Genomic DNA, 56,027 nt, shown 5'->3' with positions numbered 1-56,027 from the left:
GCCGACGTTCGTTGACAGACTTTGTGAAAACGTTTTCATTGCGGCCAACGAAAACACGGAGGGCACGCCATGCTCGCACCGACGCCGATCCTGACACCCCGATTGCTGATCCGTCTCGGCGCAACGCCCGCGACCAAGGAGGATGCGATCCGCGAAGCGTCGCAGCTCCTTGCCGCCTCCGGCTGCATCGATGCGGCCTACGGCGCGAGCATGCTGCGCCGGGAGACGGTGGCGAACACCTATCTCGGCCACGGCGTGGTCATTCCCCACGGCATGGTCGACGACCGCCACCTGGTGCGCGAGAGCGGGCTGGCGATCCTGCAGGTGCCGGGCGGCGTCGAATGGCACGACGGCCAGATCGCCCATCTCGTGGTCGCCATCGCGGCGCAGTCGGACACCCACATCACCATCCTGCGCCGGCTCACGCGGCTGATCCAGGACGAGGCGCGCCTCGCCACCCTGCGGCACACGAGCGCCAAGGAAGACATCGCGGCGGCCCTCTCCGAGGACGCGCCCGCCTCGGGCTCGGCAGGCCCCGCCGCCGACCTGCGCCAGCGCTTCGACTGGACGGTGGATTACCCCACCGGCCTGCATGCCCGGCCGGCCTCGTACTGGGTCGAGGTGGCCCGGCTCTGCCCGGCCCGCATCCAGGTCCGGCACGGATCGGAAGTCGCCGACGCCAAGAACCTCATCGCCCTGCTCCAGCTCGGCCTGCGCTGCGGCGACGAGGTGACGATCTCGGCGGAGGGCGACGACGAGGCCGGCGCGCTGGCCAGGGTCTGCGCCGCGGTGACCTCGCTGAGCGCCGGCGAGAAGGCCTCCGCCAGGGCCGCCGAGGACGCCGCCGCCAAGGCGGCCGGGCCGGTCGCCGGCTGGAACCCGTCCGATTCGCCGCGCAGCATCGCGGGGATCGGTGCGAGCCCCGGCATCAGCATCGGCCCGATCCACGTGCTCGCCACCGCCGAGATCGCGGTGCCGGACCAGCCGGAGCCGCTCACCACGGGAGGAGACCGCCTGCATGCGGCGCTGGCCACCACCGGCGGCCAATTGAGGGCGCTCGCCGACGATACCGAGCGCCGCCTCGGCAAGGCCGATGCCGGCATCTTCCGGGCGCAGGGCGACCTCATCGCCGATACCGATCTGATCACGCTCGCCTGCCAGCTCATGGTCGAGGGCCACGGCGTCGCTTTCGCCTGGAACGCGGCGGTGGAGCGCATGGCCGGACGGCTCTCGGCGCTCGGCAACCCGGTTCTGGCCGCCCGCGCCGCCGACCTGCGCGATGTCGGACGGCGGGTGCTGGCGCAGATCGACCCCTCCCTCAAGAGCGGCCACGACCTGCCCGACGTGCCCTGCATCCTCATCGCCGCCGATCTCGCGCCCTCCGACACGGCCGGGCTCGATCCGTCCCGCGTCATCGGCCTCGCCACGGCGCAGGGCGGCCCGACCTCGCATACGGCGATCCTCGCCCGCACCCTCGGCATTCCGGCGATGGTGGCGGGCGGGCCGGCGCTGATGGCCCTGCAGAACCACGGATCGGCCATCCTCGACGGCAGTACCGGCCGGCTCTACCTCGATCCGAGCGAGGCCGACCTCGCCTCGGCCCGCGACTGGCGCGACCGGCAGCGCGCCATCGCCGAGGAGGAAGCGCGCGAGCGTGCGCTCCCCGCCCGCACCGGCGACGGGCATTCCGTCGCCATCGGCGGCAACGTCAACAATCCCGATCAGGTGCCGCTGGCCCTCGACCAGGGCGCGGAAGGCGTCGGCCTCATGCGCACCGAGTTCCTGTTCCTCGAGCGCGGCGACACCCCCTCCGAGGACGACCAATACGCCACCTACCGCGCCATGCTGCGCGCCCTTGAGGGCCGTCCGCTGATCGTGCGGGCGCTGGATATCGGCGGCGACAAGCAGGTGGCGCATCTCCACCTCCCCAAGGAGGAGAATCCCTTCCTCGGCGTGCGCGGCGCCCGCCTTCTGCTGCGTCGGCCGGACCTGATGGAGCCGCAGCTGCGCGCCCTCTACCGCGCCGCCAGGGACGGGATCGCGCCCGATGCGCCCAGGGGCAAGGACGCCCCGCTCTCGATCATGTTCCCGATGATCACCTCGATCCCCGAGATCACGACCCTGCGCGCGCATTGCGATCGGATCCGCGCCGAGCTCGATGCGCCGGACTTGCCCATCGGCATCATGATCGAGGTGCCGGCCGCCGCGATCCAGGCCGATGCCCTGGCGAAATACTGCGACTTCTTCTCCATCGGCACCAACGACCTGACCCAGTACGCCCTGGCGATCGACCGCCAGAACACCGAACTCGCGCCCGAGGCCGACAGCCTGCACCCGGCCGTGCTGCGTCTGATCCGCATGACCTGCGAGGGCGCGGCGCGGCACCAGCGCTGGGTCGGCGTCTGCGGCGGCATCGCCGGTGATCCGTTCGGGGCGAGCCTCCTCGCCGGCCTCGGCGTCCACGAACTCTCGATGACGCCCCGCGACGTCCCCGCCGTGAAGGCGCGGCTCCGGGCGTCGGAGATGAGCGAGTTGCGCGCGCTGGCCGCCAGGGCCTGCGACCAGGAAGACGCCGCCGCCGTGCGCGCCCTCGAAGGAGCCGCGGCATGAGCGCTATCGTCACCGTCACCCTCAACCCGGCCATCGACCAGACCGTGACCCTCGACGCGCTGACGCCCGGCCAGGTCCATCGGGCGCGCGGCGTGCGCTCGGATGCGGGCGGCAAGGGCGTCAACGTCGCCTCCTGCCTCGCCGATTGGGGCTTGAAGGTCTCGGCCACCGGCATTCTCGGCTCGGACAACGCCACCCCGTTCGAGGCCCTGTTCGCCCGAAAGGGGGTCGACGACCGCTTTGCCTGGATTCCGGGCGAGACCCGCACCAACCTGAAGCTCCTCGCTGCCGCCACCGGCGACACCACGGACATCAACCTTCCCGGTCTCGCCGCGACTCCGGGCGCCCTCGACACCGTCCGGGCCGTCCTGCGCCAGGTCGCGACGGAGGGCAGCCTCGTCGTCCTCGCCGGCAGCCTGCCGGGGGGGCTCGGCGTCGAGACCTACGCGACGCTGACGCAACTTCTGAAGGCGCGCGCCGTCCGCGTGGTCCTCGACGTCTCCGGGCCGGCCCTGACAGCGGCCCTCGCGTCCAGGAGCCTGCCCGAGGCGATCAAGCCCAACCGCCAGGAACTCGCGGAATGGGCCGGCCGGCCCCTCGACACCCTCGCGGAGGTCGTCGCCACGGCGCGCGGCCTGACCGCACGGGGCATCCCCCTCGTCGTCGTCTCGCTGGGAGGGGAGGGCGCGCTCTTCGTCACGCGGGACGAGGCGCTCCACGCCCATCCGCCGCCGACCCAGGTGTCGAGCACCGTGGGGGCGGGGGATGCCCTGGTGGCGGGCCTCGTCGCCGGGCTCCATGCGGGTCTGCCCCTGGCCGAGACCGCCCGGCTCGCCCTCGCCTTCGCCGCCGGCAAGCTCACGCAGCCCGGCGCCAATCTCCCGAGCCGGGGGACCATCCTCGCCATCGTCGAGACCGTGCGGGTGGAGACCATAGACGTCCCACCCCGAACCTCGTCCTGAGGTGCTGCGAAGCAGCCTCGAAGGAGGGCTCCAGAGATCGCAGAGCGAGCTGGCCTCCTCCTTCGAGGCCTCCGCTTCGCTCCGTCGCCTCGGGACGAGGCGGCTGGAACGACCGAAACACAAAGACAGACAGGCGGACGAAACCATGGCTCAGTTGTTGGCCGTCGTCGGAGGCGGGGATCTCGGCACCCATGCGGTGCTGGCGGGCGAGGCCCTGCGCAAGGCCGCCACCCGCCTCGGACAGGCCCTCGACCTCGAACTCCGGGGCAAGGGCGTCGGCGGCAATCCGCTGGCCGAATCCGCCATCGCCCGGGGCGATTCCGTCCTGCTGATCGGGGAGGGCGATCTCGGGGAGGATCGCTTCGGCACCATGCGCCGCGCCAGGATCGCCATCGACGACGTGCTCACCGACGCCCATTCGGTGCTCGACCGTTTCCTGGCGGGAAGCGACACCGCGCCGGAGGAGGGCGGCAGGAAGCGGATCGTCGCGATCACCTCCTGTCCCACCGGCATCGCCCATACCTTCATGGCCGCCGAGGGCATCCAGGCCGCGGCGCAGGCGCTGGGCCACGAGGTGAGGGTGGAGACGCAAGGGTCGGTCGGCGCCCGCGACGCGCTCACCGCCGCCGAGATCGCCGCCGCCGACATCGTCCTCATCGCCGCCGATACCGGCGTCGACCGCGCGCGTTTTGCCGGCAAGCGGCTCTACGCCACCAGCACCAAGGCGGCGATCCGCGACGGCAAGGGGCTCATCGCCACCGCACTGGCCGAGGCGCAGGTGCAGGCGACGGATGCCGCGAAGGACGACGGCCCGGCCCGGCCAGCCGCCGCCGAGAACAGGCCCGGCGCCTACAAGCACCTGATGACCGGCGTCTCCTTCATGCTGCCCTTCGTGGTGGCGGGCGGCCTCCTCATCGCGCTCGCCTTCGCCTTCGGCGGCATCGACGCGATGAAGCCGGAGAATGCCGGCACCTTCGGCTACGCGCTGGGCGAGATCGGCGCCAAGGCCGCCTTCGCCCTGATCGTCCCGGCTCTGGCCGGTTACATCGCCTATTCCATCGCCGACCGGCCCGGCATCGCGCCGGGCATGATCGGCGGGATGCTGGCGGCCAATCTCCAGGCGGGCTTCCTCGGCGGCATCGCGGCGGGTTTCATCGCCGGATACGCGACGCGCTTCCTCAACCGGCACATCACGCTTCACAGGAATCTGGAGGGCCTGAAGCCGGTCCTGATCCTGCCGCTGCTGGCCACCACCATCACCGGCCTGATGATGATCTACGTGGTGGGCGTGCCCGTCGCCGCGATCCTCGCCGGTCTCACCGACTGGCTGAAGGGCATGCAGGGCGCCAGCGCCCTCGTCCTCGGTCTCGTCCTCGGCGGGATGATGGCGGTGGATATGGGCGGCCCGATCAACAAGGCCGCCTATGCTTCGGCCGCCGCTCTGCTCTCTTCCGGCGTCGATGCGCCGATGGCGGCGGTGATGCTCGGCGGCATGACCCCGCCGCTCGGGATCGCCCTCGCCACCCGCCTGTTCCCGAACCGCTTCTCGAAGCCGGAGCGCGAAGCGGGCGGCGCGGCGGCGGTGCTCGGCGCCGCCTTCATCACGGAGGGCGCGATCCCCTTCGCGGCGGCCGACCCGCTCCGGGTGATCCCCTCCATGGTGGCGGGCTCGGCGGTGGCCGGGGCCATCGCGCTCAGCGCTGGCGTGACCCTGAAGGTCCCCCATGGCGGCCTGTTCGTCCTGCCGATCCCCAATGCCGTCACCAACCCGCCCTGGGCGGTGATCGCCCTCGTCGCCGGGACGATCGTCACCGGCCTGATGGTCGGCCTGCTGAAGAAGCGGACGGCCTGAAGGGACGCGCACCATCATGGCCGGCACCGAGACCGGACCGGCGACAGAATCGGACTCATCGAGGGGGCACAGGATGAAAGCAGGATCGACGATACTCGCCGCGCTCGCGCTCTGCGCGGCGACGGCGTCCGGGGCCCTCGCGCAGACGGCGCCGCGCGGCGCGAGGGCCGGCCAGCAGGACGGACAGGGCTTTGCCGGCGCGGATACCGCCGCGGGCGCCGCCGACAGTCTCGGCCAGACCGCGACGCCGCCGACGGTGTCGGCCGGAACCTTCGATCTCGGCAACGGCCTCAGCTTCCTGATGAACTATACCGGACAGGCCGCCGCGAACCCGATCGGCGGCATCCGCCAGGGCTCGGCCTATGCCGGCCAGCTCTTCTTCGGCATCGACGGCGACCTCGAGCGCCTCGCCGGGATCGAGGGCGGCTCGTTCCACATCGCGGTCACCAACCGCCACGGCCGCAATCTCGCCGACGATGCCATCGGCAACAACACCTCGGTGCAGGAGATCTTCGGCGGCGGGCAGACGACGCGGCTGACGCTGCTCAGCTATCAGCAGAAGCTGTTCGACAACCGGGTCGACATGGAGTTCGGACGCCTCGTCGCCAACATCGCCTTCCTCAACTCGCCGATCTACTGCAATTTCCAGACGAATTCCGCCTGCGGAAACCCGACCTTCGTCTTCAAGACCTCGAACTTCACCTTCTGGCCGGTGGCGAGCTGGGGCGCCCATGCCAAGGCCTGGCTCACCGACAAGGTCTTCCTGCATGGCGGCGTCTACGAGGTGAACCCGCTGCACCAGCAGCCCGGCGATAACGGCCTCGACTTCTCCACGAAGGGCGCCACGGGCGCGATCATGCCGTTCGAACTCGGCTATTCCACCACCTTCGCCAACGACCTCCTGCCGCGCAATTACGGCATCGGCGGCTGGTACGACGCCTCCGACTATGCCGATCCGACCCGCGACGTCACCGGCCGGCCCGCGGTGCTCACCGGACTGCCCCTCGGCACGCGGTTCGGACGCTCGGGCGTCTACGCCCGGTTCGACCAGATGATCTGGCGGCCCGACCCCACCGCGCCCCAGGGACTGACCCTGTTCGGTGTCGCCATGGCCGGCACGTCGGGGCGCCTCAACGAGGATTACTTCCTCGAGATCGGCGCGCTCCAGACCGGCACCTTCGCCGGACGCCCTTTCGATACGGTGGGCTTCGTCGTCAATACCCAGAAGTTCAGCGACCTCGCCCTGCAGAACATTCAGCTCGCGCAAGCCTCGCTTGGGATCGACCGCAAGCTTCCGACCCAGCAGGTGATGATGGAACTCAATTACGGCATCCAGGTCACGCCGGCGATCCGCCTGACACCGAACCTGCAATACATCGTCAACCCGGACCAGACCCGGTTTCCATACTATCGCAAGAACATCCCCGATGCATTCGTCGTCGGCGCGAAGCTTTCGGTGGACCTGTTCACCCTTGCCGGTCTGGCGAAAGGACCGGGCTCGAACTGATCCGCCTTCGCGAAGCCAATCGGCTTCCCGGCCGGGGCCGGAATTGCCTCGGATGGACGCGGATTGCGATGTCTCGTCGAAGCCGTACCGGCGACGACGATCCGTTTACGGTGCTCTAACCCTATTCCGGCATGAATTTGTTCGCGTGACTCCGATCGCTTGGGTCGATTCACCAGTCGATCCACCGTCAGGCGGGTCGATGCGACGTGCCGGAGCAACCTGACGTGGCGCCTTCTCCCATCGAGGTCGGACTGAGCCGACCGTGGCATACGCTCCGGCTGCCGCACGCGCTCGAGGCCAGATTCCATGCGGAAGAGGTGCCGCCGCGCGGCCTCTACATGCAGTCCTGGCTGCTGATCTTCATCGTCTTCAACATCATCTCCCTGAAGATCGATCTCGACCTGTTCGGTCGCGAGGCCATGGCCGTGCCCGCCGGCCTGACCGTCGGCGTGTTCATTCCCCTCGCGCTGGTCTGGATCGTGGCACTGCACGGGCATCCCTCCGCGCGTCGGCAGGCCATCGCGGCGGCGGTCACGTCGCTGGCGGACATGGCGATCGTCCTGAACAGTTCGCGGATCGCGCCGCATGAGCATGCCGACACCTACCTGATCCTCGCCGCCATCGTCCCGCTCGTGGTCGGGATGATCGCGCCGCTCTCGTTCCGGGACAGCCTGTGGTTCTGCGGGATCGCCTTCCTGGCCTATGTCGGCTTCATCGTCGCATCCGGGCTCGGGGCCGAGGGACATACCGGCGTGCCGCTGCTGGTGGCAGCCCTCATCCTGGTGCCGATCAAGCTCACCTATTCGCGCGAATGGGACAGGAAGAAGAGTTTCCTCCTCGGCCTGCGCGAGAAGGAGCAGGCCGAGGAACTGGCGCGCGCCTGCGCCCGCCTCACCATCCTGTCCGAGACCGACCCGCTCACCGGCGTCGCGAACCGCCGCCTCTTCACCGAGCGCCTGGACGAGCGCTGGGAAGTCGCCGCGGTGCGGCAGGAATGGTTCGGCGTACTCCTCGTCGATATCGATCATTTCAAGCGTCTCAACGACACCGCCGGCCATGCCGAGGGCGATGGTTGCCTCGTGAGCGTCGCCGATGCGCTGAAGCGCGATCTCGCGCGGTGGGGAGGCCTGGTCTGCCGCTATGGCGGCGAGGAATTCGCGGCCTTCGTGCCGCTGACCACGCCGGAGACGATCCGCGATGTGGGCGAGAGCCTGCGGCTGGCGGTGGCGGATCTCGCCATCGGACATCCCGGCCTGCCCCAGGGCGGTGTCGTCACCGTCAGCGTCGGGGTGACCGCGGCACATGGCGCGAATCGGCATGCCGGCCTGCGCGCCCTGCACCTGCTGCGAACCGCCGACGAGGCGCTCTATGCCGCGAAGTCAGCGGGCCGCAATCGCGTCGAAGCCCGAAACGCCCTCACGGCGGCGAACCTCGCCGTGATGACCGACCACGCGGCGTGATCCGCCTCGTCGAAGCATAGGCCTCGACAGCGTGCCGGGACGGGTTGGCCGATCGGTCGCCTCGTTGCGACTGGCCGTCGAAATAAGGAATTTTCGGAAGGAAGTGGTGCCGCAAGAGGGATTCGAACCCCCGACCCCCTCATTACGAATGAGGTGCTCTACCAGCTGAGCTATTGCGGCGAGATCCATGGTGTGACGGCGGGTGGCGCGTCGGATCGTTGCGGGTTCATATCCGCAGGCTCGGCCGAAGGCAAGGCAGCAGGTCTTCTCTTCGAGAACGGGCATCGTCCGTGTGATGCAGCCGTGCCACGCATCCGGTCCGCGCGGCTCCGGGCGGTCCATCTGCCTTGACGCGAACCGGCGCGGCTTCGAAGGCTGGCCGCGCGTATCAGGAACCATCATGTCGCTCATCGCCCGCCTGCGTGCCTATGCCGCCGATGCCTTCGGCCTGTCCGCCGGCCAGGAGGAATCCGAGGCCGTGGACGAGCGGCTGGCGGCGATCGCCCTCCTCGTCCACGTGGCTCGGGTGGACGGTGTGCTCGATGCGGCGGAATCCGAGCGCCTGTGCCGCCTCGTCGAGGGACGCTATGCCGGCACCCGCGAGGAGGCCGAGGCCCTGATCGCCCGCGCGGCCACCGTCGATGCGCAGACCCGCGACATGGCTCTCCTCGTCGAGATGATGGGCCATGAATTCGGCGAGACCGAGCGGGCACGCCTGCTCTCGATGGCCTGGTCGGTGGCCGGCGCCGATGGCACGGTTCATGAATTCGAGGAGGCGCTGGTCTGGCGGCTCGGTCGCCTGCTCCGCTTCGACGATACGGCGATCCGGCTCGCGAGAGCGGGCGCCGATGCCGGGGCGGTCTCTTAGGGCGGGATGCGGCCGGCGACCCTCGGTTCGGGTCGTGATGCGGGATCGGGTGAATCGGGGACCGGCGCGCGATGATCGTCAGCTTCACGCTGATCCTCCTGGCACAGCTCGTCGGCGAGGCGATGGCGAAGGCGTCGGGCCTTCCGGTTCCCGGCCCGGTCGTCGGGATGGCGCTGCTGCTGCTGTTCCTGGTGCTGCGGGACCGGGCGCCCCGTCGCGCGGAGCGCATCCTCCCGCCGCCCCTCGTCGACGGCAATCTGGAGCGCTCCGGCAAGGGGCTTCTCGCCAATCTCTCGCTGATGTTCATCCCGGCCGGTGCGGGGATCGTCGGACGGCTCGACGTGCTCGAGGCGCATGGCGTGGCGCTCGCCTGCGTCGTCGTGGTCTCGACCCTCGCGACCCTGACCGCGACCGCGCTCACCTTCGTGGCCGTGAAGCGCTGGGTCGCCCCGGGGGATCGGCCATGACCGGAGACTTCGCCCTCTGGGTCTATCTCTCGCGCACGCCGCTGCTGTGGCTGACCGTGACCCTGATGGTCTATGCCGTGGCCGACCGTATCGCCACGGCGACGAACCGGCATCCCCTGGCCAACCCCGTCGTCGTCGCCATCATCCTGATGGCCTGCGTGCTGAAGCTCACGGGGACGCCCTACCCGACCTATTTCGAGGGCGCGCAATTCGTCCACTTTTTGCTCGGGCCGGCCACCGTCGCCCTGGCGATTCCCCTCTACGAGTATCGCGCCACGGTGATCCGCTCGCTGGCGCCGATGCTGGCGGCCCTCGTCGTCGGCTCGGTGGTGGCGCTGATCTCGGCGATCACCCTGGGGAGTGCCTTCGGCATCCCGCACGACGTCATCGTCGCGCTGGTACCGAAATCGGTGACCACCGGCGTCGCCATGGGCATCGCCCAGAATCTCGGCGGCGATCCGACCCTGGCCGCCGTGCTGGTGATGCTCACCGGCATGACCGGCGGCATCCTGGTCACCCCGCTCATGAACCTGCTCCGCATCCGCGACATGCGGGCGCGGGGCTTCGCGGCGGGCCTCGCGGCCCACGGGGTCGGCACCGCGCGGGCGTTCCAGGTCAACGAGGTCGCCGGTGCCTTCGCCGGCATCGCGCTCGGCCTCAACGCCTTCATCACCGCGATCCTGGCGCCGCTCGCGGTGACGTTCCTGCGCTGACGAACGCCGCTTCGCTCATTCCGCCGCCGCCGGCCTTTATTCCGCCGCCGCCGGCTTGGGCAGGTCGGTCGGTGTGAAGCGCCCGTCATTGCCCGGCTTCATGTCGATGCGCTTGTCGTGGAGGGCGTGCAGGGTCGAGCGGTGGCCGATGGAGACGATGGTGGTGCCGGGCAGCCGCTCGCGCAGCATGCGGTAGATCCCGGCCTCGCTCGGTTCGTCGAGGGCGGCGGTCGATTCGTCGAGGAACAGCCAGGCGGGCTTGGCCAGGACGGCACGGGCGAGGGCGAGGCGCTGCTGCTCGCCGCCCGACAGGCGCTGGTCCCAGGCATCGACCTCGTCGAGGCGGTCGGCCAGTTGCGGAAGCTGCGCCGCGATCAGGGCCTCGCGGATCGCCTCGTCGGTGAACTGGTCGGTGGTGTTCGGATAGACCACCGCACCGCGCAGGGTGCCGAGGGGGATGTAGGGCCGCTGCGGCAGCACCAGCGCCGACTGGCCTTCCGGCACGTCGACCCGGCCCTTGCCGAAGGGCCAGATGCCGGCGATCGCCCGGAACAGGGTCGACTTGCCCGAGCCGGACGGCCCGGTGAGCAGGGTCGCGGCGCCCTTGGTCAGGGCCAGCCTGTCGGCGGCGACGATCTCGCGGCCGTCGGGCAGAGCGAGGGTCAGCCCGGACGCGGTCACGTCGGACTGGCTCTGGCTGCCCTGGACGAGGCCGTATCCCGCTTCCGACAGGGCCTCGGCCTTCGTCATCGCCCGCTTGAAGGAGGTCAGACGGTTGGTGTTGGCGCGGTACGACGCGATGGTGGTGTAGGAATCGATGAAGAACGACAGCGAGCCCTGGACGCTGCTGAAGGCATTCGCCGTCTGCTGGAACTGGCCCAGCGTGATCTTCTTCAGGAAGTAGGACGGCGCGGCCAGGATATAGGGAAACACCACGCTGATCTGGTTGTACGACAGGGTGAAGCTGCCGATCTTGATCCGCCGGTAGATGATCGCGAGGTAGTTGCCGATGATCTCGCGGAAGAGTTCACGCAGGCGCAGGGTCTCGGAGCGCTCGCCGCGCAACAGCGCGATCTGCTCGGAATAGACCCTGGTCCGCGCGAGCGAGAAGCGGAAATCGGCCTCCACCTTCTCCTGCCGGAAATCGAGCCCGATGAGCGGGCGGCCGATGAGGTGGGTCAGCCAGGTGCCGACCACCGCGTAGCCGACGACCAGCCAGACCAGGAAGCCGGGCACCACCGTATCGGTGAAGGGCAGGACGAAATCCCGCGACAGCCCCCAGAGAATGACCATGAACGAGACGAGGGTGGCCGCCTGCGAGAGCAGGCGGATCGACAGGCTCGTGGTCTGCTGGATGAAGAGGTTGACGTCGCTCTGGATGCGCTGGTCGGGGTTGTCCGCCGGCTCGTCGGTGAAGGGGATGCGGTAATGGGTGCCGGCATCGAGCCAGCGGCTGTAGAGGCTGCGCGTCAGCCAGGTCCGCCAGCGGATGTGGAGCGAGGCGTCGACGAAGGTGTCGAACATGCCGATGACGACCCAGACCGTGGCCAGGGGAACGAAGATCCAGACCAGCTGATACCAGAAGGCGTCGGCGTTATATTCCTGCAGGGCGTTGAAGAGGTCGCGGTACCAGAAGTTCAGGCGCAGCTGCAGCGCCACCTGGGCGAAGGTGATGAAGATCGACAACGCCACCAGACGCCGTGCGACCCGTCCCTCCGTCGTGCCGAAGAAGCGGAACGGCCCGATCTCGCGGTTCGGCTCCTCGCGCGCGGCGAAGAACGGGTCGGCGATGCGGGTGATCGCGCGGATCGGTTCGAGATGCGAGATTCCGAAGACGATGCCGGCGAAGACCACCGCGCCCGTGGCCGCGAAGGCCGGAGGCAGCAGCGCTGCGAGCGTCTCCGGCAGGAACCCCATCGCAGCCAGTTGCTTGGCGCCGGCCAGGAAGAGGTAGCCGATGCCGTAGACCGAAATGAAGACCTTCAGGTAATCGGAGATCTTGCCCGAGGCGAGCAGGATCGCCGCCATGGCAAAGCCGCTGAGGCTCACGTAGAGCGGTGTCGAGACGCCCGGCAGGATCAGGAGAGCGAGAGCGAAGAGCGCCGTGATGGCGGCCTGCAGGCCGAGGCCTGTCCTGAGTACGGCCACGCGTCTCTCCTCACGTCTGTCGTTGGTTCGTCGCCCGCCGGTGCGAGACCGGACGGTGCGGGCGGCAGTGAAGCCCGCTCATGGCGAGATCGTGGCGGGGCCGGCCGGGTTCAGGACCGTGGAGCCTGATCAGGGCCAGTCCCAGTCGCCGTAATCGGGCTCGCGGCAGCGGTAGCCGACCGGACATTCGATATTGTCGCGGGTCGGCACGAAGCGGAGCTCGGCGATCTCCGTCATGCCGCAGAGGCTGCGGTCGCGGACGAAGCGTTCCGTCTTGCCCGGCTGCCAGGACATCATGGCGGAGCCGTCCCTCTTCACGACGGCCATGGCGTCGGCGCAGGTCATCCGCTGGGTGGAGACGGGTGCTTGAGCACTGGCCGGGACTGCGAAGGCGACGCAGACGGCGATGGCAAGGCGTCTCGTCACGATAGCTCGGCGCACTGACCCGTTTCTCACAAGCTTGAGCATGGCAGTTTTGGTGAAGGACGGGAAGGGCTTGCCGTTCGCTTGCCGTATTCCGGGAGTCTATCCCCTGCTATCGGCCGCGCCGAGACAAAGTAACGACCGGTCTCTTGTATCGAAGACGATGTTGCGAAAGCGCAACGGTGTCGAAACGTCGAACGGGGCGAGGCTGTTACGGGGTGGCGAGGCGTTGACGCCGCCGCTGCGGCTGCGAGGTTCGCTCGGCCATGGTGCTGAGCTCGACGGGAGAGGACGATGGCCGCGGGCATCGAGGGGATGGGAGCCGAGACGATCCACGACGACGCACGGTCGCAGGCGGTCGCCGAACCGCGTCGCGGATCGCGGCGCGCGCTCGTCCTGCCCCTGGCGCTCGCCATGGGCTGGGGCGTGCTTCTCGGCTACAGCACCGTCCTCCTCACCGACGACACGCCGGTTCGCCCGGAAGCCGGGAGCGCGCAGGCGGCCATGAGCGAGCCCGGCCCGTTCGAGAATACGGACGGCGCGTCGCGTCCCAAGCGCAACGGCGCTCCCTGGTCGGATGTGACGACCGCGGCCGGCCTCGAAGGCGGGTCGGTGAGGGATGCGACGGACGGATCGTCCGCTTCTCCGGGCATCCGGACCGTCGCCCTGAAGCAGGAACCCGAGGCGTCACCTCGGATCGACGCCGCCAGCGCCGCGTCGCCGGCCGTCGAACCGGCCGCCTATGTCGGCGTCTGGGGACCCAACGAGATCGCCTGCCGTCGCGGCGCGCGGCGGAAGGGATACATCCCGGCCAGGATCACCGAAAGCGGGGCGCGGGCCGGAAACACGATCTGCACCTTCCGCGACGGACGCCGCATCGGCGCGAGTTCGAGCTGGAGCGTCGCGGCCTCGTGCAGCGATGGCGGACGGCGCTGGTCGTCGCAGGTCAAGCTGCTCGTCGAAGGCTCCCGGCTGACCTGGTCGAGCGCCAGGGGCGACGCCTCCTACATCCGCTGCGGTCGCCGCGCGGGGTGAATCCACACGCGTATGGCAGGACCGTGTGCGCGCTTTGCGGGCCGAGAGATCCGGCGGCCATACGACGAGACGATTTTGTCGTCGTCGCACAGAACCTTCGACTTCGGAGAGTCGCGCAAGTCCGAATCAGTGGCAGAACGATCTCGATCAATTGTCGAGATCGGCCGATTCGTCGATGGGGAGAGGACAAGCCTCCATCGACTCATGCGATCGGCGTTGGATTGTGATTTGATGTTGACATCCATGTCATTGTTTCTAATGAATATTGTCGATTCTTGTTGTGGGGCTTCTCTTCAAGTAAATCCAAGACATCATAATCAGCGTTATTCCATACCCGCCCTATCGGTATGAATTCGTACTGATCTTGCTTTGCACTTGTCACCGAAGACAACAAATTTTGCGTAACAGCGCCTGAGTTGCTGTCGAATGCGCTCTCATTTGCGCTGGTTGCGCAAAAATTTCAGCCCGACATTTGAAATAAAATTCGTTTCCGGGCATGTCCTTACAAAATTCTTTGTAGGATTTTCGTCTTTGTATCCCTAGGTTGCATTGATTTATGAGATGCACCGCTGATGAAAAGGAATAATTTCTTAATCAAAGGTTATGAAATGTACCAATCCGTACTATAGATTCCGAGCCGGGTCACGACATGACAGCGTGCATGGCCCAAATTCGAAGACCGCTTAAAGATTCCGTTATGAAATCGCTCCGATCCTAGGCACCGAAAACGCTCGGGTTATTCGGTATGGTCGAGATTGTGGCGATGACGATGAAGCGACGTCGGTCCATTACTCCAGGATCGTTTTTCGGTTGCACGCAAGGTACTTCGGCCGTCGAGTTCGCTCTCGTCGTCCCGGTCCTGCTTGCCCTGTTCGGAGGGATCGTCACCTTCGGGATCTATCTCGGCGCGTCCCATAATCTGCGGCAGCTTGCCTCTGAGGCGGCTCGCGCCTCGATCGCAGGCGTCAGCGATCAGGAGCGCGCCGATCTCGCGCGGCAGCGCGTCACCACCGCGCTGGCGAGCGGCGCCATGTTCAAGCCCGGGACCGTGGATGTTCAGGTCGGCTCGGATGCGACCGACGCGTCCCTCTACACGGTGACGCTGGTCTTCGATGCGAAGGCGCTGGGTTTCTCGGGCTTCTCCGGGCTGATCCCGATCCCGCCGGATCTGATCAAGAGTTCGGTGAGTGTGCGACGGGGAGGCCTGTGATGAACGTCTCCGTCTTCTCTCGGGATCGGAACGGCTCGGTCGCGGTCTTCACCGCCTTCGGCATGACGGCCCTGATGGCGGTGGCTGCCGTGGGCGTCGATCTCGGAGCGATGGTCCTGGCACGCCGTCGCGCGCAGGGCGCCGTCGATCTCGCGGCGATGATCGCCGCCACCAATCCCGCCAGCGCCGACGCCCTGGCGCGCCGGTCGTTGAGCGATAACGGCTACGCCGACGCCGTGATCACCGTGGAGACCGGGACCTATGCCGGCGATCCCAAGCTCGCCGTGGCCTCGCGCTTCGTCGCCGGCGCGGCACCGGCCAGCGCCATCCGGGTTGCGCTTCAGACCGCGACGCCGACCTATTTCGCGCCCGCCCTCGGTTTCAGCCGCGAGGTCGCCATCGGGGTGAAGGGCACCGCCGCCACGGCGCAATTCGCCGCCTTCACCATCGGCTCGGGCCTGGCCTCCCTCGATTCCGGCATCGCCAACGCGATCCTCGGCGCGATGCTGGGGCGGACGGTGTCGCTGTCGGTGATGGATTACAACGCGCTGCTCGGCACCCGGGTCGATGCGTTCCGCTTCCTCGACGCGCTCGCGCCGACGCTCAACCTCCAGGCCGGCAACTATTCCGACATCATCAAGGGGAGCGTCTCGGTCGGCCAGTTCGTCGCGGCGCTGCAGGTGGTCGCCGGCTCGACCGCCAACGGCTCGGCGGCCGCCTCCGCCCTGGCGCAGATCTCCGCGACGCTGCAGGGCGCCGGCCCGACCATCCAGATCGGCGACCTCGTCGATCTCGGCGATCTGGCCGGCCTGTCGCCGGGCGCGGGAACAAAGGGTCCCCAGATCGGGCTGATGGACACGCTGTCCGAGGCGGTCTCCCTCGCCAACGGGGACCGGCAGGTGGCGATCAATCTGGGGCCGTCGATCCCGGGGCTCCTCAAGACCCAGGTCACGGTCGGGATCGGCGAGCGGAAACAGAGTTCGGGATACGTCCAGCCGGGCGGCCCCCGTGCGACGGTGAATACCGCCCAGACCCGTATCCTGATCGAGGCCAGCCTCAGCCTGCCTCTCGGCCTTGGAACGCTGACCCTGCCGGTCTACGTCCAGGCGGCGCAGGCCAAGGCCACCTTGCGGAATGTGACCTGCCCCTGGTCCAACGTGAGCGGCCGGCAGGTCACCCTCGACGCGCAGCCGGGACTGGCCGATCTCGCCATCGCCAACATCCCGAGAAATCTCGTGGACCCCGCAGCGGCGACGCCGGACCTGACGGCGCCGGCAACCCTGCTCCAGGTCACGCCCCTGCTGAACGTCACCGGCCGGTCCCGCCTGACGCTGGGAAGTCCCTATGCGCAATCGGTGAGCTTCAGCGAAGACGAGATCGCGCGACATACCGTCAAGACGGTCACCTCCTACGGACTGACGCAATCCGCAGTGACGAGCCTGATCCAGAACCTGAGTCTCACGGTCAACGGGATCGGCGTCATCGCGCCGGGCCTGATCACCAGCACCATCGCCACGGCCCTGTCCGGCATCGCCCCCGCCCTCGACGGCGTTCTGGCGAACACGCTGCGCACCCTCGGCCTGAGGCTCGGCACCGCCGATCTCACCGTCGACGGCGCGCGCTGCGACCAGGCCGTCCTGGTGCAGTAATTGTCAAAGAGCCTGTTTGAGTTGTCTTTCCAAGGCTTTACCTCATCTTGAGGTGCTCTGATGGGATGATCTGCTTTGGCATGAAAAGCCGCAGATAAATCCGATCAGACAGGCTCTAAAGAGAAAAGGGCCGCCTCGCGGCGACCCTCTCCTTACTCTTGCACCCAAGTCTAAGCCCAGCCTGCCGGGCTTAGACATACCGCGTGAAGCGTGGGCGTACTGAACTTCTTAGAAGTCCATGCCGCCCATGCCGCCGCCGCCCGGCATCTGGGGAGCGCCGCTGTCCTTCTTGGGAGCGTCGGCGATCATGGCCTCGGTGGTGACGAGGAGGCCGGCCACGGAGGCGGCGTCCTGCAGCGCGGTACGCACGACCTTGGCCGGGTCGACGATGCCGGCCTGGATCATGTCGACGTATTCTTCGGTCTGGGCGTTGAAGCCGAAGGTGATCGAAGAGGTGTTGTCGGTGATCTTGCCGACCACGATCGAGCCTTCGACGCCGGAATTGGCGGCGATCTGACGGATCGGGGCCTCGAGCGCCTTCAGCACGATCTTGATGCCGGCCTGGACGTCCGGGTTGTCGCTCTTGAGATCGCGAACGGCCTCACGGGCGCGGAGGAGGGCGGTGCCGCCGCCGGGGACGATGCCCTCTTCCACCGCAGCGCGGGTGGCGTTGAGCGCGTCGTCGACGCGGTCCTTCTTCTCCTTGACCTCGACCTCGGTCGCGCCGCCGACGCGGATGACCGCGACGCCGCCGGCGAGCTTGGCCAGGCGCTCCTGGAGCTTCTCACGGTCGTAATCCGAGGTGGTCTCTTCGATCTGAGCCTTGATCTGGCCGACGCGGGCTTCGATCTCGGTCTTCTCGCCGGCACCGTCGATGATCGTGGTGGTCTCCTTCTCGATGCGGATGCGCTTGGCGCGGCCGAGCATCGGGAGGGTGACGTTCTCGAGCTTGATGCCGAGATCCTCGGCGATCATCTGACCCTGGGTCAGGATCGCGATGTCCTCGAGCATGGCCTTGCGGCGATCGCCGAAGCCCGGAGCCTTGACGGCAGCGACCTTGAGGCCACCGCGCAGCTTGTTCACGACGAGCGTGGCGAGAGCCTCACCCTCGATGTCCTCGGCGATGATGACGAGCGGCTTGCCGGTCTGCACCACGGCCTCGAGCACCGGCAGCATCGCCTGCAGCGACGACAGCTTCTTCTCGTGGATGAGGATGTAGGGGTCCTCGAGCTCGGCGACCATCTTCTCCGCGTTGGTGATGAAGTACGGGGAGAGGTAGCCGCGGTCGAACTGCATGCCCTCGACGACGTCGAGCTCGGTCTCGGCGGTCTTGGCCTCTTCGACGGTGATGACACCCTCGTTGCCGACCTTCTGCATGGCATGGGCGATCATCTCGCCGATTTCCTTGTCGCCGTTCGACGAGATCGTGCCGACCTGGGCGACTTCCTCGGACGAGGCGACCTTCTTGGCGCGGGCGACGATGTCCTTGACGGCGGCGGCGGTGGCGATGTCGATGCCGCGCTTCAGGTCCATCGGGTTCATGCCGGCGGCGACGTACTTGGCGCCTTCGCGGACGATGGCCTGGGCCAGCACGGTGGCGGTGGTGGTGCCGTCACCGGCGATGTCGTTGGTCTTCGAGGCCACTTCGCGCACCATCTGGGCGCCCATGTTCTCGAACTTGTCGGCGAGCTCGATCTCCTTGGCGACGGTGACGCCGTCCTTGGTGATGCGCGGCGCGCCGAAGGACTTCTCGATGACGACGTTGCGGCCCTTGGGGCCGAGCGTCACCTTCACTGCATCGGCGAGAATGTCGACGCCGCGAAGCATCTTCTCGCGGGCATCGGAGCCGAAGCGGACTTCTTTCGCTGCCATGTTCAAATCCTCATGAGGTTCGGAGCCCTGAGGCGCTCGATCGAAGAGCGCGCTCGAAGGGCTCGGATGGGAAGAAGGAAGAGGGCGGGTCGCCTTAGGCGACGACGCCCATGATGTCGGATTCCTTCATGATCAGCAGGTCCTGACCATCGATCTTGACCTCGGTGCCGGACCACTTGCCGAACAGGATCCGGTCGCCGACCTTCACGTCGAGCGCGTTCACGCGGCCGGCTTCGTCACGGGCGCCGGGGCCGACGGCGATGATCTCGCCCTCTTGCGGCTTCTCCTTGGCGGTATCCGGGATGATGATACCGCCCTTGGTCTTCTCTTCGCCTTCGATACGGCGGACGACGACACGGTCGTGCAGCGGACGGAACTTCATGAGCTGCCCTCTTGCTTCGAATTCATGGATGGCGTTGATGCGGCCGGAGGGCGCGCCCAACCCAGGCTGTTAGCACTCCCGAGCGAAGAGTGCCAAAGCCAGGCGGGAGGTAGGCTCAAGCCTTGCGCGAGTCAAGACGGCGACGTCGCGTCGTGCCGCCTTCACAGAGCATGTTCTGCTCCGCGTTCGCCGACAGACGGATGATAATCGCCCCATGATCAGTCTTCAGGGACCGCAAGGCGCGGTCGAGCATTCCGGCGCAGCCGATGGCGGCACCGTGCCGAACCATGCGATCTGGATCGATCTCAACGACCCGAGCGCCGAGGAGGCGGAACACATCGAGGCGGCCACGGGTCTGCGTGTGCCCTCGCGCAAGGCCCTGAGCGAGGTCGAGAATTCGAGCCGCCTGCGCCGCCTCAAGAACGGCCTCTCGCTATCCACGCCGATGATCACCTTCGACAAGGTGGATTCGCAGCTGACCCCGCTCGGCTTCGTCCTGACGAAGGACCGCCTCATCACCGTGCGGTTCAACGAGCTGCGCGCCTTCGCCGAGGTCAAGAAGCGCATCGGCGAGGGCGACGGCGATTGCGCGTCCGGCACCGAGATCTTCCTGCTGCTGATGGAGGAACTGGTCGACAGCCTCGCCGACGCCCTGGAGGAGATGGGGTCCGACCTCGACGCGCTCTCCACCCGGATCTTCGATTTCGACGTGAGGGCAGGCGGCGTCGCCAGCGATGCCGGCAGGACTCCGGGCACCGGAACCCCGCGGCGGCGCGACCTCGCCCTCCGGCGCATCCTGCGAAGCGTCGGGCGACGGGGCAAGGCGCTCGGCAAGATCCGCTCGAGCCTGCTCGGACTGGAGCGCATTCTCCCCTTCGTCGCCGGCGAGTGCGAACACCTCCTCGGCGAGGGCGAGATGCCGCGTTTCGAGACCCTGCGGCGGGACATCGCCTCCCTCGACGAGTTCGAGATCCGGCTGTCGGAAAACGTGCAGTTCCTCCTCGACGCGACCCTCGGCCTCATCAACATCGAGCAGAACAACACCTTCCGGGTGCTCACCGTCGTCTCGGTGGTGGGCGTGCCGCCGACCCTGATCGCCTCGATGTACGGCATGAACTTCAAGCACATGCCGGAACTCGACTGGTTCTACGGCTATCCCTATGGTCTGTCGTTGATCGTCGTCAGCGCGATCATCCCCGTCATCTTCTTCAAGCTGCGCGGGTGGTTCTGAGCCGCGCGCGACCTCGTCTCCTCTCGGCTTAGGGGAATCTTTGCGGGCGGGGCGCAAGGATCGGAAACAGGGCCGGACGTCCGGCGACCAGAATCGACCCCCAGAATCGACCTCATGGCCGTGATCACCGCCTTCATCCTGAATGCCGGGCTCAATTTCGGCCTCGGCCTGCTCCTGGCGAAGCTGATGGGGCCGGCGGATTTCGGCCTGTTCGGCCTCGCCACCACCGGCGCCGTGGTCCTCAACACCCTGGTCTTCGAATGGCTGCGCCTGTCGGCGACGCGGTTCTATTCCAGCCGCGTCCGGCGCGAGGAACCATGGATCCGTCATGGGCTCGACCGCGCCTACGCGATCCTCGCCCTCGTCCTGCTCGTGGCCTCCGCCCTCTGCGCCATTCTCGGCGCGACCGTGGAGATGGATGCCGAAGGCCGCCTCGCCATCGCGGCCGGCGCCGGCATGGCCGCCTTCGGCATCGGCCTGTTCGATTACCACGCGGCGCTCGCCCGCGCGCGCTTCGATGGCGGCCTCTATCTCAAGCTCACCATCGTCAAGAACGGCCTGTCCTTCCTGCTCATGGCCGGGGCGGCCTGGCTCTTTCCCCAGCCGGTCTGGGTCCTCGTCGCCTGCGGGCTCAGCCAGTTCCTTCCGGTGGTGGTCCTGCGCAAACCCCTGCTCGATCCGCCGGTGCCGATCGTCAGGGTCCGGATGGGCGAGACCTGGCGCCTCTTCCGCGCCTACGGGCTTCCGCTGATCGCCGCGAACGCGATCTACCAGATCACGCCGTTCCTCAACCGGAGCGCCATCGCCATGCAGTTCGGACTGGCGGAGGCCGGCTATTTCGCCCTCTCGGCCGACGTGGCCTCGCGCAGTCTCAGCATGATCGGGACGGCCATGGATCTCATTCTCTTCCAGCTCGCCGTGCGGGTGGACGAGCACGAGGGTCATGTGGCGGCCGAGGCCCAGATCGGGCGCAATGCGGGGATCGTGGTGGCGCTGATGGTGCCCTGCGCCGGCGGCCTCTGGGCCGTGCTTCCGGCGATCCAGGGTCTCGTCGTGCCGGAGGCGTATCGCGGCCCCTTCGTTCTCTACGCGATGCTGCTGATCCCCGGCCTGCTCTGCGGCACGCTGATCAATTTCGGCCTCAACCCGATCTTCCAGATCCGCCGCAAGACGGTCCCGGTGATCGCCGCCGCCGTCATCGGTCTCGCGGTGAACGCCGCCTGCCTGTTCGTCCTGCCGGCGCGTTTCGGCGCACCGGGCATCGCCATGGCCCAGAGCGCCGGCCTCGTCGCCTCGACCCTGTGGCTGGCGGTCCGGGCGCTGACCGGCCCGCGCCGGCTGCGCATCGCGTGGCGGGACGTCTTCACCGCCTGCGCCTCGACCCTGGCGATGATGGGCTGCCTCGCGCCGTTCCGGCACATGGACCCGGCCGCCGCCCTGGCCCTCTGCGTGCCGCTGGGCATCCTGGTCTACGCCGCCCTCGTCTGGATCTTCGACATCGCCGGCCTGCGGGGAATGCTGGCGACCCATCTCAAGCAGCGCGCCATGACGCCGACGGCCTGAGGAACCGGCCCCGCTTGAAAGCGGTGCCTCCCTTCCCGCATATGGTCCGGCAAAGGATGCCGTCGAGCATCATGTCGGGTAGGAAACGATGCGGTCATACGAGCCTCAGGACGAGGGCGAGGCGCAAGCCATCGTCGCCGACGCTGCCGCCCGGTCCGAGCCGATGCGGCTCGTCGGCGGGGGCACCAAGGCCGCTGTCGGCCGGCCGGCCCAGGACGAGGCGACTCTCTCCTCCCTGAGATTGTCCGGGATCACCCTCTACGAGCCGGCCGAGATGGTGGTGGCCGCGCGAGCCGGCACGCCCCTCGCCGAGGTCCAGACGCTGCTCGCCGAGCGCGGCCAGATGCTGCCCTTCGAACCGATGGACCATCGCATCCTGATGGGCTCGGCCGGCGAGCCGAGTTTCGGTGCCGTGGCGGCGACCAACAATGCCGGCCCGCGCCGGATCAATGCGGGGGCCGCCCGCGACAGCCTCATCGGCGTGCGCTTCGTCAACGGGCGCGGCGAGGCGATCAAGTCCGGCGGCCGCGTTATGAAGAACGTGACCGGCCTCGACCTCGTCAAGCTCATGGCCGGCTCGTGGGGCACGCTGGGCCTCCTCACCGAAGTGACCTTCAAGGTGCTGCCGGTCCAGGAGCGCGTGGCGACCCTGGCCTTCCCGGGCCTCGACGACGCGACGGCGGTGGCCGCCCTCAGCGCGGCGCTCGGATCGCCGTTCGAGCTCACCGGCGCCGCCCACCTGCCCTCCGGGCTCGACGGGCCGAGCCCGCGCACCCTGATGCGCGTCGAAGGGTTCTCCGAATCCATCGACTATCGCCTCGGCGAATTGCGCAAGCTCCTGAAGCGGTTCGGCGAACCGGAGATCATCGAGGACGGGATCGGGGCGGTCCTCTGGGCCGCGATCCGCGACGTGATCCCGCTGACGGAGCCGCGCATCTCCGCCGTGTGGCGGATCTCGACGACGCCGGGTCACGGCCCGGCCGTCACCGCCGCCATCGCCGCGCAGCGCGAGGCGCGCTGGTTCTACGATTGGGGCGGCGGCCTCGTCTGGCTCGCCACCTCGGCCGAGGGCGATGCCGGCGCCGAGATCATCCGCGCAGCGCTCCGCTCCACCGGCGGCCACGCCACCCTGGTGCGGGCGCCCGACGCGGTGCGGGCCTCGGTCGCCGTCTTCGAGCCCCTGGCCGCACCGCTGATGCGGATCACGGCCGGGATCAAGGCGGCCCACGACCCCAAGGGCGTGTTCAATCCGGGCCGGATGTATGCGGGGATTTGAGCTTCGCGCCGACGCCGTTCCGACCGCCCGGCCGGCGCTCCATTCCGTCTTCTACGCCGCTGCGGCACTGCTGGTGCTCGGAACGGCGGTCACGCTCCTCGCCATGGGCCGTGAGCCGTTCTGCACCTGCGGGACGATCCGCCTCTGGTACGGCAACGTCCACGGGCCGGAGAATTCGCAGCAGATCGCCGACTGGTACACGCCGTCCCACGTCATCCACGGCTTCCTGTTCTACGGCGCGGCCCATCTTGTCGGCCGGATCGTCGGCCGGCCCCTGCCGCTCGGCCTGGGATTCCTCATCGCCGTCGGCGTCGAATGCGCCTGGGAAATCGCCGAGAACACGCCCGCCGTGATCGCGCATTACCGGCAGGCGACCATGGCCGCCGGCTATGTCGGCGACAGCGTGCTCAACTCGCTCTGCGACATCGCGGCGATGGCCCTCGGCTTCTGGCTCGCCCGCCGGCTTCCGGCCGCGGCGGTGGTGATCGCGGGGCTCGCCATGGAGATCGGCGTCGGCTACGCTATCCGCGACAATCTCACCCTCAACGTCCTCATGCTCCTGCACGATTTCCCCGCTATCAGGGCGTGGCAGGCCGGGGCTTAGAGGCGTTCCAAGGCTCGGCTTCCGTCGACATTGTCTCTAAGCTGCGGGAAACAGCGCCGGGCGGCGGAAGATCGCTCCGCGTTTGGACGATGTCGGGACCCCGAGGAAACGCCGTGCAGACCAATTTCAGCCTGACGCAGCTCGCCGATCCGGCGATGGCGGCCTCGGAGAAGATCCTGCGGACCTGCGTGCATTGCGGGTTCTGCACCGCCACCTGCCCGACCTACCTGCTGCTCGGCGACGAACTCGATTCTCCGCGCGGCCGCATCTACCTGATCAAAGACATGCTGGAGGGCGGAAAGCCGGCCACGCCGGAAGTGGTCAAGCACGTCGATCGCTGCCTCTCCTGCCTGTCCTGCATGACGACCTGCCCGTCGGGGGTGCATTACATGCACCTCGTGGATCACGCCCGCACTCATATCGAGGAGACCTATCGCCGGCCGCTGAGCGACAGGCTCCTGCGCAGCGTGCTCGCCTTCGTGCTGCCCTATCCGAACCGCTTCCGCCTCGCGCTGCTCGCCGCCAAGATCGGAGGGCCGTTCCGGCCGCTGGTCGCCCAGCTTCCGCGGGTGGGCAACCGCCTCGCGGCGATGCTCGACCTCGCCCCGGCGCTCCTCCCCAACCGCAACATCACCGACCGGCCGGGCATTTTCCCGGCCGACAACCGTGCGCGGGAAGCGAGCGCCATGCTCCAGGGCGAGGCCGCCCCGAGCCGGGCCAGCCGGGTCGCTTTGCTGCGCGGCTGTGCCCAGAGCGTCCTGCGCCCCGATTTCAACGAAGCGGCGATCCGCCTCCTCACGCGCCACGGCGTCGAGGTGGTGCAGGCGAAGGGGGAGGGGTGCTGCGGCGCGCTCACCCATCATATGGGCAAGTCGGAATCCTCCCACGCCCAGGCCAAGCGCACCATCGATGCCTGGATCGCCGAGATGGACGGCGCCGGCCTCGACGCGATCATCGTCACCGCCTCGGGCTGCGGCACGACGATCAAGGATTACGGCTTCATGTTCCGCGACGACCCGGCCTATGCCGAGAAGGCGGCCCGGGTCTCGGGGATCGCCAAGGACGTGACCGAATACGTGGCGACCTTGGGCCTGATGCCCCCGCTCTTCGAGAGCGACCTCGTGGTCGCCTACCACTCGGCCTGTTCGATGCAGCACGGGCAGGGCATCCGCACCGAGCCGAAGAACCTGCTCAAGAAGGCCGGCTTCACCGTGAAGGACGTGCCCGAAGGCCATATCTGTTGCGGCTCGGCCGGCACCTACAACATCCTCCAGCCGGAGATCGCGAACCGCCTTCGCGCCCGGAAGGTGGCCAATATCGAGCGCTTGCGCCCCGACCTCATCGCCACCGGCAATATCGGCTGCGCCACGCAGATCGGGAACGGCACGAGCCTCCCCATCGTGCACACCGTGGAATTGCTGGATTGGGCGACGGGCGGCCCTAAGCCAGCGGTGCTCGAGGGCCTGGGCGGGACGCGGGTGCTGGAGGCGGCGGAGTAGCGCTCAGGCCGCGTCGGCCAGGGATTTCAGATCGGCGCCGCGCGCCATGTGCACCGACGCGTCGAGGATTTCGATACCGACGACACGACCTTCGGCGTCGAGATCGAAGATGATCCCCGGACGGATTTCCTCGCTCTCCACCACGGACTCGTCGGAGAAGCCGAGATAAAGCGCGTCGACCTGAGAATCGTAGCTCGTCTTCGTCGGTTTAGCCTCCGTGTTCGGTTCCGATCGAGGAATGCCGTGATCACACGAATTTCGCTGTGCGGGCTTTCATCTATCACGCGAAGGATGCGTCCGCCGCATTCCGGCAGTGATCGATACGCCCTCATGCGCTCGGGGTGATCGGGGTCCGGTTCCAGGGATTCCGGGTTCCTGATCGTCCTTTCGATCCATTCTCGGTCGAGTCCGCGTCGGGCGAGACGTTGATCGGCATGATCGACGAACAGGATCGGCTTTATCGTCCCCGCTCTCGAACCGAGCTGAGCACGAACACCCGGATCGCCGACGACAAATTCTGCGCGCCCCGCGCCTCGTCGATCTCGCCGATCAGCACCTGAACCGATTGCTCCCTGGCGGCGGCGATCTCGCGCAGCGCCTCCCAGAACGGCGTCTCCAGCGACACGCTGGTGCGGTGGCCGGCGATCATCACCGAGCGTTTGGTGGTGCCGGCGGTCATCGCGGTCGGTCCCTCCCCCCTCCGCGGGGGAGGGGGACGCGTCGCGCTCGTCACCCGTCCGAATCCGGCCCCACGAGCTTGTGGCCCTCGTGGCGCGAGAATTCGATGGCCTTCTTGGCCTCGGCCAGGGTCTTCGCCTTCTTCGGTCGGCCGAAGGCGATTCGGTTGTCCGCCGCCTTCTCTTCCTTCTCGGCCCGCAACTTTCCCTTGCGGACCGAACGCAGGTTGATGATCTCGGCCATATCGAACCCCGTCAGTCGACGCGTTGTTCAGTCGACGCTCGGCGCCAGCATGGTCTCGGGGCGGACGACGCGGTCGAACTCCTCCTCCGTGACGTAGCCGAGGCGCAGCGCCTCCTCCTTCAGGGTGGTGCCGCGCTTGTGCGCGGTCTTGGCGATCTCGGCGGCCTTGTCGTAGCCGATCGAGGGCGCGAGCGCCGTCACCAGCATGAGCGAGCGGCTCATCAGGTCGGCGATCTTGTCCTCGTTGGCCTTGATGCCGACGACGCAATTGTCCGCGAAGCTGACGGCCGCGTCGGCGAGGATGCGGATCGATTGCAGTACCGCATTGGCGATGACCGGCTTGAACACGTTGAGCTCGAAATTGCCCTGGCTACCGGCGAAGCTCACCGTGGTGCCGTTGCCGATCACCTGGGCGCAGACCATGGTCAGCGCCTCGCACTGCGTCGGGTTGACCTTGCCCGGCATGATCGACGAGCCGGGCTCGTTCTCCGGCAGGGAGAGCTCGCCGAGACCCGAACGCGGGCCCGAGCCCAGGAAGCGGATGTCCTGGGCGATCTTGAACAGGCCCGCCGCCAGCGCCGAAAGCGCCCCTTGCGTGAAGACGAGGGCGTCGTGAGTGGCGAGCGCCTCGAACTTGTTGGCGGCCGAGGTGAAGGGCAGGCCGGTGAGCTCGGCGACCTTGGCGGCGAACTTCTCCGCGAATTCCGGATGGGCGTTGAGGCCGGTGCCCACCGCCGTGCCGCCCTGCGCCAGGGCCAGCACGCCCGGAAGCGTCGCCTTCACGCGCTCTGTGCCCAGAGCCACCTGCGCGACGTAGCCGGAAAATTCCTGGCCGAGGGAGACGGGCGTCGCGTCCTGCAAATGGGTGCGGCCGATCTTGACGATGGACGAGAACGCCTCGGACTTGGCCTGGAGCGCGTCGTGCAGGTGCTTCAGGGAGGGCAGCAGCCGGTCGTTGATCTCGCGCGAGACCGCGATGTGCATGGCCGTCGGGAACACGTCGTTGGAGGACTGGCCCCGGTTGACGTGGTCGTTGGGATGGACCGGCGATTTGCCGCCGCGCTTGCCGCCGAGCAGCTCGTTGGCCAGGCTGGCGATGACCTCGTTGGCATTCATGTTCGACTGGGTGCCGGAGCCCGTCTGCCAGACCACGAGGGGGAATTCCTGGTCGTGCTCACCGGACACCACCTCGGCCGCGGAGGCGGCCACGGCCTGGGCCACCTTCGGATCGAGGGCGCCGAGGTCCTGGTTCACCAGGGCGGCGGCCTGCTTGACCATCCCGAGGGCATGGACGAGGGGCGCCGGCATCTTCTCAGTGCCGATCTTGAAGTTCTGGATCGAGCGCTGGGTCTGCGCGCCCCAGTAGCGATGGGCCGGAACCTCGATCGGGCCGAACGTGTCGGACTCGGTCCGGGTGGCGGACGTATCGGTGGGGCTTTCGAGCGGCGACATCGTGGCCTCTTAGATGGCGGGATATGCGGCCCTACTTAGACGGTGCGGCCCAAAACCGCGATGGTGGTTTATTGCAAAGGCGTCACAGGTCCGTGCCGGAGTCAGGCATCGTCCCCGTCGATGCCAGCGAGGACGAATGCCGATGCCTGTGGACGCCGCGACCATGGAGCCCGACGCCCTCCCGCGCTTTCGCCCGACCGTACCGCGCCCGCGGCGCGAGCAGCCGGGGCTGTTCGCCTTCCTCAAGGCGGTCCGCGCCAACCCGATCACCACCTGGCTCGACGAGCATTTCGTGGAGCCCGTCGTGGCGCGCGAGGGCGCGATGGGCCGCGTCACCGTGGTCAGCGATCCGGCCCTGATCCGCTACCTTTTCGTGGAGAACGCCGCGAATTACCGCAAGGACGACCTGCAGCGCCGCGTCCTGGCGCCGGGCCTCGGCAACGGCCTCCTGACGGCGGAGGGGGAAGAGTGGAAGCTGCAGCGCCGCACCCTGGCGCCGATCTTCTCGGCCCGCCACGTCCAGGGCTTCGCCGCGCCGATGAACGAGGCCGGCGCGCGGATCGCCCGGCGGCTCGCCCGGCGCGATTCCACGCAGGTCGACGTCGCCCTGGAGATGACCCGCGTCACCCTCGACGTGCTGGAACGGACGATCTTCACCGAAGGGCTCTCCAGCGATCCCGACGCGCTGGGCCGCGCGATCACGCGCTTCCTCGAATCCGTCGGTCCCGTCGATCCGATGGACGTGTTCGGCGTTCCCGCCTTCGTTCCGCGCATCGGCCGCATCCGGGCGCGGCCGGCGATCCGCTTCTTCGAGGAGGTGGTGAACGCCCTCATCGCCCGCCGGCGCGTCCAGCTCGACGCCGGAACGGCGCCCTCGGATCTCCTCACCCTGCTGCTGCAGGCGCAGGACCCGGAGACGGGCAAGGGCCTCACCGATTTCGAGGTCAGGGCCAACATCGTCACCTTCATCGCGGCCGGCCACGAGACCACGGCGAACGCGCTCACCTGGGCGCTCTACTGCCTGTCTCAGGACCACGAGGCCCGCAGACGCGTCGAGCGCGAGGTCGATGCGGTACCGGGCGACGCCTTCGATGCCGAGGCGCTCCCCTTCACCAAGGCGGTGATGGAGGAAACGATGCGGCTGTTCCCGCCGGTCCCGTTCATGAGCCGGCAGGCCATCGCGGAAGACCGCATCGGCCGGATCAAGATCCCGAGGAATTCGCTGATCATGGTGGCGCCCTACGTGCTGCACCGCCACCGCACCCTGTGGGACGAGCCCGAGGCGTTCATGCCGGAGCGTTTCCTGCCCGAGAACAGGGCCAAGGTTCAGCGCTTCTCCTACCTGCCCTTCGGAGCCGGGCCGCGGGTCTGCATCGGCCAGAGCTTCTCGCTGCAGGAAGCGGTCATCGTCCTGGCGCACATCGCCCGAAGCGCGCGCTTCACGCTGGCGCCGGACCATGCCCCGGTGACGCCGCTGCAGCGTGTGACGCTGCGACCCGAACACGGGTTGCGGATGCAGGTCGAGCGGCGGGACTGACCTCCGATCCGGGCCCAAGCGCAAGACGCCGCGATGCGCCTCAGCTCTTCTTGCGGAACGCGTCGAGGCTGACGACTTCGGCGCTGGCGTCGTTGCCCTCGGTTTTCTTGGCTGCCGGGCGGGCGGACTTGTCGTCCCCCCCGTTCTCGGTCTTGTCGAGATTCTGGCTGGCTCCCTGCGCAGGCAGGAGCTTGGGGACGCTCGCGCCGATCGCCGCCACGGCCTTGCCCTTGGGCAGGATCTCGCTCGGCTCGGACGCCGCGCCACGCGGCGCGTTCTTCGTGCCCGGCACCTGCGGCGCATCGTCCTGCGCCTCTTCTTCGGCCGTCTCGTTCAGGTCGAACTTGAGGCCGAACTGGACGGAGGGATCGAAGAAGCCGCTCAACGCGTCGAAGGGCACGAGAAGACGCTCGGGGACGCCGGAGAAGGACAGGCCGACCTCGAACGCGTGTTCGGTGACGCCGAGGTCCCAGAACTGGTGCTGGAGGACGATTGTCATGTCCTGCGGATATTTTTCCCGCAGGCGCTGCGACATCCGCACACCGGGCGCTTCGGTCCTGAACGACACGTAGAAATGGTGCTCGCCAGCGAGCCCTTCGCGGGCCGCGTCGGTCAATACCTTGCGGACGACGCCGCGCAGGGCATCCTGAACCAGAAGGTCGTAACGGATCAGATCGTCTGCCATCGCTTGCCGCTTTGCCCGGTACCTGCCGGAATATCGCGCTGGTGGCGCACCGGGTCGGTGAGTTGACGTGAAGGCTTGCCGGAATCGGGCGCCTTCTCCTACCCCGCCCTCCCGGTATGGTCCGGTCGAACGCCGGTTTCAATCGTGCCGTTCCCGCTGCGATCTCCGCAGGGGGCGGTGAATTGACACCGTATCCAAGAACCCAGGATTCTGGTGAAAACGCCTGGGTCGACCGGCTTTCACCGAAGACCGTCAGGCGCCCGGTCCGGCCTTTCGACCGAACGGGTTGAATATAGAGGGAGAGGCGTCGCTTTTGAAGCCCGATCCTGGCGCAGAGATGCCCGTCGATCGGGCGATGATGGAATTGGCGCCGTCGACCGGGGCCGCGGGGCCGCGCCGCTCACCGATCAGGCTCGCCGCGACCGCCCTGCGCGACGCCCTCGGCCTCGTTCTGACGACGCTGCTCGTCATGGTCACGGCGGCGGTCGTCGCGATGCTGATCGTGCGGGTCGGGGCCGATCTCCTGCAGGGGATCGATCCCCTCGCCAGCGAGGCACGCCGTCCCCGGCTCTATCCGCAGCAACTCGTGCTGCGCGAAGTGGCGAGCGACATCCTGCGCCAGTTACTGATCGTGGGGATCGTCATCGGCGCGGCCATCGCCTCCGGAGGATCGACGTGGCGCCGAAAACTTGCGCTCACCCCGGTGGAAGCACCCGGCCTCCCGCCCCGGCGCTTCCTCGTGATCGTCCTGCTCTGGCCGTTCCTGCACATCCTCTGGGTGATCGGAACGGCGGAGGCGTTCCACATGGCCTTCGGCCGCAATGTCGGCCTGTCCCCGCTGCTCAGCCGGAACGGAGCGGTGGCGTGGCTCGCCTTCACAATCGTCCTGGCGCCCGTCGCCGAGGAATTGCTGATGCGCGGCGCGATGTTCGAGCGGGCCTCGCGCTTCCTCCGGCCCTGGGGCGCCATCCTCGCCACCTCGGCCCTGTTCGCGCTGCTTCACCTGCAGGTCGGCAGCGTCGCCCGGCCGGTCTCGCTCATCCCCCTGGCCCTGATGCTCGGCTGGCTGCGCTGGCGGACGGGGCGACTGTGGCCCTGCATCCTGCTTCATGTCTGGAGCAACCTCGCCGTCGTCGCCTATCTGCTGTGGCCGGGACCGGCGTGACGGCTCGCCTCGCGGCCCGGTTCGGGGTATCGCCTGAGGCAGAACACGGGACCCCGATGCACGCGTATCATCAGCTTCTCGAACGCATCCTCTCGGAAGGCGTCCGCAAGGACGACCGGACCGGCACGGGGACGCTCTCGGTCTTCGGCCACCAGATGCGCATCGACCTCGCGAACGGCTTTCCGCTGGTTACGACGAAGCAGCTGCACCTGCGATCGATCATCCACGAATTGCTGTGGTTCCTCACCGGCGACACCAACGTCCGTGCTCTCCAGGCCAACGGCGTGACGATCTGGGACGAATGGGCCGATGCCGAGGGCGATCTCGGCCCGGTCTACGGCCGGCAATGGCGCTCCTGGGCGAAGCCCGACGGCGGCGCAGTGGACCAGATTTCATGGGTCGTCGACGAGATCGGGCGCAACCCGGATTCCCGTCGCCTGATCGTCTCGGCCTGGAACCCGGCCGATCTCGACAGGATGGCGCTGGCGCCCTGCCATTGCCTGTTCCAGTTCTACGTGGCTGAGGGGCGGCTCTCGTGCCAGCTCTACCAGCGCTCGGCCGACGTCTTCCTCGGCGTGCCGTTCAACATCGCTTCCTACGCGCTTCTCACCGCGATGATCGCGCAGGTCACGGGCCTGACGCCCGGCGATTTCGTCCATACGCTCGGTGACGCACATCTCTACGTGAACCATCTCGACCAGGCGCGCCTCCAGCTCACCCGCGAGCAGCGTCCTTTGCCGCGCCTCGTCCTGAACCCCGACATCCGCTCGCTCTTCGATTTCCGCTTCGAGGACATCGCCATCGAGGGCTATGCGCCGCACCCCGCCATCCGCGCGCCGGTGGCCGTCTGATGGCACCGGTCTCTCACCGCCCCCTCGTCAGCCTGATCGCCGCGGTCGCCCGCAACGGCGTCATCGGCCGCGACAACGGCCTGATCTGGCGCCTCGGCAGCGACCTGCGCCGGTTCAAGGTGCTGACCATGGGCAAGCCGGTCCTGATGGGCCGCAAGACCTACGATTCCATCGGCCGGCCGCTGCCGGGGCGACGCATCCTCGTCCTCACCCGCGACCGATCGTTCTCGGTGGCCGACGTGACCGTCGTTCATGACTGGGAGGGCGCCGTTGCGGCCGCCGGCGAGGCCGAGGAACTCATGGTGGCCGGTGGCGGCGAGATCTACGCGCTGGCGCTGCCCCATGCCGATCGCATCTATTTCACCGAGGTCGAGACGAGCCCGGACGGCGACACCCTGTTCCCGGCCTTCGACGCCGGCGACTTCCGTGAGGTCTCGCGCGTCGAACACATGGCGGGCGAGCGGGATGAATGCGCCTTCGCATTCGTTGATCTGGAACGCGCCCGGTAGCTCTATGCCGCGACGCATCGCGCAAGAGCGCCCGGCGCTGTTGCCTTTCCTCTTCACGATGCCCACTTGCCAGCCTTGACAGGACGGAGTGGCGACACTCAGTACCGTAGGACGGATGAGCTTCGGCGACGCGCGCCGGTCCGGCCACGGACGACACTGCCTCAGCGGGAGATATCGGCGAGCATGCCTTGGAGCAATCAGAGCGGCAGCGGTGGCGGCAACGGGGGAGGGCCCTGGGGCCGTGGCAGCGGCGGCAATGGAGGCGGGGGCGGCCCGTGGGGTAACGGCGGCGGTGGTGGCGGCGGCAAGACGCCCCCGGATCTCGAAGAGATGCTGCGCCGCGGTCAGGACCGCCTGCGCGGGATCATTCCCGGCGGCTCGATGGGTGGCGGCAAGGGCGTCGCTATTGCGGGCGGCATCGTCGTCCTTATCTGGCTGGCGACCGGCATCTACACGGTGGCGCCGCAGCAGGTCGGCATCGAGACGATCTTCGGCCGCTACACGAACACCACCGGCCAGGGCCCGCACTACAACTTTCCCTATCCGATCGGCGCCGTGACGAAGCCGAATGTCGGACAGGTGAACAGCATCCAGATCGGTTATCGCGCCGGCCTCGGATCCCAGTCCCGCACCGCTGACAAGCCGGAGGAGAGCCTGATGCTCACCGGCGACGAGAACATCGTCGATCTCGATTTCGAAGTGCAGTGGCGCATCAACCCGCTGAAGGCGTCGGACTTCGTCTTCAACCTCGAAAATCCCGAAGGAACGATCAAGGCGATCTCCGAGAGCGCCATGCGCGAGGTGATCGGTCGCCGCAATATCCAGGCGATCCTCACCAACGAGCAGTCGAGCGTGGCTCAGGAGGTCAAGGAGATCACCCAGAAGGCCCTCGACGAATACGGCGCCGGCGTGCGGATCGAGGTGGTCCAACTCGTCTCCGTCAACCCGCCGCCGGACGTGCGCCCCGCCTTCATCGACGTGAACGCCGCACAGCAGGATGCCGAGCGCGCCCAGAACGAAGCCCGGACCTATGCGAGCCGCGAGGTTCCGCAGGCTCGCGGTAAGGCGTCGCAGATCGTCCAGGCCGCCGAGGCCTACAAGACCCAGGCGACGGCGGACGCGACCGGTCAGGCGTCGCGGTTCCAGCAGGTCTACGATTCCTACAAGCTCGCACCGGCGATCAGCCGCGAGCGCATCTTCCTCGAAACGATGGAGCGGGTCCTGGGCTCGGTCAACAAGGTCATCATCGACCAGAACGGGACCGGCGTCGCCGGCAGTTCGAGCGGAGCGGGCGTGGTCCCCGTGCTTCCCCTCGCTGAATTCGGTAATCGCACCACCAGCACTGGAGCCGCCCGATGAACGGTTCCGCTCTCCGCACCGCCGTCGTCGCCATCGTTGCGGTGCTCGCCGTCGCCCTCTACGCGTCCGTCTTTACCGTTGGACAGATGCAGCAGGCCCTGGTCATCCAGTTCGGGCGCGTCCGTACCGTGCTCAACCAGACCGGCACCGAGAAGCCCGGGCTGTATTTCAAGATCCCGCTCATCGAGAACGTCGTGCTGTTCGACAAGCGCGTGCTCGATCTCGACCTTCCGGTCCAGACGCTGTTGACGGCCGATCGTCAGAATCTCGAAGTCGATGCCTTTGCCCGCTACCGCATTCTCGATCCGCTACGGTTCTATCAGTCGGCGAACAATGTGCTGCGCGCCAACACGCTTCTGGCGAGCTTCACCAACTCGGCCCTGCGCAACGTGCTCGCCCGCTCGACCCGTGACGCCATCGTGCGGACGGAGCGCTCGCACCTGATGAACGTGATCCAGGCCGACGTGAACACCCAGGCGAAGGAGCTCGGTGTCGAGATCGTCGACCTGCGCATGACCCGCGTCGATCTGCCGGCCCAGAACTCCACCGCCGTCTACAAGCGGATGATCACCGAGCGTAACCGCGAGGCGGCCGATATCCGCGCCAACGGCGACCAGATCGCGGCCACGATCAAGGCGAAGGCCGACCGTGACGTGACGGTCGTCCTCTCCGAGGCCAACCAGACCGCCGAGACCCTGCGCGGTCAGGGCGACGGCGACAAGAACCGCATCCTCGTCGAGGCCTATGGCAAGGATCCGGACTTCTTCGCTTTCTATCGGTCGATGCAGGCCTACGAGACGGGCCTGAAGGGACCCGAGACCCGCCTCGTGATCAGCCCGAACTCGGATTTCTTCCGGTATTTCAGCGATCCGCAGGGACGTTCGCCGGCGACCGCTCCGCGGCCTCCCGGTGCGCCTGAGCCGGGTGCGACAACCGGGACGGTGCGCTAGCACGGCTCACCATCGCCCGACCGGCCCTTGATCGTCCGCCTCGGCGGACGATGTTAAGCCTCGTTCCAGCAAGAGGTCGACCATGATCCCCGCCGCGAGCGCCATAACGGCGCGACGTCCCCGAGCACTCCGCCACTCCGCGCGCTCGGCCTTCGCCGCCATGTCGCTCGCCACCGCGGTGGCCTTCACCGGCCTGTCCACCCCGGTCCTCGCCAAGGGGCCGGAATCGCTCGCGGACCTCGCCGACAAGGTCACGGACGCCGTGGTGAACATCTCGGCTTCCACAACGGTGGAGGCCAAGGCGCCTGGCCGGACGATGCCTCAGCTGCCGCAGGGGACCCCGTTCGAGGATCTCTTCGAAGAGTTCTTCAACAAGAAGGGCCAGCGTGGGGACGGTGATTCTCCGCGGCAGCAGTCGCGCAAGTCGAACTCGCTCGGGTCTGGCTTCATCATCGACGCCTCCGGCATCGTTGTGACCAATAACCACGTGATCGGCGACGCCAACGACATCCAGGTGATCCTGCACAACGGCACCAAGCTGAAGGCCGAGATCATCGGCAAGGATCCCAAGATCGATCTCGCCGTCCTGCGGGTGAAGCCCGAGGCCGACAAGCCGCTCAAGGCGGTGCCGTTCGGAGATTCCGAGAAGATGCGCCCGGGCGATTGGGTCATCGCCATCGGCAATCCGTTCGGTCTCGGCGGATCGGTCTCGGCCGGCATCGTGTCGGCGCGTGGCCGCAACATCGAATCCGGTCCCTACGACAATTACATCCAGACCGACGCGGCCATCAATAAGGGCAATTCCGGCGGCCCGCTGTTCAATATGGACGGCGAGGTCATCGGCATCAACACGGCGATCCTGTCGCCCACGGGCGGCTCGGTCGGCATCGGCTTCGCCGTTCCCTCCGCCACCGCCTCGCAGGTCATCGACCAGCTTCGCGAATTTGGTGAGGTCCGCCGCGGCTGGCTCGGCGTGCGCATCCAGAACGTCGATGACGCCACGGCCGACGCTCTCGGCCTCAAGGGCGGCGCCAAGGGCGCGCTGATCGCGGGCGTCGACGAGAAGGGCCCGGCCAAGGCCTCCGGTCTCGAGGTCGGCGACGTCATCACCAAGTTCAACGGGACGGTGGTGAAGTCGTCGAGCGATCTTCCGCGCATCGTCGCCTCCACGCCGGTGGGCAAGGTGGTCGAGGTCATCGTCGTGCGGAAGGGCGCCGAGACCACGAAATCTGTGACCCTCGGTCGCCTGGACGATCCGGAGAAGCCGCAGCTCGCCAACGCCAAGCAGCCGGAGGCCGAACCCGCCATCCGCCAGGCGCTCGGCCTCAACCTGTCGGGGATCACTGACGAGCTGCGCCGCCGTTTCAGCATCAAGGACAGCGTGAAGGGGGTGGTCGTCACTCGGGTCGATCCGAACTCCACCGCCGCCGACAAGCAGATCAAGCCCGGCGAAGTCATCGTGGAAGTCGGCCAGGAGTCGGTCGCGTCTCCTGCCGACGTGACGAAGCGGGTCGACCAGCTGAAGAAGGACGGCCGCAAATCCATCCTGCTGCTCGTGGCAAGCGCGTCCGGCGACGTGCGGTTCGTGGCGATCGGGCTAGAGTAGCCTTCTCTGCAATTAGCGAAGTTCAGAAGGCCGTCGCCCTGTGGGTGGCGGCCTTCGTCGTTACTGGACGAATTCGCTCGCCCCATAACCCTGCAGGTAGAGAAGCGCCGTGAGATCGCCGTGGTCGATGCGGACATGCGCCGCCGCGGCGACCTTCGGCTTGGCGCGGAAAGCGACGCCGAGGCCGGCCTCGCCGAGCATGTCGAGGTCGTTCGCGCCGTCGCCGACCGCCAGGGTGTCGCCGTGCTCCAGCCCGAAGCGCGAGCGGAGGGCGACCAGCGTCGCCCGTTTCGTTTCCTTGCCGACGATGGGCTCGAGCACCTCGCCGGTGAGGCGACCGTCCCTGACGCCGAGCGTCGTCGCATGGGCCTCGTCGAACCCGATCGTCGCCGAGATCGGTCCGGTGAACAGGGTGAAGCCACCGGACACCAGGCAAGTGTGAGCGCCGTTGGCCTTCAACGTGTGGACCAGCGTGCGGCCGCCCGGCGTGAGGGTGATGCGATCCCGGATGAGATCGTCGACGACACCGACCGGCAGATCACGCAGCAGCGAGACGCGTTCGCGCAGGGCCGGCTCGAAGGCGATCTCGCCGCGCATGGCTCGCTCGGTGATGGCGGCGACGCGGTCCTTCAGGCCGATCGTGTCGGCGAGCTCGTCGATGCATTCCTGCTCGATCATGGTGGAATCCATGTCGGCGAGGAACAGGCGCTTGCGGCGATGCGGGCCGGCGACCTGAACTGCGACATCGAAGGGCTCGGCGGCGAAGGCCGCCCGCAGGCGCCGCGCCAAGCCTGGAGCCTCCTCGGCGGAACCAGGGAGCAGGACCTCCGCGGCCACCTCGCCGTGGAGGATGCGCGGCTGATGCTCCGTCCGCAGCACGGAACGGGCTTCCGCAAGGACCGCATCGGTGATGGCGGGCCGGCTCTCGTTTGCTATCAGGGTCGCGACGAGGGTCATCCGGGAGTTTCCACGCCTTGCCGCCGGTCACGGACGGATCACACGGACAGGCGCCCCCGGCGGCGATCCTCATCGCAGGGCCCACCGCCTCGGGCAAGTCCGGCCTCGCGACGGAACTCGCGCGCCGTTACGACGGCGTGGTGGTCAACACCGATTCGATGCAGGTCTATGCCGATCTGCGACGGCTCTCGGCAAGGCCGAGCCCGGAAGAGGAGGCCCTGGCGCCTCACAGGCTCTACGGCCACGTGGACGGGGCGGTGAACTACTCGGCCGGACATTTCGCCCACGATGCCGCGAGACTGCTCGGTGATCCGGATGGAAAGCTGCCGATCTTCGTCGGCGGCACCGGCCTGTATTTTCGCGCCCTGGAGGAGGGGCTGTCCGACCTGCCGCCGGTGCCGGACGAGGTCCGAGCCATGATTCGGGCCAAGGCCGAGGACCGCGCGACCGAACGGCTCCATGCCGATCTGGCGGATGTCGACCCGGCGGGAGCCGCGACGCTGCGCCCGAGCGACCGAGCTAGGATCATGCGCGCCCTCGAAATCTTCGCGGCGACGGGGCGACCGATCTCGGCCTTTCATGGCGATCGCATCGCCGGACCGCTCGCGGGCAAAACGCTGATCAAGCTCTTCCTGGCACCGGACCGCGATAGTCTCCGCCACCGCATCGATGCCCGTTTCTCGGCGATGATCGCGAAGGGTGCCCTCGACGAAGTCGCCGCCCTGCGCGAGCGCCGTCTCGATCCGCTCCTGCCGATCATGCGGGCGCACGGCGTGCCGGGTCTCATCGCCTATCTCGACGGAGTGATCCCCCTCGCGGAGGCGATCCAGCGCGGCCAGGGCGATACGCGGCGCTACGCCAAGCGGCAATTCACCTGGTTCCGCCACCAGATGGGCGAGGACTGGACCTGGATCGATCCCGATGCGGCTCTCTCCCTGGCGACGGGCCTCATGTCTCCAGGCGGGCGATGAGGCTCGACGTATCCCAGCGGTTGCCGCCCATGGCCTGCACGTCGGCATAGAACTGGTCGACGAGGGCCGTGACCGGAAGCTTGGCGCCGTTGCGCCGGGCTTCCAGCAGCAGAATGCCGAGATCCTTGCGCATCCAGTCGACGGCGAAGCCGAAATCGAACTTCTCGGCGTTCATGGTGCGGCCGCGATTCTCCATCTGCCAGGAACCGGCCGCGCCCTTCGAGATCACGTCGAGGACCGCATCCACGTCGAGCTCCGCGCGCTTGGCGAAGTGGATCGCCTCCGACAGGCCCTGGACGATGCCGGCGATGCAGATCTGGTTGACCATCTTGGTGAGCTGGCCAGAGCCGGCCGGCCCCATCAGGCGCGACGCCTTGGCGAAGCTCAGGATCGCGGGCTCGACCGTGGAATAGGTGGCTTCGTCGCCGCCGCACATTACCGTCAGCGCCGCATTCTCGGCACCGGCCTGACCGCCCGAGACGGGAGCGTCGATGAAGCCGAGGCCGAGTTCCGACGCGGCCTGAGCCAGCTCGCGGGCGGCCTCGGCGGAGGCCGTGGTGTGGTCTACGAAGACGGAGCCCTTCTCCATCCCGGCGAAGGCGCCGTCCTGGCCCAAAGTCACGCCGCGCAGGTCGTCGTCGTTGCCGACGCAAGCGAAGACGATCTCCTGCCCGGCGGCCGCCTCGCGGGGCGTCGCCGCGGCGACGCCGCCATTGGCCTTGACCCAGGCTTCGGCTTTTGCCGTCGTCCGATTGTAGACGGTGACCTCGTGGCCCTTCTTGGCGAGGTGTCCCGCCATCGGGCCGCCCATGACCCCGAGGCCCAGGAACGCGACCTTCGCCATCATCCGTCTCCATTCGTGATTACGCTGGAGGCGGGTCTAGATACGATGGCCGGAGGGGTCAAACGGCGGAAGGTCGGCCTCAGCCGCCGGTAACGCTCATGTGGCGCGGCACGGCGGCGGGGCGGGCACGCTCGATGACGAAGTCGTGACCCTTGGGCTTGCGTGCGATGGCGTCGACCACGGCCTGCGTGACCAGGGCGTCGTCCGGCGAGGCGCGCAGGGCCGCGCGAAGGTCGGCGGCATCCTCCTGGCCGAGGCACATGTAGAGCTTGCCCGTGCAGGTGAGGCGGACGCGGTTGCAGCTCTCGCAGAAATTATGGGTCAGCGGCGTGATGAAACCGAGTCGGCCCCCGGTCTCGGCGATGCGGACGTAACGCGCGGGTCCCCCGGTCCGGTCGGGCAGAGGCGTCATGGTGTAGCGCTGCTCCAGCCGCGCGCGGGCGACGGAGAGGGGCAGGAATTGGTCGGTGCGGTCGCCCTCGACCTCGCCCAGGGGCATGACCTCGATCAGGGTCATGTCCATGCCGTCGCCATGCGCCCAGGCGATCATGTCGGCGATCTCGTCCTCGTTGACGCCCTTCAGCGCCACGGCGTTGATCTTGACCTTTATCCCTGCCTTGCGTGCCGTCTCGATGCCGTCGAGCACCACTTTCAGGTCGCCGCGTCGGGTCACGGCGCGGAACTTGTCCGGGTCGAGGGTATCGAGCGACACGTTCACGCGCTTGACTCCGAGTTCGGCGAGTTCGGAGGCGAAGCGACCGAGCTGCGTCCCGTTCGTCGTCATCGTCAGCTCTTCGAGAGCGCCGGTGTCGATATGGCGGGAAAGCCGCCGGAACAGATGCATGATATCGCGCCGAACCAGCGGCTCTCCGCCGGTGATCCTGAGCTTCATCACACCGCGATCGATGAACACGCCACAGAGCCGATCCAGCTCCTCCAGCGAGAGCAGGTCGCGCTTGGGCAGGAACGTCATGTCGTCGGACATGCAATAGACGCAGCGCAGGTCGCAGCGGTCCGTCACCGAGATCCGAAGGTAGGTGATCGCACGTTGGAACGGGTCTATCAGGGGCGCAGAGGTCTTCGATGCGACGCGTTCGGCGACAGCAGCACCCATGGGGAACTCGTGACTTGGGCCAGGGGAGTGACTTGGGCCTGGGGAAATGTCGGGAGCGTGGTCGCGCGAGGAACCTAGCATCACTGGCATATGAGACGTCGCGGGCGCGGGGGCAAGCGCATGGCGGCGCATACCCCATGTGTCCTACACATATATTGCATCCAGACCGGTTTAGGGCATGAGATTTCCAGCATGAGCCAGCATCACGCCGACCCCAATTCCACCGGCCGGCAGGTCGCCGCGCCGGAGCGCTGGCCGACCGAGATCCGCCTGTCCGGGGACAAGAGGACCCTCAACGTCGCGTTCGAGGATGGCGGCAAGTTCGCGCTGCCGGCGGAGTATCTCCGCGTGTCGAGCCCCTCCGCCGAGGTCCAGGGTCATTCGCCCTCGGAGCGCAAGGTCATCGGTGGCAAGCGCGACGTGGCGATCCTGTCGGTGGAGCCGGTGGGCAATTACGCGGTGAAGCTCACCTTCGACGACATGCACGATACCGGCCTGTTCGGCTGGGCCTATCTCTATGATCTCGGCCGCGAATACCGGAATCGCTGGGCGAAATACCTGTCGGAGCTCGAGGAGCGCGGCCTCGTGCGCGATGCGGCCCGGCGTCCGGCGGCGAATGCCTCGAAAGGCGAGCCGCCCAAGGGCGAGGGGAGTTGCGGCAGCGGGTGCGGATGTCACTGACCGCCGCCGCGGAACCGCACGCGACCCGGACACCGACGCCCGCCACCAGCCGCCGCATCCTGGCGCTGGCGCTGCCGATGACCCTCGCCAATGTCACGACGCCGCTGCTCGGCTTCGTCGGAGCGGCGGTGATCGGGCGCCTCGGTGACGCCGCCCTGCTCGGCGCGATGGCGCTCGGTGCCGTGATCTTCGATGCGATCTTCTGGTCGTTCGGCTCGCTCCGGATGGCGACGGCGGGTCTCACCGCGCAGGCTTTGGGCGCTCGTGACACCATGGAGATCGACCGGATCCTGGCCCGCTCGCTCGCGGCCGGCATCCTGGTGGGCCTCGTCATCGTGGCCGCCCAAGTGCCGATCGCCGCCGGGGCCTTCTCGCTCAGCGGCGCGAGTCCGGCGGTGATCGCGGGGCTCGCCACCTATTTCCACATCCGCATCTTCGCCGCCCCGTTCACCCTCGCGAACTACGCCATCCTCGGCTCGGTGCTCGGCCGCGGGCGCACGGATCTCGGCCTGCTGCTGCAGGTGGCGATCAACCTCGCCAATATCGTCCTGACGCTGATCCTGGTCCTCTACGCGGATATGAGCGTCGCGGGCGCCGGCCTCGCCACGCTGGTCGCCGAGGCCGCCGGAGCCGGTCTCGGCCTCGTCCTGCTGGCCCGCCTCGGCTCGCACCCGTTCTCCGTGCCGTTCCGGGTCGTGCGCGATCCGCTCGCGCTGGCGCGGATGCTGAGCGTCAATGCCGACGTGATGATCCGGACCCTGCTGCTGGTCGGGGCGATCGCGCTGTTCTCCGCCCTCGGCGCGCGCTCGGGCGATGTGATCCTGGCGGCGAATGCCGTCCTGTGGAATCTCTTTCTCATCGGCGGCTTCTTCCTCGACGGTTTCGCCACGGCGGCCGAGACCCTGTGCGGTCAGGCCGTCGGAGCGCGCGACGAGGCTGGGTTCCGGCGGGCAGCCCGCCTGAGCCTGTTCTGGTGCGTCGTCTTCGGCATGGCGGTGGCGACCCTGTTCCTCGCCTTCGGCCAGGCATTCATCGAGACGGTGACGACGAGCCCGGAGGTGCGCGCGACGGCGCGTGCCTATCTCGTTCCCGCAGCACTCGCTCCCCTCGTCGCCTCGGTGCCCTTCGCCTATGACGGCATCTATATCGGCTCGACCTGGACGCGGGCGATGCGCAACCTGATGATCGCGGCGACCGGCATCTATGCCACGGCCCTCCTCGTCGCCCATTCCGCCGGATTGGGAAACATGGGCCTCTGGCTCTCCTTCCTGACGCTGCTGGCCGCAAGGGGCGCCAGTCAGGCCCTGGCCTATCCGGGCCTCGCGAAGCGGACCTTCATGGACCTTCGGTCTGCGACCCCGCCCCGGACGGTCTGATCGCCGCCGGATGGCTGCCGTTCAGCTTCGATCGATAAAGTCCGCCTCGCCCACCTGCCGGGAACCGCGTCCGGGCTCGCCCGCACCGTCCCATCGGAGTCCTTCGTGCCCTACTCGACCCTCTTCGACGTCGCCCCCGGGATCGATACGTCGTCCCGCTTCCCCGCCTCGGTTCCGGACACCATCATCGCCCTGCCGGTCCGCAACGAGGCCGAGCGAATCGAGGCGTGCCTGCGCGCGATCGACGCGCAGGAAGGCGTGCGGCCGGGCAGCCTCGGCCTGTACCTTTTCCTGAACAACTGCACCGACGGCACCGACCGCATCGTGTCCGAACTCGCGGAGACGATGTCGATTCCGGTCCGCGTCCGCTTCGTGACGTTCGACGGAGCTCATGCGGGCTGGGCGCGGCGGGCCGCCATGGATGCTGCCGCCGAATGGATCGGACCGGACGGCACGGCCGGGACGATCCTGTCCTCGGATGCCGACAGCCGGGTGCCTTCGGACTGGGTCGCGCGCAACCTCGCCGCCCTCGATGCCGGCGCCGATGCCGTCGCGGGGCGTATCCAGATCGACGAAGACGAGTGGGCGGCCCTGCCGAAATCCCTTCGGGCGCGGGGAAAGCTCGAAGACGCCTACAGCGATCTGCTCACCGAGGCGGAAGCCCGGATCGATCCGGATCCGCACGATCCCTGGCCCTGCCACCGCACGACGATCGGAGCCACGCTCTCGGTCCGCCTCTCGGCCTATCGGCTGGTGGGCGGCATGCCGATGATCGCGCTCGGCGAGGACGGCGCCTTCGTGGCCGCCCTCCTGCAGCACGGCCTCCGGGTCCGCCATGCCAAGGATGTCGTCGTCACCGTGTCGGGCCGGCTCGTCGGCCGCGCTCCGGGCGGCGTCGCCGACACGATCCGGGCGCGTTGCGAGGTGCCCGACAGCCTCTGCGATGCCCGCCTCGAAGCGGTACCGCGCGCGCTCTACCGTTACCTGTGGCGGCGTCGCCTGCGTCGTCTCCACGCCACGGGCGGTCTTGCGACGACCCGTGTCTGGTCGCGCAAACTGTCGGTTCCGGCTGCGGATGCCGAGCGGATCGCGAAGCAGCCCCTCGTCGGCCTCGCCGTGGCCGAGATCGAGCGCGTCAGCCCTCGTCTGGTCTATCGTCCGCTCGGGCCCCGGCAATTGCCCCGCCACATCCGCATCGCGACCATCGTCCTCTTCGTCCTGCGGTCCGCCTCCGCTTTGCGGAGTCGCTTGCATTCGGCGGCCCCCGCCTCGCCCGTCCTGCCCGGAACGAAGGCGATGGCCGTCGATTCGGGCTCCAACTGACGGGGCGGAGATCGGGCCGGCGAGCCTTTCAGATCGGCTTGCCGGCGATGCCGAGGCCGACCTTCTCGCCGCCCGGCGTGAGAATGCCGTGCTTCAGAATGGCGCTCTGCAGGTCGTCGAACGCGGTGAGCAGATGAGCCTTCGCAGTGTCGATGGACTGGGCGCTCGCGCGCGGGGACTGGCTCATGAGGCCGACGAGACTGTCGGCCCTTTCCAGGACAGTCCGCTGAAAATCGCGGATCGTGTAGTCAGGCTCGATGAAGCGTGTCGCATATTCCATCCAGCGTCGTAGCTCGCTGGGCAGGTCCTCGCCGGCCGAATCGTAGGCCGCGACTTTCTCTCGGGCGTTATCGAAGTTCTTCGCGATGTCGATCTGCAGCTGTCGCATGGGAAAGATCGGGCCGTGTGAGGACTTCATCGGAGGCAATGCGGATCGGGTCCGAGAGGAGCCGTAGCGAAGGCCGGCTCTTTCGCGGGGGCGTCCTGGCGGAAGGCAAGATCGGTGCGATCAGTCATGCTGCGTATCGATCCGGCTGCGCGCCGCATTCATGCGGACGACCCGTTGCGCCGTCGTGACGGAGAGGGCCTGGAACGCTTCCATCATGCCTCGCATCACCTCGGGAGGCGTCTCCCGTTCCGATTTCGTCGCCATGAACAGTTTCAGGATCTTCCAGCCGAATCTGACCGAGCGGACGAGGTAGAGCAAAGGCTCGTAGGACGAGGCGTGATAGGCCTCGATCGCCGTCCGGCTCGGGACGCCAGCGAGGCGGGCCAACGCCACGAGCGCCTCCGTCTCGCGACCGGAATCGAGCCAGCCGACGAGGACCGCCTCGGTGATCTCGCCGCGGCGGGCCTGGCCACCGACGAAGACTTCCGCTGCGAAGAGGGCCGGATCCGGTATGGTGGCGGAGGTCTCGATGCCGATGAAAGGCGAGCCGCTGCTTATCTGCATCTTCGGCATCAGCATTGTCGGCACGTCTCCGCGCTTGCCGAGGCTCGCCGCGAGTTCGGGGTCGGACAGGCTCCTGCCGACGAGGCGTGTGTAGCCCTCGAGGGACAATTTCGCCCCGAGGTTGCGCGCGAGTGCGCGGGATATCTCCGCATTGCCACGCTCGACGATGATGTCGGTCACGAGTTCGACAAGCGTTCTCCGGCGGGTGAGCGCCAGGAGTTGCGGCTGCCCGCAGGCGCGCGCGATCGCGACGAGATCATCGTCCGTCAGGACCGTCGCCCGCTCCAGAGCGGGGATCGCGACGGCTTCCGTAGGGTCGAAGGCGAGATCGCGGATCAGCTTCGGCGGAGCATTCGCGATCGAGCTGATACGGCGCGACAGTTCGCTTCTGTCGGCCTCGTCCATCGTTCGCGCCACATGCAGCATCACCATGTCGAAGGCATGGATATGCTCGCTGCCCAGACGCGGGGCGTAGTCAGCGAAAAGAGTCGCGAGATTGCGCAGGATCATTGCACGGCGCAGCGTCGGAAACTCGGCCATGGTGAGGTCGAGCTGCTGAACGAGGGAACCGATCGCGGTCGCCATGGAAGCGAATGTCTCCGGCCAGAGTCGGGTGCCAGCCCTTTCACCACAGCATGAATTCGTCGCGGCTCCGTTAATGCTCCGATCCCCGGCACATGCGGCACCGACCGACGCCCGGCGGACGGGCGCTCGCGCACCGCCAGGACCGTCTTTCGCGGACTTTGGGCGATCCTCACGTCGTGACCACTAATACATTGGAATTGTTCTGATTTATCGATGTGGCGAAGAAGCATCTTTGCTTCGGCGGAGGGCTGGTTTACGCGCTAACCACGATGCGCAAGATCACTCACTCCGCTCTGTTTTCCGCTGGCCTGATGGCCTTCGCGGCCCTCGGCCCGGGCTCGGCCTTCGCCAAGGAGACGCCGATCGGACCGCATGTGACGCGGGACGGGCTGGAAGTGGCGGCCGTCTACCTGCAGCCCGTCGAGATGGACCCGCCGGACATGATGCGCGCCGCCGCGCAATCCGACATCCATCTCGAAGCCGATATCCGCGCGGCCAAAGACAACCGCAACGGTTTCGCCGAAGGAGACTGGCTGCCCTCGCTCGACGTGTCCTTCGAGCTGACGAAACTGGAAGGCGATGCCGCCACGGGTCCGAAGGTGAGCGGTGCCCTGATGCCGATGGTCGCCAATGATGGCCCGCATTACGGCGACAACGTCAAGCTGAACGGTCCCGGCCGCTACCGGCTGAAGCTCACCGTGGCGCCTCCCGGCAAGAACCAGCATTTCGGCCGTCACGTGGACAAGGAGACGGGGGTCGCCGAATGGTTCAAGCCGTTCGACCTGATCCAGGACTTCACCTTTGCCGGGACCGGCAAGAAGGGGGCGTATTGAGCCCCGCGCCGCAGAAATCGGCAACGGTCGCCCGCCATCTCGCCTTCGCGGTCTGCGTCATCATGGCCGCAGGCGTCGGTTTTGCGCGCGCCGACGAGATGCCCGTCATCAAGGTCGAGATGAAGGATGGCGTGATCATCCCCAAGATCATCGAAGTCCCGGCCAATACCCGCTTCAAGCTGGAGATCAGCAATACCGGCACCTCGCCGGTGGAGTTCGAGAGCATGGAGTTGAAACGCGAGAAGGCGCTTGCCGCCGGCTCGACCTCGGGGATCGTGTTCCGCACCCTCGACCCCGGCACCTACGACGTCTTCGACGATTTCCATCCGGACGCCAAAGCCAAGCTGGTAGCGAAGTAGCGCCATGGCGGCGGGTGCATCGACAGACCTGCGCGAAGCCTGGATCGACCAGCGCCTTGCGGAACTCGGCCGTTGGCTGCAGCGCCACGGTGGAATCATCCGCAGCGTGCAATGGGCGGTGGTGGCGGTCTATCTCGTCCTCGTGGCAGTGCCCGCCTTCCTGCCGCTGCCGGATCGGACGGCCCATCTCTGGAACAACCTGACCGTCCTCGCGCAATTCGCGTTCTGGGGCATCTGGTGGCCCTTCGTCCTCGTGAGCATGGTCCTCGTCGGGCGCGCCTGGTGCGGTGTGCTCTGCCCCGAAGGCACGCTCACCGAATTCGCGAGCCGTTGGAGTCTCGGACGCGCGGTGCCGCGCTGGATCACCTGGGGCGGCTGGCCGTTCATCGCCTTCGCCGGAACCACCGTCTACGGCCAGATGGTCAGCGTCTATGGCTACCCGAAACCGGTTCTCGCCGTGCTCGGCGGTTCCACCGTGGCGGCGATCGCCGTGGGTCTTGTCTATGGCCGCAACAAGCGCGTCTGGTGCCGCTACCTCTGCCCGGTGAACGGCGTCTTCGCGGTACTGGCCAAGCTCGCTCCGGTGAGTTTCCAGGTCGATCGCCCCGCCTGGGTCGCATCCGAGAAACCTAAGGGAACCTCGTTCAACTGCGCGCCCCTGGTACCGGTGAAGACCATGCGCGGGGCGGGCGCCTGCCACATGTGCGGGCGCTGCAGCGGCTATCGCGGCGCGGTTCGCCTCGCCCGGCGCTCACCGGCCTACGAGATCGTGCATGTGGCCGGCTCCGAGCCCAGCCTCGAACAGACGGTCCTGATTCTGTTCGGGATGATGGGCCTTGCGGCCGGCGCCTTCCAATGGTCGTCGAGCCCCTGGTTCATCGACGCCAAGCAATGGCTCGCCACCTGGCTGGTTGAGCGCGGCATGGTCTGGCCGCTCGAGACCACGCTGCCCTGGTTCGTGCTCACCAACTATCCCGAGCACAACGATGTGATGACCCTGCTCGATGGCGGGTTGCTGCTGGGCTATATCGCTGCTGCGACGGTGATCCTCGGGATCGGCCTGTCCGTCCTCGTCGCTCTCGGCACGTGGTTTCTCGGACCCTGGTCCTGGCCGCGTTTCCACCACCTGACCCAGACGCTGATCCCGATCGCGGGATGCGGCGTGTTCCTCGGTCTCTCCGCCCTCACCGTCACATTCCTGCGCGGCGAGGGGCTCGCCATCCCCTACATCGCCGAACTGCGGGCCGGTCTGCTCATCAGCGCGAGCCTGTTGAGCGCGTGGCTGGCCTGGCAGGTGGCGGGACTTTCGAGCGGCGGATGGCGCCGGGCTGGTGCCACGGCCTGCATCGCCGCCGCCGCCACCCTGTCCGTGTCCGGCTGGGTGCTTCTGTTCTGGATCTGGTAGGGCGCCTCCGCCGCCCGCCCGCGACATCGAAGGAGATCTCCGCATGATCGGAGCGTTCGTCATCGCCTTTCGCGAGGTCATCGAGGCCGGCCTCATCATCGGCATCGTGCTGGCGGCCACGCGCGGCATCGCCGGGCGCGGTCGCTGGATCGGTCTCGGCGTGCTCGGCGGCCTCGCCGGCGCCTGCCTTGTGGCGCTCTTCGCCGAACGGATTTCCGACGCGTTCGAAGGCGCGGGCCAGGACATCCTCAACGCCGCCGTGCTCGGCACCGCCGTCCTCATGCTGATCTGGCACAACACCTGGATGAGCCGCCACGGGCGCGAACTCGCGAACGAGCTGAAGGCGGCCGGCGAAGCGGTGCGCAGGGGCGAGAGCACGGCCATGGCCCTCGCCTTCGTCGTCGGCGCGGCGATCCTGCGGGAGGGCGCCGAACTGGTACTGTTCCTCTACGGTCTCGTCGCGTCGGGTACGTCCGGTCCCGACCTGCAGATCGGTGCGCTGAGTGGCGTCGGTGCCGGAATCCTCCTGTCGGCGGTGAGCTATTTCGGCCTCGCGGCGATCCCGACCCGCTACGTGTTCTCGGTGACGAGCGCGCTCATCATCTTCCTCGCCGCCGGTCTCGCGGCCCAGGCGGCACAGTTCCTCACCAATGCCGGCGTCGTCACCGTGCTGGACCGTCCGTTGTGGAACACCGCGAGCATCCTGGCCGAGGGCAGCATGGTCGGCCGCGTGCTCCATGCCCTCGTCGGCTATACCGACCGCCCGACGGGGCTCCAGGTCATAGTCTATCTCGGCACGATCCTGGTGATGGTCGGCCTCATGCAATGGTCGTCCGCCGATAAGAAGCGCCGCACCCTTCGGACGGCATGAACCTCACGCGAAGGCAGGAGGCCGGACATGCACGGGAACCACGACTCGACGGCCTCCGCCGCGGCGCCGATCGGATTCGACGCTTTCCTGGCCGTCGATATCAGGATCGGCACGGTGGTGTCCGCCGAGCCGTTTCCCGAAGCGCGCAAGCCCGCGATCAAGCTCACCGTCGATTTCGGCCCCGTGATCGGCACCAGGCGTTCGAGCGCCCAGATCACCGAGCATTACCGACCTGAAGACCTGATCGGCCGGCAGGTCGCGGCGGTGGTGAATTTCCCGCCGCGCCAGATCGGCAAGTTCCTGTCCGAGGTGCTGACCCTCGGCTTCGCCGACGCCAACGGCGCCGTCGTGCTGTTCCGTCCCGATCATCCCGTTCCGGACGGAAGCCGCCTGTTCTGAAAACCGGTTCAACACCGGCGTGGCGCGCCGGCGATCCAGGCTTCGAGGCGCGCGGCGAAGATGACGGGGTCGCCTTCGAGCGCCAGGATTTTCTGCCGCGCCGTTTCACCCGCAGCGATGCGGATATCGGATCGCCGCATTCCGAGTGCCGCAGCGATGGCGGCGACGAGCGCCGTATTGGCGGCTCTCTCCACCGGCGGTGCGGCGACCCGCATCTGCAGGCAAACGCGTCCGTCGGCCGTCTCCACGATCCCGTCGAGACCGGTCCGGCTCGCTCGCGGAGTCAGACGCACGGCGAGCCGAACGCCGTCCTGCGTCGACGTGTAGGGGCGGGCGGTCTCGCCGGTCATGATCCACCGGTCACGGCGGGGACCTTCTCCGGCGCAGGGCGAAGGATTGCGGCCGGTCTCGTGTCACGCGCTTCCGTCTCTCGCGACATCGGGCAGGCGATCCGGTGCGGAACATGGAGGAGGGGCATCTCTGCACTGGGTTCTCGGGAATCGTGCGTGGAACGGCTTCGACAGGCTCTCTGCGGCCCTGTCGTGCGACAGGCACCCGCCTCGCCGGGGCAGGAACCAACGCTATCAATCGTGCGCCATCGACACGCATTTTAAATCCGCAGGGCTGTCTCGGCAGCCTCGTTGCATTAAGCTGCACCGCATCGTCACTGGAATGCGTTCATGTCCGATCTTCGCCTGCGCCGCAGCGTTCTCTACATGCCCGGCTCGAACCAGAGAGCCCTCGACAAGGCGAAGACGCTGCAGGCCGACGCCCTCATTCTCGATCTCGAGGACGCCGTCGGGCCGGACGAGAAGGTGCTCGCCCGCGAGCAGGTCTGCGCCGCGGTGAAGGGCGGCGGATACGGCAGCCGCGAGTTGGTGATTCGCGTCAACGCCCCGCAGACCCCATGGGGCGAGGCCGACCTGAAGGCGGCGATCGAAGCCTGTCCCGATGCCATCCTGATGCCGAAAGTGTCTTCCCCGGCGGTGCTGGAGAGCATCGCCAACCATCTCGAAGCCCTCGATGCGCCGGAAAGCATCGACGTGTGGGCGATGATCGAGACGCCGGCTGCGATCCTGAACATACAGGAGATCGCCAAGGCCCGCCGCGACCGGCGTACGCGGCTCACCTGCTTCGTGCTGGGCACCAACGACCTCGCCAAGGACACCTGGGCCCAACTCGTCCCCGGGCGGGTGCCGATGCTGCCCTGGATGATGTTCACCCTTGCCGCCGCCCGTGCCGAGGGCCTCACCATCCTCGACGGCGTCTGGAACGATATCGGCGATGTCGAGGGCTGCCGCACCGAGTGCCGGCAGGCCCGCGATCTCGGCTTCGACGGCAAGACGCTGATCCATCCCAACCAGCTCGAGCCGGCCAACACCTCCTTCGCTCCGACTGAGGAAGAGGTGCGGCGCGCCACCCTGGTGATCGAGGCGTTCGACAAGCCCGAGAATGCCAAGCGCGGCGCCATCAAGGTCGAAGGCCGGATGTACGAGCGCCAGCATATCAGCATGGCGCGCCGGGCGGTGAACTGGTCGGAATCCATCGCCGCCCGGGGGTATTGAGGCAAGGGCGCGGCGCTGGCTGCGGGCGCGTCGGGGGAACAAGGCGTTACGAAGGGCGATTGCCCGCTCGACACGCCTTTCCCGCCCCGGCCGGCCGCATTCCCATCGCTCTCGCGTCTTTCGCGCGGAGAGATCGGCAAGGGCGGCGCCGGCGGGCGGGGATGGTGCCCGAAGGCAGCTTCGGCCTTCACGGACGCTTCCCGCTAAGGATTTTCCCGCCTCATGAGCCCGATCCTCGAACCCTTCACCCTCGGCGACCTCACCCTGAAGAACCGCGTCGTGATGGCGCCGCTGACCCGGAGCCGCTCGTCCGACGAGGGCGTTCCCCCGGCTTTCGCGGTGGATTACTACGCCCAGCGCGCCAATGCCGGGCTCATCATCTCGGAGGCGACCAACATCTCGCCCCAGGCCGTCGGCTATGCCCTGACACCCGGCATCTGGACCGACGTACAGGTGGAGAGCTGGAAGGCCGTCACCGCGGCGGTTCATGCCAACGACGGGCGCATCTTCCTGCAGCTCTGGCATACGGGCCGCATCTCGCATCCCGACGTGCAGCCGAACGGCGAGCTTCCCGTGGCGCCCTCGGCCCTGAAGCCGGAGGGCATGGCCTTCACGACATCCGGCATGCAGCCGCACGTGACGCCCCGCGCCCTCGAGACCGACGAGATTCCCGGCATCGTCGAGGATTATCGCAGGGCCGCCGAGAATGCGAAGCGCGCCGGCTTCGATGGCGTCGAGATCCACTCGGCCAACAACTACCTGCTCGAACAATTCGTGCGCGATTCCACCAATCATCGCACCGACCAGTATGGCGGCTCCATCGAGAACCGCCTGCGCTTTCCCCTGGCCGTGGTGAAAGCGGTGACCGAGGTCTGGGGCGGCGGGCAGCGCGTCGGCATCCGCCTGTCGCCAGCGACCACGGAGCCGGGCAAGACGCCCCTCGACAGCGATCCGAAGGCGACCTTCGGCGCCTATGTCGAGGCCCTGAACGGGTTCGGCCTCCTCTACGTCCACACGATCGAGGGCGTCACCCAGCAGACCCGCGACGTGCCGGACGAGGTCGATTTCGGCCAGATCCGCAAGCGGTTCAAGGGCGCCTATATCGGCAACAACCAGTACACGCTCGAACTCGCCGAGAAGGATCTCGCTGAGGGGAGGGCGGACCTGTTCAGCTTCGGCCGGCCCTACATCGCCAATCCGGATCTCGTCGACCGGCTCCGGACCGGCGCACCGCTCGCCGAAGCGCCCAAGGCCTATTGGTATGGCGGCGGTGCCACCGGCTATTCCGACTGGCCGGGGATGAACGGCCCGGTCCCGTTCCGGCGCTGAAGCGCGTCAGCCCTTGGGCGGCGGGGACGGCTCGCTGCCCTGCGCCTCCGCCTGCGATCCCTCCTGCCGCGCCGGTTGCGGCACGGAGGCTTCCGGGTAGCGCTTGCGATATTCCTTGAGGAAGGCCTGCAGCGTCTCCGCCTTGGTCGCTTTTTGGGCGATCTCGCGGAAGGCTTGGCTCCGCACCGCATTCGGCTGGGTCAGGAGCGCGAAGGTCCGGGCATCCGCGCTCTCGGCCATCGGCTCGGCGAATTTCGCCCTCAGGCGCTCCAACCCGAGAGTCTCGCCGGCGAGACCGTAGGCGATGGCCGAGCGGACGATGTCGGACCGCATGGCATCGTTGAGGGGTTTGCGCAGGCGCCACGCCTCGCCGACCATCGCCTCATGCGCCTCGCCGGCCTCACGCCAGCGGCGACCGGTCCAGAGGATGTCCGCGCGCAGGCGCTCGGCATCGGCACCGGTCTCGGCCTCGATCGTTTCCAGGGCCAGATCCGTGCGCGACAGATCGGACAGGGCGCGGGCACGGATCAGGGCGCGGGCCCGGCGCAGATCCTCGGGCAGTTCGGGCTGGTAGGTGGCGTCGATCACCTGAAGCGCCTGAAGCGGCTTCTCGTCCATCAGACGGATGGTCGCCAACCGCGCGGCGACACCGGCACGGGCCGGGCCGGAGAGACGGTTGTCGACCTGATGCTGCAGCAACTCGCCTGCCGAATCGAGTAGGTCGAGTTCGACGAGCTTGTCGGCGAGGCGGCGCACGATCTCGTCGCCGCGCCGGCCGATCGGTGCGAAGTCCTTGAAATCGAAGTAAAGCGCCAGCGCCTCGACACCGGACATCTTCGCGCCTTTCTCGCTGAGATAGAGGTCGTCGAAGAGTTCCTGGGCGCTGTCGTGGAGGTCACGGCTGATCGGCGAATCCGGCGCCAGGGCATCCGCCTTCCGCGAGGCCGCAAAAGCCTGCCGCCAGCGCCCGGCCTCCATGTTGAGCTTGGCCAGAGCCGCGATCGTCTTCTGCTCGATTTCGTCGCCGTGCCAAGTGAGGAGCAGGGTCTCCAGCCGCTCGATCGCCTCCGCCACCGGCAGCTTGCCCAGCGCATGGGCGAGCACCGTCGCACGCAACGTCGCCGCAGCCGCGATCGGCCTCTCCGCGGTCTCCGACAGGCGCTGATAGGCATCGAGGGCCGCGCTCGTCTGGCTCGTCACCTCGTCGATGCGGGCGCGCAGCAGGGCGAGGCGGTCGGTCACGGAGCGTTCCGCCGCACGGGGCAATGCCGTCGTGATCTGCTTCGTCGCCGCGGCCCAGTCGCCGTTCTCGATGGCCGCCTCCGCCGCCGCCGTGCGCAGGAGGCCCTGAAGATCGTCGGGATAGCGCTCGATGACGCTGGCCGTATCGCGGAACGCGGTGTCGGCTGCGGGCCAGCGCCCCGCCTTGGCATCGAGATATCCCTTCCAGAGGCGCGCCTCCGGGTCGGTCCGCAGGAACTCGCTGTCGAGGGCCTTCCGCGCATCGGCGTAGCGGCCCATCTCCGTATTCGCCACGGCAGTCAGTATCGCGAGCTCCCGCTGTCCGGCCATGACCGGGTCCTCGCTCGCCGCTACCTGCAGGGCACCCAGGGCTTCCACGCCGAGCCCGTTGGCGAGCATGCTTCTGGCGAGAGCCAGGCGCAGCGGTCCCCGCGCCGCGCGAGGAGCCTCGACCACGGCGTTGAGCTGCTCACGCAGGTTCTCGCCGATATCGCCGCTTCTCGCCGCGTCCCATGGCCGGCGCTCGATGGCGAGATCGCTCACCGCACTCAGCGCCGGTTCGGTCGGGCGTGCGATGCCGGAGACGGCCATCCCGCCTTCGCGACTTACCGAGACGCCGTCGATGTCTGGTCGCACCAGGAGATCGTCGGCCTTGGCGAGGATGGCGACGCCCTGGCGGCTCGGCAACAGCTCGAAATCCACGAAGACCTGCCGCTTGGGGATTCCCGCCGGCTTCGGACCGTAGCCGGTCACCACGCCGATCCGCTCGCCGTTGCGTTCGATCCAGGTCGAGCCACCGGGATTTGGCAGGCGGATACCGATGCCGATGCGACCGCTGGCTTCCGGATTGCGGATGGCGGAAAGCGGCTCGCTGGCCGACAGGCTCTCGCCGGCGACGAGTTCCCAGCCCGTCGGTGCATCGGCGTCACCGATGGGCACGAGGTCGAGCAGTCGGCCCTGCGGAACCTTGAAGGTGAGATTGACGAAGGCGCCCTGGCGGCGCGGCGCGTTGACGGACTCGAAGACCGGGTCGCCCGCGGGTACGACGACCGGTTCGGGCGTCTCGAAGACCAGGGTGGCGATGCCGGCGCGCTCGTACAGGGCCGCGGCGGGCTGGCGCTGGAACGGGAAGGCGAGTCCGGGTCCGGATGGACGCAGGACGATCGTCTTCTGCGGCGCGGCCACCGGCTGTGCGACGGTCGGGTTCGGCCGAGCCGCGTTGACGGGCGAAGCATCCTGCTTCGCCGAGGTCGCCGCCTGGGCATTCGCGTCCGATGGGCCGGCCTTGACTGCCGTCGGCGAAGCCTTCCGAACAATGTCGAGCGTGACGCCGTCATCGTCCCGCGCGGTCCGGACCTCGTAACCGGCGGCGGGCGTCAGGGTCAGGCGCGCACCATCGGCGTCGCGCTCCACGGCCAGCGTATCGATGGCGGGCTTGGTCCGTCCGTGTACGGCGATGTCGTCGATGCGCCAGGCGCCGGGAATCGTCAACCGCGTCGACAGGCCGGTTTCTTCGAAACGGGCGACGGTTTCCGGTGCGAGCCGGAGGCTGATGCGCGTGAGGGTGGGTAGACGCGAGAGTTCGAGGGGCAGGCGCTTCGGCTCGATCACTGGAGCCGCGGCACGCACGGCCGCCTCCGCCGCCTGCGTCCTGCGGACGAGTTCGGCCACGATCTCGGGCGGAAGGGGAGGGGGAAGGCCAGACCAGTCCTCGGGCAGCAGATCGATGAAGACGTGCTCACCCGCACTCTGGACGTTGAGGCGATAGGGTTTCTGCAGGGCGATGCGCAGGCCGGTCCCGTCGGGGTCGCGGCGCACCATCGAGACGAAATCCGGCATCTCGGCGGTGATCTTCTCCGGCACCGACGTGCTGCGCTCGCCATAGCTGACGAGCAGCACGAGGCCGGACATCCTGGCCTTCACCGGAACCGCCGAATCGAAGGTCAGGGATATACGGCCGTAGCGACCGAGCTGGTTGCCCTTGATCGACAGGATGCGCGCCGCCTCGGCCTGGCCTCCCCAGACGAGGGAGCCCGTGATGATCGACGTCGCGACGAAGCCGGCCATGAGCCGGCGCCGTCGTGTCGCGAATCCGGCCCCCAATCCCATCGCAGGTTACGCCACACCGGATCGAGCGGGGCGCCCGGAAGGGGCCGCCGCGGAACGCTACACCGTCATCCATTCTCCGCGCTCGAGGCTAACGGGCGCCTAACGGGCGCCCGTCGCGATGTCCCAAAACCGATCCTGCACCGGCGATGCCTATGAAATGCCGAGCTTACAGCCCGCCATTGCCGCCGCTCCCGCCGCCGGCGCTTCCGGTACCCGCCCCACGCGCCGGCTGGCTGGAATTGCCGGATGCGGCCGAACTGCCGCGTCCGTAACGGCCTCCGCTCGTATTGGCCGACATGCCCGCTTTGCTCATGCCCCGCTTTGAATGGCGCGAGCGCGCATCGGCGTCAGTCGTCATCTGCGCGAGAGCGAAGGAGGATACGGCCAGGGTGCAGAGTGTAAGGGCCAACGTTTTCATAGATGCTCCTGTCAATACAAGGAGCCAACGCGATAGCCCTTCAGAGTATCCATGAGGGCCGGTAAAGCTTCGAACAGCAAAAGCCCCGCCTGGCGCGGGCCGGGCGGGGCGAAGTCGGGAAGTCCCCTCGGGGCGGAGGGTACGATGTAAACGCGCTGCGTCGTGCCGATCATCCATGAAGAACGATGACCGCACAGATGTCGCATCACCGCAGGCGAGTACCGCCCTAGTTGTCGTTTCCAAGGAGGTTGTCCTTGGTCAGTCTGCTGATGGGTGGGTGTCCGCCGAGGGCTGAGTGGGGTCTGCGGCTGTTGTAGTCGCAGAGCCA

The 56,027-nt window shown here is 67.8% G+C and carries 50 protein-coding genes, 1 tRNA gene and 1 pseudogene; 34 read left to right on the top strand and 18 right to left on the bottom strand.

Features of this window, described 5'->3' with window-relative positions:
• The first annotated feature begins 69 nt into the window (after positions 1-69).
• The 5 genes from ptsP (at position 70) to ACFQ4G_RS11820 (ending at position 8,391) form a co-directional block, all read left to right on the top strand.
• Positions 70-2,610: a phosphoenolpyruvate--protein phosphotransferase gene (ptsP, locus tag ACFQ4G_RS11840; protein ID WP_238206540.1), complete on the top strand. Its 2,541-nt coding sequence runs from the start codon at positions 70-72 to the stop codon at positions 2,608-2,610.
• Positions 2,607-3,572 carry a 1-phosphofructokinase gene (gene pfkB, locus ACFQ4G_RS11835; protein WP_238206541.1) on the top strand — a complete coding sequence of 322 codons (966 nt, stop codon included), beginning with the start codon at positions 2,607-2,609 and terminating at the stop codon, positions 3,570-3,572. Before ptsP ends, pfkB begins: the two co-directional genes overlap by 4 nt.
• A 145-nt stretch (positions 3,573-3,717) precedes the next feature.
• On the top strand, positions 3,718-5,424 hold the full coding sequence (locus tag ACFQ4G_RS11830) for a fructose-specific PTS transporter subunit EIIC (protein WP_238206542.1): 1,707 nt from the start codon (positions 3,718-3,720) through the stop codon (positions 5,422-5,424).
• Positions 5,425-5,497: 73 nt separating this feature from the next.
• Positions 5,498-6,931, top strand: coding sequence for a carbohydrate porin (locus ACFQ4G_RS11825; RefSeq protein WP_238206543.1), 1,434 nt, complete (start codon positions 5,498-5,500; stop codon positions 6,929-6,931).
• Positions 6,932-7,155: 224 nt separating this feature from the next.
• Entirely contained in the window at positions 7,156-8,391 is a 1,236-nt protein-coding gene (locus ACFQ4G_RS11820) for a GGDEF domain-containing protein (protein ID WP_238206544.1), read from the top strand.
• A 104-nt stretch (positions 8,392-8,495) separates the two neighbouring features.
• Here the strand turns inward: ACFQ4G_RS11820 and ACFQ4G_RS11815 are convergent.
• Positions 8,496-8,571, bottom strand: a tRNA-Thr gene (locus ACFQ4G_RS11815).
• A 220-nt stretch (positions 8,572-8,791) separates the two neighbouring features.
• On the opposite strand from ACFQ4G_RS11815, the gene ACFQ4G_RS11810 reads away from it, so the two are divergent.
• From ACFQ4G_RS11810 to ACFQ4G_RS11800, 3 genes are all read left to right on the top strand, one after another.
• The gene (locus ACFQ4G_RS11810; RefSeq protein ID WP_238206546.1) at positions 8,792-9,259 is read left to right on the top strand and encodes a tellurite resistance TerB family protein; all 468 of its coding nucleotides are present in this window, start codon (positions 8,792-8,794) and stop codon (positions 9,257-9,259) included.
• 71 nt (positions 9,260-9,330) lie between these two features.
• Positions 9,331-9,726, top strand: a complete 396-nt coding sequence (locus ACFQ4G_RS11805) for a CidA/LrgA family protein (protein WP_238206549.1) — start codon at positions 9,331-9,333, stop codon at positions 9,724-9,726.
• Positions 9,723-10,439 carry an LrgB family protein gene (locus ACFQ4G_RS11800; protein ID WP_238206551.1) on the top strand — a complete coding sequence of 239 codons (717 nt, stop codon included), beginning with the start codon at positions 9,723-9,725 and terminating at the stop codon, positions 10,437-10,439. The genes ACFQ4G_RS11805 and ACFQ4G_RS11800 overlap by 4 nt, the downstream gene beginning before the upstream one ends.
• 36 nt (positions 10,440-10,475) lie before the next feature.
• Here ACFQ4G_RS11800 and ACFQ4G_RS11795 read toward each other — a convergent pair whose 3' ends face one another.
• Entirely contained in the window at positions 10,476-12,587 is a 2,112-nt protein-coding gene (locus ACFQ4G_RS11795; protein WP_238206553.1) for an ABC transporter ATP-binding protein/permease, read from the bottom strand.
• Positions 12,588-12,716: 129 nt separating this feature from the next.
• Positions 12,717-13,013, bottom strand: coding sequence for a hypothetical protein (locus ACFQ4G_RS11790; protein WP_238206555.1), 297 nt, complete (start codon positions 13,011-13,013; stop codon positions 12,717-12,719).
• Positions 13,014-13,304: 291 nt separating this feature from the next.
• Here ACFQ4G_RS11790 and ACFQ4G_RS11785 point away from each other — a divergent pair, with 291 nt between their 5' ends.
• From ACFQ4G_RS11785 to ACFQ4G_RS11775, 3 genes are all read left to right on the top strand, one after another.
• Positions 13,305-14,045 carry a hypothetical protein gene (locus tag ACFQ4G_RS11785; RefSeq protein WP_238206557.1) on the top strand — a complete coding sequence of 247 codons (741 nt, stop codon included), beginning with the start codon at positions 13,305-13,307 and terminating at the stop codon, positions 14,043-14,045.
• A 763-nt stretch (positions 14,046-14,808) separates the two neighbouring features.
• A complete protein-coding gene (locus ACFQ4G_RS11780) occupies positions 14,809-15,255 on the top strand; it encodes a TadE/TadG family type IV pilus assembly protein (protein WP_379040244.1) in 447 nt (148 codons plus the stop codon).
• Positions 15,255-16,904 (top strand): TadG family pilus assembly protein, encoded by a 1,650-nt coding sequence (locus ACFQ4G_RS11775; protein WP_238206561.1) that lies wholly within the window; start codon positions 15,255-15,257, stop codon positions 16,902-16,904. Before ACFQ4G_RS11780 ends, ACFQ4G_RS11775 begins: the two co-directional genes overlap by 1 nt.
• 228 nt (positions 16,905-17,132) lie before the next feature.
• Here the strand turns inward: ACFQ4G_RS11775 and groL are convergent, their stop codons facing one another.
• Both groL and groES read right to left on the bottom strand, forming a co-directional pair.
• The gene (gene groL, locus ACFQ4G_RS11770; protein ID WP_238206563.1) at positions 17,133-18,776 is read right to left on the bottom strand and encodes a chaperonin GroEL; all 1,644 of its coding nucleotides are present in this window, start codon (positions 18,774-18,776) and stop codon (positions 17,133-17,135) included.
• A 94-nt stretch (positions 18,777-18,870) separates the two neighbouring features.
• Entirely contained in the window at positions 18,871-19,158 is a 288-nt protein-coding gene (gene groES, locus ACFQ4G_RS11765; protein WP_238206565.1) for a co-chaperone GroES, read from the bottom strand.
• Between the two features lie 214 nt (positions 19,159-19,372).
• On the opposite strand from groES, the gene ACFQ4G_RS11760 reads away from it, so the two are divergent.
• The 5 genes from ACFQ4G_RS11760 (at position 19,373) to ACFQ4G_RS11740 (ending at position 25,331) form a co-directional block, all read left to right on the top strand.
• Entirely contained in the window at positions 19,373-20,389 is a 1,017-nt protein-coding gene (locus ACFQ4G_RS11760) for a magnesium transporter CorA family protein (RefSeq protein ID WP_238206567.1), read from the top strand.
• Between the two features lie 114 nt (positions 20,390-20,503).
• Positions 20,504-21,952: a lipopolysaccharide biosynthesis protein gene (locus ACFQ4G_RS11755; RefSeq protein WP_238206569.1), complete on the top strand. Its 1,449-nt coding sequence runs from the start codon at positions 20,504-20,506 to the stop codon at positions 21,950-21,952.
• Between the two features lie 88 nt (positions 21,953-22,040).
• On the top strand, positions 22,041-23,228 hold the full coding sequence (locus ACFQ4G_RS11750; RefSeq protein ID WP_238206571.1) for an FAD-binding protein: 1,188 nt from the start codon (positions 22,041-22,043) through the stop codon (positions 23,226-23,228).
• Positions 23,215-23,832 (top strand): DUF2585 family protein, encoded by a 618-nt coding sequence (locus tag ACFQ4G_RS11745; RefSeq protein WP_379040240.1) that lies wholly within the window; start codon positions 23,215-23,217, stop codon positions 23,830-23,832. The genes ACFQ4G_RS11750 and ACFQ4G_RS11745 overlap by 14 nt, the downstream gene beginning before the upstream one ends.
• 113 nt (positions 23,833-23,945) lie before the next feature.
• Positions 23,946-25,331, top strand: coding sequence for a heterodisulfide reductase-related iron-sulfur binding cluster (locus ACFQ4G_RS11740; RefSeq protein WP_238206573.1), 1,386 nt, complete (start codon positions 23,946-23,948; stop codon positions 25,329-25,331).
• A gap of 3 nt (positions 25,332-25,334) precedes the next feature.
• Here ACFQ4G_RS11740 and ACFQ4G_RS11735 read toward each other — a convergent pair whose 3' ends face one another.
• From ACFQ4G_RS11735 to fumC, 5 genes and pseudogenes are all read right to left on the bottom strand, one after another.
• Entirely contained in the window at positions 25,335-25,571 is a 237-nt protein-coding gene (locus tag ACFQ4G_RS11735) for a DUF2283 domain-containing protein (protein ID WP_379040276.1), read from the bottom strand.
• Between the two features lie 8 nt (positions 25,572-25,579).
• Positions 25,580-25,780: pseudogene (locus tag ACFQ4G_RS11730) on the bottom strand (DUF4258 domain-containing protein); the annotation flags it as partial.
• A gap of 8 nt (positions 25,781-25,788) precedes the next feature.
• A complete protein-coding gene (locus ACFQ4G_RS11725) occupies positions 25,789-26,010 on the bottom strand; it encodes a ribbon-helix-helix domain-containing protein (RefSeq protein ID WP_238206577.1) in 222 nt (73 codons plus the stop codon).
• A gap of 50 nt (positions 26,011-26,060) precedes the next feature.
• Positions 26,061-26,252, bottom strand: coding sequence for a DUF4169 family protein (locus tag ACFQ4G_RS11720; RefSeq protein WP_238206578.1), 192 nt, complete (start codon positions 26,250-26,252; stop codon positions 26,061-26,063).
• A gap of 27 nt (positions 26,253-26,279) precedes the next feature.
• Positions 26,280-27,704: a class II fumarate hydratase gene (gene fumC, locus ACFQ4G_RS11715; protein ID WP_238206579.1), complete on the bottom strand. Its 1,425-nt coding sequence runs from the start codon at positions 27,702-27,704 to the stop codon at positions 26,280-26,282.
• 142 nt (positions 27,705-27,846) lie between these two features.
• On the opposite strand from fumC, the gene ACFQ4G_RS11710 reads away from it, so the two are divergent.
• Entirely contained in the window at positions 27,847-29,241 is a 1,395-nt protein-coding gene (locus tag ACFQ4G_RS11710; protein WP_238206580.1) for a cytochrome P450, read from the top strand.
• A gap of 40 nt (positions 29,242-29,281) precedes the next feature.
• On the opposite strand, the gene ACFQ4G_RS11705 is transcribed toward ACFQ4G_RS11710, so the two are convergent.
• Positions 29,282-29,926 (bottom strand): SspB family protein, encoded by a 645-nt coding sequence (locus ACFQ4G_RS11705; protein ID WP_238206581.1) that lies wholly within the window; start codon positions 29,924-29,926, stop codon positions 29,282-29,284.
• A 337-nt stretch (positions 29,927-30,263) separates the two neighbouring features.
• On the opposite strand from ACFQ4G_RS11705, the gene ACFQ4G_RS11700 reads away from it, so the two are divergent.
• From ACFQ4G_RS11700 to ACFQ4G_RS11675, 6 genes are all read left to right on the top strand, one after another.
• A complete protein-coding gene (locus ACFQ4G_RS11700; protein ID WP_238206582.1) occupies positions 30,264-31,091 on the top strand; it encodes a CPBP family intramembrane glutamic endopeptidase in 828 nt (275 codons plus the stop codon).
• 56 nt (positions 31,092-31,147) lie between these two features.
• Positions 31,148-31,942 (top strand): thymidylate synthase, encoded by a 795-nt coding sequence (locus ACFQ4G_RS11695; protein ID WP_238206583.1) that lies wholly within the window; start codon positions 31,148-31,150, stop codon positions 31,940-31,942.
• The gene (locus ACFQ4G_RS11690) at positions 31,942-32,451 is read left to right on the top strand and encodes a dihydrofolate reductase (protein ID WP_238206584.1); all 510 of its coding nucleotides are present in this window, start codon (positions 31,942-31,944) and stop codon (positions 32,449-32,451) included. Before ACFQ4G_RS11695 ends, ACFQ4G_RS11690 begins: the two co-directional genes overlap by 1 nt.
• Before the next feature lie 183 nt (positions 32,452-32,634).
• Positions 32,635-33,810 carry an FtsH protease activity modulator HflK gene (gene hflK / locus ACFQ4G_RS11685; RefSeq protein ID WP_238206586.1) on the top strand — a complete coding sequence of 392 codons (1,176 nt, stop codon included), beginning with the start codon at positions 32,635-32,637 and terminating at the stop codon, positions 33,808-33,810.
• A complete protein-coding gene (gene hflC, locus ACFQ4G_RS11680) occupies positions 33,807-34,760 on the top strand; it encodes a protease modulator HflC (RefSeq protein ID WP_238206588.1) in 954 nt (317 codons plus the stop codon). Before hflK ends, hflC begins: the two co-directional genes overlap by 4 nt.
• A gap of 82 nt (positions 34,761-34,842) precedes the next feature.
• Entirely contained in the window at positions 34,843-36,366 is a 1,524-nt protein-coding gene (locus ACFQ4G_RS11675) for a Do family serine endopeptidase (RefSeq protein ID WP_238206591.1), read from the top strand.
• Between the two features lie 60 nt (positions 36,367-36,426).
• Here the strand turns inward: ACFQ4G_RS11675 and serB are convergent, their stop codons facing one another.
• Positions 36,427-37,323: a phosphoserine phosphatase SerB gene (gene serB, locus ACFQ4G_RS11670; RefSeq protein WP_238206593.1), complete on the bottom strand. Its 897-nt coding sequence runs from the start codon at positions 37,321-37,323 to the stop codon at positions 36,427-36,429.
• A 17-nt stretch (positions 37,324-37,340) separates the two neighbouring features.
• Here serB and miaA point away from each other — a divergent pair, with 17 nt between their 5' ends.
• Entirely contained in the window at positions 37,341-38,294 is a 954-nt protein-coding gene (gene miaA / locus ACFQ4G_RS11665; protein ID WP_238206595.1) for a tRNA (adenosine(37)-N6)-dimethylallyltransferase MiaA, read from the top strand.
• Here miaA and ACFQ4G_RS11660 read toward each other — a convergent pair.
• Both ACFQ4G_RS11660 and moaA read right to left on the bottom strand, forming a co-directional pair.
• On the bottom strand, positions 38,272-39,138 hold the full coding sequence (locus ACFQ4G_RS11660) for an NAD(P)-dependent oxidoreductase (protein WP_238206597.1): 867 nt from the start codon (positions 39,136-39,138) through the stop codon (positions 38,272-38,274). The two genes, miaA and ACFQ4G_RS11660, sit on opposite strands and share 23 nt — an antisense overlap.
• Before the next feature lie 79 nt (positions 39,139-39,217).
• The gene (gene moaA / locus ACFQ4G_RS11655; protein ID WP_238206598.1) at positions 39,218-40,252 is read right to left on the bottom strand and encodes a GTP 3',8-cyclase MoaA; all 1,035 of its coding nucleotides are present in this window, start codon (positions 40,250-40,252) and stop codon (positions 39,218-39,220) included.
• 192 nt (positions 40,253-40,444) lie between these two features.
• On the opposite strand from moaA, the gene ACFQ4G_RS11650 reads away from it, so the two are divergent.
• The 3 genes from ACFQ4G_RS11650 to ACFQ4G_RS11640 all read left to right on the top strand — a co-directional run bounded on the left by ACFQ4G_RS11650 (position 40,445) and on the right by ACFQ4G_RS11640 (position 43,632).
• Positions 40,445-40,933: a gamma-butyrobetaine hydroxylase-like domain-containing protein gene (locus tag ACFQ4G_RS11650; protein WP_238206601.1), complete on the top strand. Its 489-nt coding sequence runs from the start codon at positions 40,445-40,447 to the stop codon at positions 40,931-40,933.
• Positions 40,924-42,309 (top strand): MATE family efflux transporter, encoded by a 1,386-nt coding sequence (locus ACFQ4G_RS11645; RefSeq protein WP_238206602.1) that lies wholly within the window; start codon positions 40,924-40,926, stop codon positions 42,307-42,309. The genes ACFQ4G_RS11650 and ACFQ4G_RS11645 overlap by 10 nt, the downstream gene beginning before the upstream one ends.
• Before the next feature lie 141 nt (positions 42,310-42,450).
• Positions 42,451-43,632: a glycosyltransferase gene (locus ACFQ4G_RS11640; protein WP_238206651.1), complete on the top strand. Its 1,182-nt coding sequence runs from the start codon at positions 42,451-42,453 to the stop codon at positions 43,630-43,632.
• A gap of 28 nt (positions 43,633-43,660) precedes the next feature.
• Here the strand turns inward: ACFQ4G_RS11640 and ACFQ4G_RS11635 are convergent, their stop codons facing one another.
• Positions 43,661-44,020, bottom strand: coding sequence for a hypothetical protein (locus ACFQ4G_RS11635; protein WP_238206604.1), 360 nt, complete (start codon positions 44,018-44,020; stop codon positions 43,661-43,663).
• A gap of 120 nt (positions 44,021-44,140) precedes the next feature.
• A complete protein-coding gene (locus ACFQ4G_RS11630; protein WP_238206606.1) occupies positions 44,141-45,169 on the bottom strand; it encodes a DUF2336 domain-containing protein in 1,029 nt (342 codons plus the stop codon).
• 269 nt (positions 45,170-45,438) lie between these two features.
• Here ACFQ4G_RS11630 and ACFQ4G_RS11625 point away from each other — a divergent pair, with 269 nt between their 5' ends.
• The 5 genes from ACFQ4G_RS11625 to ACFQ4G_RS11605 all read left to right on the top strand — a co-directional run bounded on the left by ACFQ4G_RS11625 (position 45,439) and on the right by ACFQ4G_RS11605 (position 49,036).
• Positions 45,439-46,002, top strand: a complete 564-nt coding sequence (locus tag ACFQ4G_RS11625; protein ID WP_238206608.1) for an iron transporter — start codon at positions 45,439-45,441, stop codon at positions 46,000-46,002.
• Positions 46,003-46,064: 62 nt separating this feature from the next.
• Positions 46,065-46,361, top strand: coding sequence for a cupredoxin domain-containing protein (locus ACFQ4G_RS11620; RefSeq protein ID WP_238206652.1), 297 nt, complete (start codon positions 46,065-46,067; stop codon positions 46,359-46,361).
• Positions 46,362-46,365: 4 nt separating this feature from the next.
• Positions 46,366-47,766, top strand: a complete 1,401-nt coding sequence (locus ACFQ4G_RS11615; protein ID WP_238206610.1) for a 4Fe-4S binding protein — start codon at positions 46,366-46,368, stop codon at positions 47,764-47,766.
• A 43-nt stretch (positions 47,767-47,809) separates the two neighbouring features.
• Positions 47,810-48,637, top strand: a complete 828-nt coding sequence (locus ACFQ4G_RS11610; protein WP_238206619.1) for an FTR1 family iron permease — start codon at positions 47,810-47,812, stop codon at positions 48,635-48,637.
• A 27-nt stretch (positions 48,638-48,664) separates the two neighbouring features.
• Entirely contained in the window at positions 48,665-49,036 is a 372-nt protein-coding gene (locus tag ACFQ4G_RS11605) for a tRNA-binding protein (protein WP_238206621.1), read from the top strand.
• Positions 49,037-49,044: 8 nt separating this feature from the next.
• Here ACFQ4G_RS11605 and ACFQ4G_RS11600 read toward each other — a convergent pair whose 3' ends face one another.
• Positions 49,045-49,386, bottom strand: coding sequence for a DUF167 family protein (locus ACFQ4G_RS11600; protein WP_238206623.1), 342 nt, complete (start codon positions 49,384-49,386; stop codon positions 49,045-49,047).
• Between the two features lie 330 nt (positions 49,387-49,716).
• On the opposite strand from ACFQ4G_RS11600, the gene ACFQ4G_RS11595 reads away from it, so the two are divergent.
• Entirely contained in the window at positions 49,717-50,601 is an 885-nt protein-coding gene (locus ACFQ4G_RS11595; protein ID WP_238206625.1) for an HpcH/HpaI aldolase/citrate lyase family protein, read from the top strand.
• A 222-nt stretch (positions 50,602-50,823) separates the two neighbouring features.
• Complete coding sequence (locus ACFQ4G_RS11590) at positions 50,824-51,930, top strand: alkene reductase (RefSeq protein WP_238206627.1); 1,107 nt, start codon at positions 50,824-50,826, stop codon at positions 51,928-51,930.
• 6 nt (positions 51,931-51,936) lie between these two features.
• On the opposite strand, the gene ACFQ4G_RS11585 is transcribed toward ACFQ4G_RS11590, so the two are convergent.
• Positions 51,937-55,239 (bottom strand): tetratricopeptide repeat protein, encoded by a 3,303-nt coding sequence (locus tag ACFQ4G_RS11585; protein ID WP_238206637.1) that lies wholly within the window; start codon positions 55,237-55,239, stop codon positions 51,937-51,939.
• Between the last annotated feature and the right edge of the window lie 788 nt (positions 55,240-56,027).

Origin of the sequence: Methylobacterium marchantiae, assembly GCF_042679825.1 — a bacterium.
Classification (GTDB): Bacteria; Pseudomonadota; Alphaproteobacteria; order Rhizobiales; family Beijerinckiaceae; genus Methylobacterium; species Methylobacterium marchantiae.
The sequence above is the reverse complement of the archived record's forward strand: the minus strand, read 5'-3'. Positions and strand labels throughout refer to the sequence as shown.

Bases quoted from the DNA above. Each gene is read 5' to 3' on its own strand.
- ACFQ4G_RS11585 (WP_238206637.1), bottom strand. From the start codon at position 55,239: ATGGCCGGCTTCGTCGCGACGTCGATCATCACGGGCTCCCTCGTCTGG.
- ACFQ4G_RS11610 (WP_238206619.1), top strand. From the start codon at position 47,810: ATGATCGGAGCGTTCGTCATCGCCTTTCGCGAGGTCATCGAGGCCGGC.
- ACFQ4G_RS11830 (WP_238206542.1), top strand. From the start codon at position 3,718: ATGGCTCAGTTGTTGGCCGTCGTCGGAGGCGGGGATCTCGGCACCCAT.
- ACFQ4G_RS11645 (WP_238206602.1), top strand. From the start codon at position 40,924: ATGTCACTGACCGCCGCCGCGGAACCGCACGCGACCCGGACACCGACG.
- ACFQ4G_RS11605 (WP_238206621.1), top strand. From the start codon at position 48,665: ATGCACGGGAACCACGACTCGACGGCCTCCGCCGCGGCGCCGATCGGA.
- ACFQ4G_RS11720 (WP_238206578.1), bottom strand. From the start codon at position 26,252: ATGGCCGAGATCATCAACCTGCGTTCGGTCCGCAAGGGAAAGTTGCGG.
- hflK (WP_238206586.1), top strand. From the start codon at position 32,635: ATGCCTTGGAGCAATCAGAGCGGCAGCGGTGGCGGCAACGGGGGAGGG.
- ACFQ4G_RS11690 (WP_238206584.1), top strand. From the start codon at position 31,942: ATGGCACCGGTCTCTCACCGCCCCCTCGTCAGCCTGATCGCCGCGGTC.
- ACFQ4G_RS11800 (WP_238206551.1), top strand. From the start codon at position 9,723: ATGACCGGAGACTTCGCCCTCTGGGTCTATCTCTCGCGCACGCCGCTG.
- ptsP (WP_238206540.1), top strand. From the start codon at position 70: ATGCTCGCACCGACGCCGATCCTGACACCCCGATTGCTGATCCGTCTC.
- ACFQ4G_RS11630 (WP_238206606.1), bottom strand. From the start codon at position 45,169: ATGGCGACCGCGATCGGTTCCCTCGTTCAGCAGCTCGACCTCACCATG.
- ACFQ4G_RS11620 (WP_238206652.1), top strand. From the start codon at position 46,065: ATGGCCGCAGGCGTCGGTTTTGCGCGCGCCGACGAGATGCCCGTCATC.
- ACFQ4G_RS11775 (WP_238206561.1), top strand. From the start codon at position 15,255: ATGAACGTCTCCGTCTTCTCTCGGGATCGGAACGGCTCGGTCGCGGTC.
- ACFQ4G_RS11725 (WP_238206577.1), bottom strand. From the start codon at position 26,010: ATGACCGCCGGCACCACCAAACGCTCGGTGATGATCGCCGGCCACCGC.
- ACFQ4G_RS11700 (WP_238206582.1), top strand. From the start codon at position 30,264: ATGCCCGTCGATCGGGCGATGATGGAATTGGCGCCGTCGACCGGGGCC.
- ACFQ4G_RS11805 (WP_238206549.1), top strand. From the start codon at position 9,331: ATGATCGTCAGCTTCACGCTGATCCTCCTGGCACAGCTCGTCGGCGAG.
- ACFQ4G_RS11600 (WP_238206623.1), bottom strand. From the start codon at position 49,386: ATGACCGGCGAGACCGCCCGCCCCTACACGTCGACGCAGGACGGCGTT.
- ACFQ4G_RS11675 (WP_238206591.1), top strand. From the start codon at position 34,843: ATGATCCCCGCCGCGAGCGCCATAACGGCGCGACGTCCCCGAGCACTC.
- ACFQ4G_RS11710 (WP_238206580.1), top strand. From the start codon at position 27,847: ATGCCTGTGGACGCCGCGACCATGGAGCCCGACGCCCTCCCGCGCTTT.
- serB (WP_238206593.1), bottom strand. From the start codon at position 37,323: ATGACCCTCGTCGCGACCCTGATAGCAAACGAGAGCCGGCCCGCCATC.
- ACFQ4G_RS11625 (WP_238206608.1), top strand. From the start codon at position 45,439: ATGCGCAAGATCACTCACTCCGCTCTGTTTTCCGCTGGCCTGATGGCC.
- fumC (WP_238206579.1), bottom strand. From the start codon at position 27,704: ATGTCGCCGCTCGAAAGCCCCACCGATACGTCCGCCACCCGGACCGAG.
- ACFQ4G_RS11595 (WP_238206625.1), top strand. From the start codon at position 49,717: ATGTCCGATCTTCGCCTGCGCCGCAGCGTTCTCTACATGCCCGGCTCG.
- groES (WP_238206565.1), bottom strand. From the start codon at position 19,158: ATGAAGTTCCGTCCGCTGCACGACCGTGTCGTCGTCCGCCGTATCGAA.
- ACFQ4G_RS11780 (WP_379040244.1), top strand. From the start codon at position 14,809: ATGACGATGAAGCGACGTCGGTCCATTACTCCAGGATCGTTTTTCGGT.
- ACFQ4G_RS11755 (WP_238206569.1), top strand. From the start codon at position 20,504: ATGGCCGTGATCACCGCCTTCATCCTGAATGCCGGGCTCAATTTCGGC.
- ACFQ4G_RS11810 (WP_238206546.1), top strand. From the start codon at position 8,792: ATGTCGCTCATCGCCCGCCTGCGTGCCTATGCCGCCGATGCCTTCGGC.
- ACFQ4G_RS11760 (WP_238206567.1), top strand. From the start codon at position 19,373: ATGATCAGTCTTCAGGGACCGCAAGGCGCGGTCGAGCATTCCGGCGCA.
- pfkB (WP_238206541.1), top strand. From the start codon at position 2,607: ATGAGCGCTATCGTCACCGTCACCCTCAACCCGGCCATCGACCAGACC.
- ACFQ4G_RS11695 (WP_238206583.1), top strand. From the start codon at position 31,148: ATGCACGCGTATCATCAGCTTCTCGAACGCATCCTCTCGGAAGGCGTC.
- ACFQ4G_RS11825 (WP_238206543.1), top strand. From the start codon at position 5,498: ATGAAAGCAGGATCGACGATACTCGCCGCGCTCGCGCTCTGCGCGGCG.
- ACFQ4G_RS11650 (WP_238206601.1), top strand. From the start codon at position 40,445: ATGAGCCAGCATCACGCCGACCCCAATTCCACCGGCCGGCAGGTCGCC.
- ACFQ4G_RS11705 (WP_238206581.1), bottom strand. From the start codon at position 29,926: ATGGCAGACGATCTGATCCGTTACGACCTTCTGGTTCAGGATGCCCTG.
- moaA (WP_238206598.1), bottom strand. From the start codon at position 40,252: ATGGGTGCTGCTGTCGCCGAACGCGTCGCATCGAAGACCTCTGCGCCC.
- ACFQ4G_RS11785 (WP_238206557.1), top strand. From the start codon at position 13,305: ATGGCCGCGGGCATCGAGGGGATGGGAGCCGAGACGATCCACGACGAC.
- groL (WP_238206563.1), bottom strand. From the start codon at position 18,776: ATGGCAGCGAAAGAAGTCCGCTTCGGCTCCGATGCCCGCGAGAAGATG.
- ACFQ4G_RS11660 (WP_238206597.1), bottom strand. From the start codon at position 39,138: ATGGCGAAGGTCGCGTTCCTGGGCCTCGGGGTCATGGGCGGCCCGATG.
- ACFQ4G_RS11615 (WP_238206610.1), top strand. From the start codon at position 46,366: ATGGCGGCGGGTGCATCGACAGACCTGCGCGAAGCCTGGATCGACCAG.
- ACFQ4G_RS11635 (WP_238206604.1), bottom strand. From the start codon at position 44,020: ATGCGACAGCTGCAGATCGACATCGCGAAGAACTTCGATAACGCCCGA.
- hflC (WP_238206588.1), top strand. From the start codon at position 33,807: ATGAACGGTTCCGCTCTCCGCACCGCCGTCGTCGCCATCGTTGCGGTG.
- ACFQ4G_RS11745 (WP_379040240.1), top strand. From the start codon at position 23,215: ATGCGGGGATTTGAGCTTCGCGCCGACGCCGTTCCGACCGCCCGGCCG.
- ACFQ4G_RS11750 (WP_238206571.1), top strand. From the start codon at position 22,041: ATGCGGTCATACGAGCCTCAGGACGAGGGCGAGGCGCAAGCCATCGTC.
- ACFQ4G_RS11590 (WP_238206627.1), top strand. From the start codon at position 50,824: ATGAGCCCGATCCTCGAACCCTTCACCCTCGGCGACCTCACCCTGAAG.